Origin of the sequence: Psychrobacillus psychrotolerans, assembly GCF_900115805.1 — a bacterium.
In the GTDB taxonomy this organism is placed as follows: domain Bacteria; phylum Bacillota; class Bacilli; order Bacillales_A; family Planococcaceae; genus Psychrobacillus; species Psychrobacillus psychrotolerans.
The window spans coordinates 402,981-460,651 of record NZ_FOXU01000001.1 but is presented as its reverse complement, the minus strand read 5'-3'; the positions used below and the strand labels follow the sequence as shown (position 1 = coordinate 460,651).

Genomic DNA, 57,671 nt, shown 5'->3' with positions numbered 1-57,671 from the left:
ACTTTTCTTATTGAACTAACACAGCAGGTTAGTTCATTATGAAAACGAAATTTTGTGGTATTATTTACTGCAAAAGAGGGTGAGGAATTAATGAACAATGGGAATATGAACATTAGAAAAGCTGTTTTATCAGACGTAAAAGGAATAGCAAAAGTACACGTTGATTCTTGGAAAACTACGTATAAGAATATAGTTTCAGACCAATATTTTAATAATTTAACATACGAAAGCAGAGAACGGCTATGGGAAAACAATATTCCTAATGGCGGGGTATATGTAGCAGAGACCAATGGCGGGGAAATTGTTGGTTTTTCTTCTGGTGGATTAGAAAGAAGCGGGAATTACCATGGGTTCGAAGGGGAGTTATATGCAATATACATTTTAAAAGAGTATCAGGGCAATGGTTTAGGAAAAGCACTTGTTAAACCAATAATTGAAGAAATTGCAGAATTGGGATTAAACTCTATGCTTGTTCTTGTCTTAAAAGATAATATTTCTCGTCTGTTTTATGAATCACTTGGTGGGAAAAAAATAGATGCTGTTGAAGTTGAGATTTCAGAGAAAAAACTTACCGAACTTGTGTATGGTTGGGAAGATATTAGAAATATATTTTAGTTTTCCTACTTCAACTAAGGGTGCTTTATTTTAAGAAGGAGTAAAGCCTTTTTCTTATTGAACTAACGAAGCGTTAGATAAAGAAGGAATTTGAGATATAGGATATAAAAATCACTAAAAAGGTGGTAGTAAAATGATTTACCAACTGTATTTTAGTGTATCTGGTGAATATGAAAAAATTGATTATTGGGTTCCTTTGATGAACTATTTTTTATCACAATCAGATACCATAGAAATCCATTGTTGGAATGAAGAAGCAGTTGTCGTCGAGGAAACAAAATCAATGCTTAAAGGCTCATTCGAAACAATCACGGAAAATAACCTCACTATTTTCAAGGGAAATAAAGCACTAAATGTTGTAACCCATTTATTATCAAATAATGTAAATATTGAGGGGGAGATAAAATGGTTCTCTATTTTTTTGAGTAAAAACTCCACCACTATTTTTCATTCCGAACATTGGGGTATGGAGTTTTTTGCACCCAATGTTAACGAAAAAGATATAGCCTTCATTAAATCGGTAATGCCTATCGAAACGAATTTTAATCAGTATAAATAGCGAGATTACTACTTCCTTCTTCAACAACTAGGTGCTTTAGTTTAGTTTAACAAGATAAAATATTAATAAGTGGGTGATTAAATGTTATTAACTCCTTTAGGTGCTATTAAATTGTTTGTTAATGATGAAGAAGTGGGATTTACTGTGATAAAATTAGATTTAGAATTGCATTGTCGAGATGTAAATGGTAGGTATTTAATTCAATATGAGTACAAAAGTGAAATGAAGGATCAAGAAATTAAATGTTGCATACCTTCAATAGATGTAAAGGGAGATGTTGAAAGTGGCGAAAGGCTTGAAGCAATATCTTTTTACAGAAATGATATAAAACTCACAATTGGGATAGTAGGAGGATTCACAGACGGCACAAATTATATTGAATATGGTGGGGATTACTTGAGTAATGGAATTCAATATGTAACATATCCCACTACTTCAGATAGAAAATTTTATTTTGGTGTTTGTTGGATTCAACCATTGACAGAAGAAAATGATAATCAAACTTGGTTTGGAGCTGACCCAACTTTAATGGGGAATTTATAATTTGTGCAGAGCTACTCTTAAAGTAACGGGTGGTTTACTTCAAGAAGGAGTAAAGCCTTTTTCTTATTCAACTAAAGCGGCAGTTTAGTTGAACAAGGGGAACTTTATTTTTGAAATAATTCGAACTTCTATTACTTTTATACGTAATAAAGTAAAAGAATAGGTTAGTTCAATTGAAATAAAGGAGGGGATGAAAGAAAATGAGTATTTTTAAAAAGGTGAATTTAAAAGGTTTTTTATGGATTTTCATTATGGCTTTATTTGGAGTGTCTTTTATAACGCATACCCATAGTTATTTCAATACTAAAGAAATAAATTTACTCATTACTGGCTGTTATGAAAATAGTGGAGAAGTCAAATTAGAAATTCATAATAATCTCACAAGTAGTTATTCTTTTGAATGTAAGCCGAAATAGATTTAATTGTAAATATTCATTGTAAAGCAGGAACTTAATTTAATTGAGTTCCTCCATTTTCATCTTCAACTATCGGGTGCTTTACTTCAAGAAGGAGTATAGCTTTTTTTTCTTAAAATAAGTAGTTTAGTTCAATAAGAGAAACAAAAATTACTCTGTTCCTTTAGGGTCATTTTTTATCTTTTATTTCTTCTCTTTAATTGGATTAAAGTTATTAGTACACCTAAATTTATTGCTATTAGAATAGGAAATCCGAAGTAAATAACATAGAGTATCCAATTCAATGCTTCCTTTTCAGAAAGTAATTCCATTTTATCACCTCTAGTAAATCGTATGAAGAAAACTATACCCTCATGCCATTACGACTATAATATAAAAGAGAAGGTGCTTCGAGATATCACAACGACGCGTGTGCTGTGGTGGTAGCTCATCGCTCACCCCGCGAAAACGCGTCCACCTGTAGCGTAAATCAGAAGTATCATTCATTCATTCATTAAAATTTTATAAATAATCCAATTTTCATGCTGTGTTCTATATTATTGCTTATCTATTAAAAAAGGATCACCCAAGTAAGATACTTGAATAATCCTTCACACTAATCTATCGGATTTTTCTCATCATCTAAAGTGAAACCTTCTCCCATTACATCCTTTACTTCTGTTATAGACACAAATGCATGTGGATCGATAGAACTTATAACCGACTTCAATGCACTTATCTGGTTTTTCGCTACGACGCAATAGATTACTTCCCGACTACTTTTTGTGAAATGTCCATGTCCGTTCAATATTGTTACTCCGCGAGATAATTTATTCGTAATGAGATCAGCAATCTCATTTTGCTTGTCTGAAATGATAAATGCACCTCTAGCAGAATATGCGCCTTCTTGCACAAAATCTATAACTCTTGCGCCAACGTATACAGCAACAAGCGTATACATCATGGAACGCTCATTTAGGAAAGTTGCCCAGGATAACAAAATGACAAATGCATCGAAGATAAACATCGTTTTACCCATGCTCCATCCCTTGTATTTGAATACAAGTCGGGCGATAATATCGACCCCTCCGGTTGTACCACCATATTTGAAAATAATACCTAAACCTACACCTACAAAAACCCCAGCAAATAGTGAAACTAGAAACAAGTCACCTTCTAGCCCAAGATGGAATTCATAAATATCAAATAATTTTAAAAATACGGATACTGAAACAGTGCCAATCACTGTATAAGCAAACATTTTCCGCCCAAGCAACTTCCAACCTAAGAAGAACATTGGTATATTTAATAAAAGGTTCATCAATGCTACATCCCAGTTGAATGCAAAATATAAAACGAGAGTAATACCAGAAAATCCACCTTCACCAAGTTCATTTTGCATATTAAAGTGAACAAAGCCAAAACTATAAATGGCTGATCCCAATATAATCATTATAATATTTTTTAATTTAAGTCCAACTCCCATTGTTACACCTCGCTTATTAGTTCATACTTAAGTTATTATCGATTATTTTGATGTTTTTGACAACTAGCTGTTTTTCTTATTAGGATATACACGAAGGAGAGATAGATTATATGGTAGAGAAAAAAACTTTATCTGATTTACAACTAGAAGTGGATACATACATAAACCAGTTTAAAGAAGGCTATTTCCCACCAATGGAACTACTAGCCAGACTTACGGAAGAACTAGGGGAGCTCTCCCGTGAAGTTCAACATAAGTATGGGACAAAGAAAAAGAAATCCACAGAAGTGGAGAAAGAAATTGCGGATGAGATGGGAGATTTCTTTTTCGTACTATTATGTTTGGCAAATGCAGAAGGTATAGATCTTCAGCAATCACTAGAGCAAGTTTTAAACAAATATAATACAAGAGATAAAGATAGATGGACGATTAAGGAGGACTAAAAATGGTTATTAAAGTAGCGGTAGCAGGCCCAAGAGGTAAAATGGGAAGAGAAGCAGTAGCAACTGTAATAAAAAACGAAAAATTTTTATTAGTGGCAGTTTTGGATTATAAGCAAGAGACGGAGTGCTTAGGGGATAACATTCCCATCTTCACATCATTAGACTTATTAATCGAACAAACAGAACCTGATGTATTAGTTGATCTGACTATTCCTTCTGCCGTTTTTGAGCATGCGATGACTGCACTTGACTATGGTGTGAGACCAGTTATTGGTACAACGGGCTTTACTGATTTACAATTAGATACATTAAGAAACAAAGTAGAAGAGGTCCAAGTAGGATGTATTATTGCCCCAAACTTTTCTATAGGTGCGGTGCTTATGATGAAGTTTGCACAAACAGCTGCAAAATATTTGCCGAATGTGGAAATTATTGAGATGCATCATGATCAAAAAGTAGATGCTCCTTCTGGAACAGCAATTAAAACAGCTCAGATGATTCAACAAACACGCACTTCTATGGAACAGGGACATCCGGGTGAAGAAGAGATAATTCCAGGTGCAAGAGGAGCAAAAATGGGTGGCATGCATATACATAGTGTCCGATTACCTGGTTTAGTTGCACATCAACAGGTGCTTCTAGGTGGAGAGGGGCAATTGCTAACACTACGTCATGATTCTTTTGACCGCGCATCCTTTATGTCTGGAATTGTATTGTCTATCAATGAGATCATGGAGCGTGATGTTCTGATATATGGTTTAGAAGATATTATTTTATAGGAGGGAAACAATGAGAATTGCATTAGTTGCACATGACCAGAAAAAAGAAGATTTGATACAGTTTGTAACAGCATATAAGTCAATATTAATAGAGCACGAATTATTTGCTACCGGAACAACCGGAACACGAATTATAGATGAAGTTGGTTTAAATATATTTAGATATAAATCTGGACCACTAGGTGGAGACCAGCAAATAGGATCAGCGATTGCAAATAACGAAATGGATATGGTTATATTTTTCCGAGATCCACTTACCGCTCAACCGCATGAGCCAGATGTAACGGCGCTTATTCGACTTTGCGATGTATATCAAATCCCACTTGCAACAAATATGGGAACAGCTGAAATCCTTTTAAAAGGTATAGAACAAGGTTTTTTAGATTGGCGTTTACTAGAAGAGAGACGTTCACGTTAAGGAAGTGATTAAGTGCGTAAATTGAAAATAGGAATTACTTGCTATCCATCTGTTGGGGGATCAGGAGTAATTGCAACAGAATTAGGAAAGATGCTTGCAGCAAAAGGGCATGAAATACATTTCATCACATCTGGGATCCCATTCCGACTAAATAAAATATCTCCAAAGATCACATTTCATCAAGTGGAAGTGAATAGCTACTCTGTTTTTCAATATGCTCCATACGATATTGCTTTAGCCAATAAAATGGCAGAGGTAATTGTAGATGAGCAATTAGATGTATTGCATGTACATTATGCTATTCCTCATGCGGTGTGTGCAATACTGGCAAAGGATATGGCAAACTCAGATATCGGCATTGTTACTACTTTGCATGGAACTGATATAACCGTTTTAGGATATGATTCTTCGTTAAAAGGCGCAATAAAGTATGGGATAGAAAAATCAGATGTCGTAACGGCAGTGTCTCATTCCCTTGGCCAAGAAACAATGGATTTAATATCTCCCAATAAGGATATTGAGACGATATATAATTTTATTGATGAGCAAGAATATACTAAAAAGGATGCAGGTAATCTAAAGGAATTATTAGGTATAAAACCACATGAAAAAGTAGTAATTCATGTTTCTAACTTTAGAAAAGTAAAGCATGTTCCTGATATAGTACAGAGCTTTAAACTTATCCATGAAGAGGTTCCTTCTAAATTACTGTTAGTAGGAGATGGACCCGAAAAACATCCTATTATGGAATCCATTAAAGGTACATCTATCGAAAATGATGTTCTATTTTTAGGTAAACAGGAAAATCTATCAGAACTATATTCCATAGCAGATCTTATGCTATTGCTTTCTGAAAAAGAGTCTTTTGGTTTAGTGCTATTAGAAGCAATGGCTTGTGGAGTGCCTTGTATAGGAACGAATGTAGGTGGCATTCCTGAAGTAATTACGAATGGCGAAAATGGATTTATCGTGGAACTAGGGGATTGGAAAAAGGTAGCAGAACATGGTGTGGAAGTTTTACAAAACCCCTCATTACATAAACAGATTGTCGATAGGTCTTTAGAGGTTATACGGGATCGATTTAGTTCTAAAAGTATTGTAGAGCAGTATGAAGAAATGTATGAAAGAGTGGCGAGAAAATAGCTTGATGAAAAATCGGTGGCCGGCAGCTTATAAAATAATAGAAGAACTAGAACAGGCAGGCTTTGAGGCGTTTGTAGTAGGAGGGGCTGTCCGAGACTTTGTACGTAATGCTCCTGCAAATGATGTAGATATCACTACAAATGCTACTCCCTTGGAGGTCAAAAAGATATTTACTCATACTATTGATGTTGGAATCGAACATGGGACTGTTTTAGTTGTAGTAGATGAGCCTATTGAAGTAACTACGTATCGCTCGGAATCTACCTACTCTGATTTTAGACGACCAGATGGTGTAACATTTGTACGTAATTTACAAGAGGATCTTCAACGAAGAGACTTTACGATAAATGCAATGGCCTTAACTAAAGAAGATGAGCTTGTCGATTATTTTGGAGGCAAAAAAGCTATCGAGGAAGAAATAATTCAAGCGGTTGGAAATCCTCAGTTAAGATTTTCAGAGGATGCATTACGTATGTTAAGAGCAGTACGTTTCTCAGCGCAGCTGAATTTTACACTTGAGCAAGAGACCTTTCAAGCAATTCGTTCCTTACATCCACTTATTGAGCATGTCTCCATTGAAAGAGTGAAAGTGGAGCTAGAAAAGATATGGCTAAGTGACTTTCCTTTCAAAGGGATGAAACTTTTTGTAGAAAGTGGATTATCTCAGAATTTCCCTGGCGACTGGGAAAGGCATCTACAAAGTTGGGACAACTTCTCGAGTTTTAATGTTAAAGTTAATGGATGGGCCTTCTTTGCTCTAATGCAGTCGAACGAAAATATTAACATTCTGTTAAATCATTATAAATGCTCAAATGACGAGAAAAGACATGTAAAAAATGTGTTGGAAGCAGTTTATAGTTTGGAAAAAGGTGCTTGGACGCTTGATGAATTATTCCTTTTTAGGGAGGAAGTTCTGACAGTAGCTTACCACTTTGGAAACTCCATTTTTTCAAATGAAATAGCTCATCCACTTGCGAAATTTTTACTACAGAAACGCACACTTCCCATTACTTCTAAAAAAGATATTGTTGTGAATGGAAATGACCTGATTGAATGGACAAACAAAAAAAGAGGCCCATGGATAAAAGAAGTATTAGACATATTAACGGGTATGATTGTAAATGGCAAAATAAATAATGACAGACACGAAATAAAGGAATGGTTTTCTCATGAATATCTCCATTAAAGAAAAAATTCTTTCAACGCTTATCAATGCAAAAGGGGAACCGGTCTCTGGTCAGAAGTTAGCAGATGAACTACATATTTCACGAACAATGATCTGGAAGCATTTGAAAAGTATCGAAGAGGATGGCTATGTAATTGAAGCTATCAAAAAGAAGGGGTATATACTCCAGTCTATACCGGATTTAGTTACGCCAGAGCAAATTCTTCCTAAACTTAACACGAAACAATTAGGAAGAAATATTGATTATTATACATCTTGTACATCCACTCAAATTATTGCAGCTGACAAAGCACGTCAGGGTGCCTCTCATGGAACGGTTATTATTTCGGAGGAACAAACTGCTGGAAAAGGAAGGTTAGAACGCAGCTGGGACTCTACTGCAAATAAAGGCATATGGATGAGTGTTATTATTCGTCCAAATATAAGTCCCGAGTTTGCTGCTCAGTTTACACTGGTTTCAGCTGTAGCTATCAATCAAGCTATTCAAGAGGTAACTAATCTTACACCTCAGATTAAGTGGCCAAATGATATATTGATAAACGGAAAAAAAGTCACCGGTATTTTGACGGAATTACAGGCAGATATGGATATAGTCCATTCAATTATTATAGGAATTGGTGTCAATGTAAATCAGGAACTAAGTGCATTTGACGAATCCATCCAAAACATTGCCACTTCATTGAAAATGGAAAATGGAGAAGAGGTGGATCGTTCCTTATTGGTAGCTAAAATACTTTACTATCTAGAAAAATATGGCGATCTATATGTAGAAAAAGGCTTTGAACCTATTAAAATACTATGGGAAAGTCATAACTGCACGATTGGAAAACGTATACGTGCCACTATGTTACGAGAAACACTTGAAGGTGTAGCTTTAGGTATTACGAAAGATGGAGTTTTAGAGCTGAGATTAGATAGTGGTGAAATTCGTGGTATTTATTCGGCAGATATTCATTTGCTAGGAAGAAGTTAGTTTGGACGGATTTCATTTTTTTTGTTATTCTGTATGTGTTGGGCAGTATCCTTTTAGAACTGCACCTTTAGAAAAAGAGTTTTGTTAACTAAATAGTCTGCCTTGATCTATATGACAGGGACGGGAAAACCTATGAATACAATTTTTCTGCCCTTCTGTCCATTTCGGAATAGAAGGGCTTTTATATGGTTTTCTCTTCACCACAAATGGAGGGATTTTGTATGAAAACAACGAGTAACTTTATTAGTATGAAAAAAAACGACGAGAAAATTACGATGATGACAGCTTATGATTTTCCGACCGCTAAATTTGCGGAAGAAGCAGGAATGGATATGATTCTTGTGGGTGATTCACTAGGTATGGTCGTTTTAGGCTATGACTCTACTGTTTTCGTAACGATGGACGATATGATTCATCATGGAAAAGCAGTTAGACGCGGTGCGAAGGATACTTTTGTAGTGGTCGATATGCCTTTTGGGACGTTTCACGGTTCATTGGATTCAGCATTAACTAATGCGGTTCAACTTATGCAGCAAACGGGTGCACAGGCTGTGAAACTCGAAGGTGCGGATGATGTATTGCCAGTCATTGAAAAATTGACGTTTGCCGGTATTCCAGTTATCGCTCATCTAGGTTTGTTGCCTCAATCTGCGGGTGTACTAGGTGGATATAAAGTACAAGGAAAAACTGCAGCAGCAGCAGAAAAGTTAATAGAAGACGCAAAACTATGTGAAAAAGCTGGGGCTTGTGCCGTCGTTTTAGAGTGTATTCCACATCAACTGACTGACACTATTTCTAAGGCTCTTACCATTCCTACTATTGGTATTGGAGCAGGTGCACAAGCTGACGGGCAAGTGTTAGTTTTTCATGATATGGTAAAGTATGGTACACATCATATTCCTAAATTTGTGAAGGAATTTGCAAATGTTGGGGAACCAATTTTAGCTGGTATTAAGCAATATGTAGAGGAAGTTAAAAATGGTACTTTCCCAACGGTAGAACATTCCTTTACGATGAAGGAAGAGCAACTTTCCGCACTATATGGAGGCAATCATGCAAACAATACAAACGATAAATGAGCTAAAACAAATAATCGAACTAAATAAAGACAAAACGATAGGTTTCGTTCCCACAATGGGCTATTTGCACGAAGGACATCTAGCCTTATTAACTAAGGCTAGAATCGATAATGACATAGTCGTGGCAAGTATTTTCGTGAATCCTGCTCAGTTTGGTCCAAATGAAGATTTAGACAGATATCCAAGAGATATTGAAAGTGATACACAACTAGCTACAGATGCTGGAGTAGATGTATTATTTGTTCCAAGTGCAAAGGAAATGTATCCTTTTGAAAGTGGTATCTCTATAGGGGTAGGAAATCTTTCCACTAAGCTATGTGGTGAAAGTAGACCAGGACATTTTGATGGTGTCCTAAAGGTAATTACTAAATTATTTAATCTTGTTCAGCCAACGAAGGCATACTTTGGACAAAAGGATGCACAACAACTAGCTATTATTGAGACATTTGTGAATGCGTATAATTTCCCAGTAGAAATAGTTCGGGTACAGACAGTGAGGGAGCTTGATGGACTTGCTAAGAGCTCGCGGAATGTATTTTTAAGCGAACAAGAACGATTAGAAGCAGTTCATTTGTATAAAGCTTTGCAATTAGCTACAGAAACATGGGAAAAAACAAATGACTTACCAGCGGCAATTGCAAAAGGGAAAGAGCATATTGAGAGCAACACCTCTGGTAAGATTGATTATTTAGAAGCATTATCTTATCCAACGTTACAGTCAGTTACAGATGATACGAAGGAAGTACTGTTTGCGACAGCCGTATTTTTTGAGAAGGCACGTTTGATAGATAATATTTTAAAAGAAAAAAAGGATGTGTAATATATGCTGCGAATGATGTTAAATGGGAAGATCCACCGAGCAGTAGTAACGGAAGCTGATTTAAATTATGTAGGAAGTATTACAATAGATCAGAATATACTAGATGCTGTAGGTATGTTACCTAACGAAAAAGTGCATATAGTAAATAATAATAACGGTGCACGTTTTGAGACATATATTATCTCAGGTGAAAGAGGTAGTGGTGTTATTTGTGTAAATGGAGCAGCTGCACGGCTAGTTCAACGTGGGGATGTAGTAATCATACTATCGTATGCATATGTGATGAATGAAGAAGCACAATCACATAAGCCGACAGTGGCGATTATGAATGAAGATAATTCTATCAAACAAATCATCCATTACGAACCCGAAGCAACAGTTATGTAATTGAATACAAAATACGCCTGCCGTTCAAATCAGTGACACTGACTTGAATGGCAGGCTATTTATATCTAATCGGCTACTTCTTCTTTTTAAAATTGTTCGACAAATTATGTATAGATTATCGATGTAATAGGTTTAATACTTGTTTAGAAAATTCTTGCATGTGTGGCCGAGAATTTTGGATTGAAATGTTAATCGCACAACCTATAGCGCGTTATGCTATGAAATCACTCCATGCGAGACAAGCGAAGAAAGTTGAAAGTGTAAACAGTTATAGAAATTTGGTTTTCTTTTGCCTACACTAGATACATGGGACTTGAAGAAGCAAACTCCATAAAATTACCGAAAAAAGGGATATTGGTTGTGACATCCGTCACATCCAGTATCCCTTTAAATACATTCGGTAATAATATAGTGAAGAATACAGGATCTAAGAGAATTGTGGCGTGTCCTTTGCCCATCTCCTCTTATTCTCTGCAGACTAAACTTTATACTAGTATGTTTATCTTGGATTACATTTCTTCTTGGAAATAGATTTTATAAAACTTCCGATTTGTAGCTTCATCATAGCCAACTTCAATCAGCTCATTGACTTGTTCAATATCTCGTACATTCACTTGAATTTCAATATTGGAATCTAATTTAATTTTACGTTTATACGTTTTTTCTGCTTTTGCAATGGCACTTTCAGAAATGATCGTTTCATATGGTTTTACTGAATTGACAATTATATCTTTTTGAACTGAATCTGTTTTTTCAAAGACTGTGTCAATATAATTATCTACCTGGAACTCTTCTTCATTTCTAAAGTATTCGAGTGTCTTATTCAAATAACCCAATTTCTCGGTATTCGTATAGTTTTCTTCCTTAATAATATACTTTTTACATTCTGTTAAAGCTAACTCTGTTTTGTGATAATGCTCATCTGCTACTTTAATCTTCAAAAAACGCTCTTGCCAGTATACGACATCTTCTTTCTTTTTTGTTTTCATAAAGACAGCTGGTGCTACGTCTGGACCCATGTCCATGATGACCGCCATATTATTGATTTTTTTTACATTAATTCCGTCAATGCCATTCACAACCATTTTATTTTGCTCATTTTTCACATCTAAAAACATTTCTTTTTCATCAATTTTGACGATAGCTATTGCTTTTTTCACTTCGTTATGCCATAGGCAATTATCAAATAACCCTATGAATAAATCTCCGTGTTTAATATTTGGATGCTGAGAAACACTTTTTAAATGAGTGGCAATATGGTTGGATTGCTCTAGGAAACTAGTATCCTGATCAAATATGGAGTTTACATACGTATATACTTCATTCAATCCTATGTCTGATTCGTGGAAAAACTCGAATTGTTGCTCCAAATCAATTTTGTTAAAAGCTAATTGAGTAAAAGCCGCTTCCAACATCGTTTCAGGTTGGGAGAGTGCTTCATCGCCTAGTACAAGCGTATCGCCGACGTGATGTACAACATATTTCGATAATTTACTTTCACTTACTTCTAGCACGGTGTTCACCTTCTAATCTTTAATTGTAGACAATTTACCATATCATACTTCGCATCAGATTTTCATGAATTAATTAAAAAAGTAATGTAGGGATTCAATTTTTAATCAGGAAACAGAGTAATAGAGGTTATTTATTCGTGTGATTGTAAGAAAAAAGAATTATTTGAAAATAAAAATTATAGTAGTTGTTTCCAATAATTTTCTATGGTATATTATCAACAATACTTATTAAAGTTCTTTAATAAGTATATTTAAGTAGGAGGTGGAGTTAGTGAATGCTACTCCAAAGTCTGTGAGGAAAGTAATTCTTTCGAGTATTAGGAAGTCGCTTTTAGAGTTTGAAAGTGCAACAAAAGCTGAACTCTGCGACAAATTAGACATTAGTTTCCCAACTATAAGTAAGTTTCTTGCTCAAATGGAGAAGAGTGGAGAGGTTATTTCAGTCGGTTTAGATGAATCCAGTGGAGGTAGACGAGCAAAAAGGTATAAGTACAATCCTGAGCATACGCTTGGTCTTTCCATTTTTTTAGAGAGGCAAGAAACAAATTATGCGATTTTTAATTGTGTGGGAGAGGTGAAAGAACGGGGGGGAATTCCAAGTGTATTAGTGGAAGGTGGCTTACAGCTATTAACTATGAGCATGGAAAAATTAATAGCAGAATACCCAAAAATTAGCTCTATCGCAATAGGGGTACCTGGTTCTGTTGATAATGGAAGGATTTTTCATATACCTGGATATGTGAACTTTCAAAATTTTGATATTAAAGGATTTTATGAAAATCATTTTTCGATACCTGTGGTTGTTGAGAACGATATGAATGCTGCCGTACTCGGATATCACCATTATATGGGGGGGAAGAACAATCCCTCCCTTGTATATTTGTATATAGGTCAAAATGGTCCTGGTGCAGGTTTTTTGATAAATGGAGATGTGGTGCGTGGGAGTACATTTTTCGCTGGGGAGATTTCGTTCGTCCCTCAGTATGATGAGCAGAATTTATGGCAAGCGTTAGAAAACAACGGAACTGAATCTAAAGAAGCTCCTTTTTCTCAAGATTATCAGATTGATCCGATTAGCCGATTAGTAGCATCATTTACAGCAAGCATTAACCCACATACCATCATTTTTTGCAAAGATGAAGTGGATGAAGCGTTAGTAGAAAAAATTACTAGTGCAAGTTCTAATTATGTTCCACCAGAACATCTTCCTGAGCTAACTATAAGTGATTGGAAACAAGATTATTTATATGGACTACAAAGATTAGGGATAGAGCTTATGTTGAATGAAATAAAATAATTGGAAGTATATGAGGTGAAACATGGCAACATTTCTTTTAATAATAATCTATTTGGCTTTTATCAGTTTAGGTTTACCTGATTCATTATTAGGAGCAGCTTGGCCTGTGATGCAAGGGGACTTGGGAGCTCCACTCGAGACTGCTGGACTATTATTTATGACCATAGCGTGTGGCACAATAATCTCTAGTCTTATTAGTGGAAGGATTCTCAAACGGTACGGGACTGGGAAAGTCACATTTGTCAGCGTATTAATGACCGCTGTTGCCTTGCTTGGATTTCATTTTGCTCCATCGATTGTTTGGTTAATGGTTTGTGCTGTTCCACTTGGATTAGGAGCTGGGGCTGTAGATACGGGGTTAAACGATTATGTAGCTGTAAATTACAAGGCGAGGCATATGAGTTGGTTACATTGTTTTTGGGGAGTCGGAGCTACTTTAGGTCCGATTATTATGGCTCAGTTTATATCAGGGGACAGTTCTAGTTCTTGGAGAAATGGATATTTTCTTATTGCAGCTATTCAGTTTGCATTAGTTATTATTCTTTTCTTCACTTTGCCTTTATGGAAAAAAGTAAAAGTAAAAAGAAATGATCGTTTACTAGAGGAAATTGACGAGCTAAAAGATGTAATTAATGAAAAAGAGACTAATACAAAGCCACTTCAAACTAAAGGAGTAAAATGGGCTCTGACTACATTCTTTTTTTATTGTGGAGTTGAAGCAACTGTGGGTCTTTGGGGAAGTAGTTTCTTGGTAAATATTAAAGGAATAAGTGTAGCAACAGCTGCCGGTTGGATCTCTTTTTATTACGCAGGGATAACTGTTGGAAGATTAATAACAGGTTTTATCACTTATAAAGTTACCAACCGTACGCTCATTAGGTGGGGGCAGTTAATAGCATTGAGTGGTGCCATAATATTAGTTTTACCGTTACCGTCCGCTTTCTCATTTGTCGGATTTATAATTGTCGGATTAGGATTAGCGCCGATATTTCCGTGTATGTTGCATGAAACACCAACACGTTTTGGGAAAAAGCATTCTCAGACGATTATGGGCTATCAAATGGCGTTTGCTTATACGGGCACAACATTCATGCCACCACTTCTTGGTTTCATGGCTTCTCAGATGACTATTGGGATTTTCCCGATTGTTATTGTCATTTTTGCTGTAGCAATGCTATTAAGCTCAGAAAAACTTAATATAATACTAGGGAGGAAGAATGCATACTAAAGGAATGATCAAAATTCAAAATTCCATTATTCATAGCTTGTAGAAAATGAAATACATACTTCATTTTCTTTTTTTTGTTATTCAGCAGTAAATAAAAGGATTTTCAGCTTAAAAGGTTGAATAAGTGTTGTATATAATAATTTTGGAACTTATGAATTTAGTAATGAGTGTAGTAAGTTGATCATTCATTAAAGAAAAGGTGATTTTATGATTATATGGATAAACGGGGCATTTGGTTCAGGGAAAACGCAGACTTCATATGAATTACATCGTAGGATTCCTAATTCTGTTGTCTTTGATCCAGAAAAAACGGGTTTTTTTATTAACAAAAATATTCCAACTGAGCTTAGTAAACCGGATTTCCAAGATCACAGTGTCTGGAGAGAACTAAATTATACTACGTTAAAATACATAGCGAGTGAATACAATGGGGTAATTATTGTACCAATGACTATTGTAAATCCACAATACTTTGAAGAAATAATAACAAAGCTAAGAAAGGATCGTGTCGTAGTAAATCATTTTGTCCTTTGGGCATCCAAGGAAACACTGATAAAGAGACTGAGAAGTAGAGGAGAGAGCAAACACTCTTGGGGTGCTTTGCAAATAGAAAGGTGTATAGAAGGCTTATCCAATGATATATTTAAACATCGTATTGAAACCGAACACATGTCCATTGAAAGAATAGCTGAGACCATTGCATCTATGTTAGACATCCGTTTACTAGATGACAACAGAAGTAAACTGAGCAAAAGGTGGGACAGAATCAAAATTCAAATAAAACAGTTATAGAACTAATTTTATTCAAAAAAAAAGAGACCTACTAGTTAGGGTCAATTTGTAAAAATATTATTCTCTATATATTCTACTACCGTATCTACATTATCGGAAGTTTCTGTCTTGTGATTGTTGATATTGGTAACTTGAAATAGACTTTCTGATAAACTTACTGTAAATAAGGCTTCATTGTTGTGGTCATTGATTGTAATGGAGATTTTAGAATCTTGAAATTGTTGTAATGATAACAACATGTTTTTTAAATGTTGAGATGACATTTCCTCGAACTCCTCTCTAAGGAGTGACAACCTCGGAAGTCACTAATCCAATTGTGTACTGCTTGATTATACCATAGTTTCTGGAAATTCCAATCATTACGACTATTCTGTTCTTTTTCTATCCTATTTTTTATAAAAGTTATTTAGAAACTCCAGGATACGTATTAATATGGTCTATACTTCCAAATTAAATTAGGCTTTTTAGGATTGTTTAAAGATACTAATTCCTTTTTAAACGTATTTACGCAAGTATATGGAGAGAAATTGATCGGAACGTGATTTTAAGAATTTTCCGTTTATCCATTTGTATCTTGTTTGAAAGTTAAAATTTCGTCACTGGAAAGTGAATGTGGTACAATTTTTTTAGAACAAAAGGACTGTGAGTTGAGGAATGATGGAAAATCATAAATATGCAGTTGTCGATATTGAAACAACAGGCCACTCATCGACGAATGGTGACCGTATTATTCAGCTTGCAATTGTATTTATTGAAAATAACAAATTGGTAAACACATATACGACTTTTATAAACCCAGAAAAGCCAATTCCTCTATTTATCCAGGATCTGACTAATATAGCGGAAAGTGATGTTGAAAAAGCACCATTATTTGAGGATATTGGAGCAAAAGTATTGGGTATGCTGCAGGATCACATTTTTGTCGCTCACAATATTCACTTTGACTTACCATTCCTTCAGAAGGAACTAAAGAGAGTAGGTCTTCCAAACCTAGTATGCAAAACAATGGATACGGTAGAATTCACAAAGCTAATGTTTCCGAACCTTTATAGTTATAAGCTTCAGGATATAGCAAATGAGTTAGAAATCAATTTAGAATCTGCTCATAGAGCTGATGACGATGCTCTGGCAACTGCTCATTTGCTTATAAAATGTATCGATCAATTAATGAAGCTACCGCTAAAAACTATCGAATTATTACATAAACGTTCCTTTCAGTTAAAATCTAATTTATCTATATTATTTTTTGATGTACTTGTTGAAAAAAGAAAACAGCTAGTGTCAGAAGGTTTTCTACTTTACCGAGGGATTCCGATAAAGGAAATTTCTGATGAACAACATGAAGAAACCGATTCATTGTCATTTCCTGAAACACGGGACAAGAAAATTGAATTATTTAGTAAAAGTATCCCCAGCTTTGAAGAACGTGAGGGACAATTTGAATTGATGGATCAAATTCAAGCATCCTTAACAAATGAATTAGAAATAGTTTGTGAGGCCGAAACGGGAATTGGTAAAACACTAGGCTATCTATTACCTGCTGTCCTCTATTCATTCGAAAAGAAAAGACCTGTAATTATAAGTACATATACAACTCATTTGATCGATCAATTGGTGAGTGAAGAAATACCAAAGATCAACGCAATTTTAGAAACTAATGTGAAGGTAGCAACATTAAAAGGAATGCATCATTATATTGATCTGTATAGCTTTTGGCAGCAGGTTCAACTGGAAGATGAGTCATATGATGAAACCTTTACGATTATGCAAATTTTAGTATGGCTTACTTTAACCGAGGATGGCGATTTAACTGAGCTTAATGCCTCGGGTGGCGGCCAATTATTTGTCGATAAAATCAGAAGAGGAAGCTTGTCTAACAAAAAAGAAGTAGGAGCAAATGATTTTTATGAAAGAGCTCTTCGTAAAAGTGAAGACTGCCATATTTTAGTTACTAATCATGCAATGGTAATGACCGATCAAGAAAGAGAACAACCAATATTAACAGCTGGTTGTGCAATGATTGTCGATGAGGCCCATCAAATGATTCACGCTAGTATGTCTCGCGGTGAGCGTATTTTCTCTTATACCAATTGGAAATATGTTTTAGGACAATTTGGGACACTTGATACCGAGCAATTGTTGCAGAAATTGGAGCTTTTGCATGTTCCATTATCTATTCAAATTCAATTAGAAAAGCAATATGTAGAAACCATTGAGAAATTTGATAAGGCTGTTTCCTTTGTAATTGATGCCTTTCTTCAGAAAAGTAAAAGGAACGGGAAGAGCACTAAAAAGACTGTAGCATTAGATGACCTGGAGTTAGACCAAACTATTTTCCGCTCCGTTGCAAATTCGATTCAGGTTTTCATCTTTTCTACCAAATCTATGATTGACTCATACAGTAAACATGTGGAAGACGAGAAAATACAATCATTTATCAATGAATGGCAATATTGGATTAGAGAGTTAGTCATTAAAGTCAGTGAATGGGATGAAATTTTCTTACAGAACAGAGTGACAGAGGCAAGATGGTTAGAAGTTGATACTCGGAGTATTCCTGGTAGCCTTACTGTTATAAAAAGACCACTAAATTATAGAGAAGATATTAGAAAAGCCTTAATGACGCATCGAGAAGTGGGAGCGGTTATTTGGACGTCTGGAACAATTACGGTACCTTCTAATAGGCATTTCATCACGACCCAACTCGGGTTGGGTACAGAAATACCTATCTATCAGTATAAAGCCGCTAGCGATTATTATAGTGGAGCGGAACTGCTAATTGTGGAAAATATGCCCGACATTAAACAGGTATCGCAAAGTGATTATATTGAAGCGGTTGCGGAAGCAGTGGTCCAAACTGTTCTTGTATCAGAAGGTAGATGCTTTGTTTTGTTTACCTCCCAAGATATGCTTCGTAAAACTGTGGAATTAATACAAGATACTCATTTGTTGGATGATTATATGCTTTTTGCACAAGGCATGACATCTGGAAGTAGGATGAGATTATTAAAGTCATTCCAGCGGTTCTCCAAATCAGTTCTTTTTGGGACGAATAGCTTTTGGGAGGGAGTGGATGTTCCTGGTGATGCCTTATCGGTTATCATTATGGTTCGGTTACCATTCTCTTCTCCAGACGATCCATTATTCAAAAAAAGAGCAGAATTGTTAACGAAAAATGGGCAAAATCCATTTTCTGCTTATTCTTTACCAGAAGCGGTGTTGCGTTTTAGACAAGGTTTCGGTCGTCTGATTCGATCATCTTCAGATAAAGGCGTTTTCATCGTCTTGGACAGACGTATAGAGACTAAGTCATATGGAAGAGACTTTTTACAGGCTATTCCTAATATTCCTGTTAAGAAAGTATCGCTAGAAAATATGGTCTTAGAGCTAGAAAATTGGTATACTGATGAAGGATGATTTTAGAAAGCGGGTTGGAATATGGAAAACAAAATAGAAACGCTATCAACTGTTATAGTTGACTACCAATCAGACTTATATAAAATAGTCGATGTATTGAATCGTACGCTTAAAGAGAAAGACTTAATGTTCGGGCTTGCTCTTGATAAGCAAGATGAAAATAAAGCGGTTTTCACCATTTATAGGACGTAACAGATGGGACTTAAAAAGTGGTTATTATTTATGGTTATTTTTGCATTAAGTTTAACGATTGTTATTAGCTTATTAATTTACTTTCAAGCCAAAGGTCCATTTTCTGAAGCAACGGATAAAGCAGAATCGTATGTTTTGGAGAACAATTTGCTAGCTCAGGTGGATAAAACTTACGTATATAACAATACTTCCACTTTTTACACCGTAATTGGTTCGACAGCTAAAGGGGAAGAAAAAGCATACTTTTTACCTCATGGGAAATCGGACGAAAAAATTATGGAAGTGAATCTGGAAGAAGGAATATCAGAGCAACGAGCAGTAGACTTGGTGATGAAAGATGTTAAAGAAGGTAAGCTTTTACATGCTAAACTCGGTGTAGAAGAAATAGGGCCGGTGTGGGAAATAACCTATGTAAATGCAGAAGACAACCTCAATTATGTATATTTGTTATTTGATAATGGAGAATGGTGGAAGCGAATTTCGAACTTATAGTCAAAAATTTTGGAGGGTATAATGAAAAAAATCATGATTAAAGATATGGCCAACCATGTTGGAGAAACAGTAAAAATGGGCGCTTGGCTTGCTAATAAGCGCTCAAGTGGTAAAATTGCCTTTTTACAATTACGAGATGGTTCTGGTTTTGTACAAGGTGTAGTAGTAAAAGAAGATGTTGGGGAAGAAATCTTCCAAACTGCAAAAGGTTTATCGCAAGAAACTTCTATGTATGTAATAGGTGAAGTGATTAAAGATGAACGATCTTCTTTTGGATATGAACTTCAAGTAAAAGAAATAGAAGTAATTCATGCAGCAGTCGATTTCCCTATAACTCCTAAGGAGCATGGTACGGAATTTCTAATGGACAACCGTCATTTATGGTTACGTTCTAGAAAGCAACATGCCATTATGAAAATTCGTAACGAAATAATTCGTGCTACATATGAATTCTTTAATGAAAATGGTTTTGTGAAAATGGATCCACCTATTTTAACAGGTTCATCGCCAGAAGGTACTTCTGAATTATTCCATACTAAATATTTTGATGAAGATGCATATCTTTCACAATCAGGACAATTATATATGGAAGCAGCGGCTATGGCATTAGGAAAAGTATTTTCTTTCGGACCAACATTCCGTGCAGAGAAATCTAAAACTCGTCGCCACTTAATCGAATTCTGGATGATTGAACCAGAAATGGCTTTTGTTGAATTTGAAGAAAGCTTAGAAGTGCAAGAACAGTATGTTTCATTTATTGCGCAGGCAGTATTGAAAAACTGTACACTTGAATTAGAGCGTCTTGGTCGTGATACGTCTAAATTAGAAAATATTCAAGCACCATTCCCACGTATTTCGTATGATGATGCTATTAAGTTTTTACAAGAAAAAGGCTTTGATGATATTAAGTGGGGAGATGATTTTGGATCACCTCATGAAACAGCAATCGCAGAAAGCTTTGACAAACCAGTATTTATTACTCACTATCCAATAGGCATTAAACCATTTTACATGCAGCCACATCCAGAACGTGATGATGTAGTTTTATGTGCTGATTTAATCGCTCCTGAAGGGTACGGAGAAGTAATTGGTGGTTCTGAGCGTATTCATGATTATGAATTGATGAAACAGCGTATTAAAGAGCATAACCTAGATGAATCCGCTTATGCTTGGTACTTAGATTTGAGTAAACAAGGGGCTGTACCACATTCTGGATTTGGATTAGGATTAGAGCGCACAGTAGCATGGTTTAGTGGGTCAGAGCATATCCGTGAATCTATTCCGTTCCCACGTTTGTTAAATCGTTTATACCCATAAAAAGTAAATAGAAATTATATAGAGAGAAAGGAGTACGAGCATGCAAAAGCGAGATCGACTCCGTATCTGGACTGAGCAGGGAAATGTAACTATTTCCCAGCTTTTTTTTAGTCACTATAAAGCGATCAATATTAGAGATGAGGAAGCTATTCTTTTATTGCATTTAATCGCTTATGGAGAAGCAGGAAATCATTTTCCTACCCCACAGAACTTAGTGGAACGTACTTATTTTAGTGAAGATAAAGTAATAACTATTTTGCAACGCCTTATGCAGAAGGGGTTAATACAAATAGAAAAGCATCTAGATCAAAATGGGATACATTATGAATACTATTCCTTTCATCTATTATGGGAGCTATTAGTAGATTATATGGAACAGCTACAAAACGACGATAAAGACCTTCACAGTAAAGAGGAGGAAGGGGATATATATAAATTATTCGAACAAGAATTTGGTCGATTATTATCTCCTATGGAATGTGAAACAATTGGTATGTGGTTTGACCAAGACAAACATTCTGTATCGTTGATTCGATTGGCATTAAAAGAAGCAGTACTTTCTCAAAAACTTAGTCTGCGTTATATAGATCGAATTTTATTTGATTGGAAGAAGAAAAATATTAAAACAGTGGAAGCTGCTGAAAATCAGTCCGCACAATTTAGACAGCATATGCCAGTTCAAAATCCAACGGAACAGCCATCGTCTAGTGTGAAGGTTCCATTTTACAACTGGTTAGAAGAAAGAGAGTAGGTGTAAACTTTGCTTACAAAGGTACAATGGCTCTACTGCTTAGATGAAATGGAGCAAATGTTCCCAGATGCACATTGTGAGTTAGTTCATGAGAATCCATTTGAATTATTAGTTGCCACTCTATTATCCGCACAATGTACAGATGTGTTAGTCAATAAAGTAACAAAAAACTTGTTTCAAAAGTATAAAAATCCAGAGGATTATTTAGCTGTATCCATTGAGGAATTACAGACAGATATTCGTTCGATTGGTTTATTTCGAAATAAGGCTAAAAATATACAAGCACTGAGTAGGCAGCTAATAGAATTGTATAACGGAGAAGTGCCGCCTGACCGTGATTTACTCACTACGTTTCCAGGAGTAGGTCGGAAAACGGCTAATGTTGTAGTTTCGGTTGCATTCGACATTCCAGCGATTGCGGTAGACACACATGTGGAAAGAGTTTCAAAGCGATTAGGTCTTTGCAGATGGAAAGATTCTGTGCTACAGGTGGAAGAAACGTTAATGAAAAAAACACCCATTGATTTATGGTCAAAAACGCATCACCAGCTAATTTTCTTTGGTCGCTATCATTGTAAAGCGCAAAACCCAAATTGCCCAGAATGCCCTTTACTCTCGGTTTGTAGAGAAGGGAAGAAGAGGATGAATAAGATTGTCCCACAATAATCAACGTTATTTCGATGAATGGGAAATAATTAGGGAAGAACTACTTCAGTTAATCCGAAATAAAGATCCGAAAAAAAGTGAGCTTATGCGAAAGGGTATTCATCAGCTAATGTATATACTTGATGAGACAGAAGAAGCAACACCTCTTAACTATATGGAACGCACTACATTTATCAAGTCCAATATAGATAAACATGTTGCTTTTGTTCAACTCGATGAGCTTTTTAAAGAAACAAAGAAAAAATTAGCGCGTATACGTGCACAATCCAAAAGCGAGTGAATCCAAGAGATTCATTCGCTTTTTTAGATTTTAGTAGAATTAGCTTAAGGGAGTATGACATCATCCTTCATGAAATAATGGAGAGCATCAAAAATGTGTCTATTTTAATAACATATACCAAAGGGAAGGGAAAAGGCATAGTAAACATCTTTACTTTTATAATATAATAATTTAATATAGTTAAAGCAAAGTACTTTAATTGAAGTACTTTAATCGAAGTTTAGTTGAAGAAGGGAAATAAAGAATGAAATTCAAACAATTTTTAAACTTACAAGGCTTTAAAGCATCTATTTTTATGGGCATATTTTATGCTATAGCTATGCTATTAATTTTTCTATTAGGCTATTCAGCATTACCCGGTAATATGGATGAACTAAAAGTTGCGATTATTAATGATGATGCTGGTGAATCCGGTTCACAAATAGCGGAACAGTTGACCGAATCTTTACCATTTAAGATAGATACAGAGTTAACAAATGAAAAAGCTTTAGATAAATTAGGAGATAACAAGTATGCATTAGTTATCCATATTCCTGAGACATTTACAGAAAATGCTCAAAAAGGTGAATCAGCTCAAATTGATTTCACTGTAAACGAAGCATCAGCTACAATGGTTTCATCAGCAATGAGCTCAGTTGTAACAGAAATTAACAACCAGTTAAGTACAAGCTTCTCCACACAAACGGCTCAAGGTGTATTATTAAATATGAATGTACCTGAAGAGCAAGCGACTGCAATAGCAGAGCAAATCGAAACGGCTTATGTAGGAAACTATGTCATCATGAATGATGTGCCAGATGGCATGCACAACGGCATGTTACCTATGTTCTTAACGATGGCTTGTTATGTAGGAGCAATGATTGCGGCAATGCAACTAGTCGGTGCCTTTAAACTTAGCCGTGGTAAAGCGTCTAAAGTAAAATTATTCACTTATGTACAAGGTTCAGCTTTAATCATCGCAGTTGTTTCAACGATCTTTGCATTAATAGTGGCGTTTTCAATTTCAGATTTGGATACAAGTATTATATTAAAACTTGCAGGTCAACAAATCTTGTTATATATGGCGGCATTTAATGTATGTGCAATCTTCACATTCTTAATTGGTGAAGCAGGTATGATTATTAATATTCCTGTATTATTATCACAAACGATTGCGAACGGTGCGACAATGCCTCGTGAAATGATGTATGGTTACTTTAACTTCGTTAGTCATATTTCACCTATGTACTATTCCGTCCAATCGTATTATGCGGTTATGTTCGGTTCTACAGAACAATCTCCTTTCTTATGGGGCTTAGTAGCTGTAGCAGCCGGTGCAGTGATTATCAATATGATCATCGTGAGATTCGTTCACAAAGACGTACCAATGGATGCAATAGCAAGCGCAACTACAAGCGTCCCAGTAAATGCTCAGCCAATAGTAAATAATTAATAATAAAGCTTCAATCATGTTACATGGTTGAAGCTTTATTACTTCTAATGTAAATTAAGTATGGAGGTGTATTATGTCAATCCAGATTTATATTTTAAGTAAGTTAATGGAAGAGGATAATTATCCTTATAAATTAAAAAAAGAATTATCAGATCCTATTCCTTTTGATAAAATAGGTGATTTAACAGAAAGCAAACTATACTACCATTTCGAATCTCTTTCAAAGCAGGGGCTAATCCAGCAGGTAGAAGTCATCAAGGAAGAAAATCGACCAGATAAACAGGTTTATGCCATAACTGAAAAGGGTCGTGAGATCCTGCCTAAAAAAATATATGAACTATTTGAAAAAGCAAATAAGCTAGCAGAAGTAATCGTTGGGTTAATGTTTTTACGTTATGTAGAGAAATCCCACATCATTCTTATTTTGGAGAAAAAGCTAGAAAGTTTGCACTCGAAGCAGTTACAATTAAAAGATATATATAGTCATATTCGCGTAGAGGATACTGTGCAGGAAATGGTGGACTTTGCGGATGGTTATATCTCAGATACGATCATAAATGAAATTACTTGGCTCGAGAACTTAATTGCTAAATTGAAAAAAAGGGATATATATGAATCTTGAGATAGTATGTGGAGAGCATTGCACTTAAATAGCCTAAATCTAACATAAATAAAGAAGCAGATCTTGACATTAGTCAAGATCTGCTTCTTTTATTATTAAGGGGTTGTTCCAGTATCATCATTTTCTCCAGTACCTCCAGTACCTCCAGTACCTCCAGTACCTCCAGTACCTCCAGTACCTTCAGTTGGAGGGACAGTCGATCCATCATCAGGCTTTTCTGTTCCTGCACCAGGACCAGGACTTGCACCACCTGCACCAGGATCTGTCCCTGAATCTGACCCATTACCGTTGTTACCATTGCCATTGCCGTTATTGTTTCCATTTCCATTACCGTTGTTGCCATTATTGCCATTATTATTTTCATTACCATTATTCGAGCCGTCTGGATTTTTTGGCTCTTCTTCAATTGGCTCAATTTCATCTAATTCTTCTTCAACTTCAGCATCTAACGTTAATTGTACGGAAACACTTTCACTTCGGATACCGTCTGAGACTGCGGTAACGCTGAACATATATGTGCTTCCTGGAATAAGACTTTGTATGATTAAACCTTTTTGTTTAGTCGTTTCAATTAATTCATTGGCTCCGTTATCTACCTTAACGGCAACTTCAAATTGAACTTCCGTTTCTAAATCTTCTTGTTCAAAATCCCAAGATAATGTAGCAGTAGAAGCTAGTTCATCATAATCCACAGAAAGATTGGATGGTGAATTCAATTCGAGTTGTTCATATTCCTCAGAAACTGCGGTTGGCTCTGTGCCTTTTACAAATAGTTCCGTCAGTTTTAGTTCGTCAGGTGTATATTCACTTGCTAGTTTAAGAGGGCTTGAGCCTTTTTCAATTGTGGCTTCTACGACAGAACTTGGTTTCTTAAATTTCTCATTCGCTGTGTCTGTAGAAATGTTAGCCATAACTTCATGGAAAATATTTTGAGGAAGATTACGTTCCTCATTCGTTGTCATTGGTGTTTTCATCTCTGGATATCCAGACCAAATAGCAATTGAGTAGTCTGTTGTGTATCCAGCGAACCAAACGTCAGGAAAGGCGCTACTTGGTAGGTCCCATTTATCCATATCATCTTTACTATAGTTAGATGTTCCTGTTTTACCAGCAATATCTAAACCGCTTACTGCAGCTCGCTTACCAGTACCTTTTGTCAATACATCACGTAATACATCGGTAACCATATAAGCAGTAGAATCTTTCATAACTTCTTTAGATTTTGGTTTATAATTTTTTTCTGTTTTTCCATCACGATATACGATTTTATTAATCGAATATGGCTCTGTATGGACTCCGCTATTTCCAAAAGCTGCATAAGCTCCGGCTAATTGAATAGGGGACATTGCCTTAGAAGTACCGCCGATTGCGCTACTTTCTGTTATATTCCCAAGATCAATTCCAAATCGGTCTATAAATTCTGCGGCATTCTTTGTACCAACTTCTTGCAGTGTTTTAACTGCAGGAACATTTCGAGAATTATATAACGCTTCTCTAAATGTCATCTTACCTTTGTATTTACCATCGAAGTTTCGTACTACTTGCTCAGTTCCCGTATAGGTAATTTTTTCATCGGTAATTGTTTGTCCTGTTGACCAGCCTAGGTATTCTATAGCTGGACCATAATCAATCAGTGGTTTAATCGTTGAGCCTAGTGAACGTGTTGTCATGTCCTGAGCAAAGTTAAAGCCTCTATCAGCTCCATAATTTCTACCACCACCAACAGCTGCAATAGCACCTGTTTTCGTATCGATTACTGATACGGCTGACTGGATATCTTCAGTAGGGAACATATCAGAGTTTAATGTTTTCTCTACTTGTTGTTGAGCATTTGGTTGTAATGTCGTGTAGATGGTAATCCCTTCAGAGATAGCACCCCCATCTCCATTTGCTTCTAATTCATTTAAAACGATATCTATAAAAGCATCATATTTAGAATCCTGTTTAGCAACTCGTTGATCTTCGGGTAGTAGTGCCTCTTCAATAGGGACAGCTTGAGCTGCTTTCATTTCTTCCTCTGTGATTTTGCCGTGTAGATTCATCAAATGTAATACAACATTTCTTCGATCTTTTGTAAGTTCTGGATTTTTAAACGGGTTAAACGCATTTGGACGTTGTGACATACCTGCAAGAACTGCGAATTGATCCAAAGTAAGGTCTTTTAGGTCTTTACCATAGAAATGTTGAGCTGCTGTCCCATAACCGTAAATTCTTCCAGACATTAGTACTTTATTAAAGTACATTTCAAAAATTTCTTCTTTTTGATATTTTCTCTCAAGCTTTATGGAAAGATAAGCTTCTTGTGCTTTTCTTTTTAAAGTTTTTTCATTTGTAAGAAACGAGTTTTTTATGACCTGTTGTGTAATCGTACTTGCTCCTTGATCACCAAAACCATTTGTGAGGTTAGCGAGTACGGCTTTCCCTAAACGTAATACATCGACACCGAAATGATCGTAAAAACGAGCATCTTCTGTAGCGATAATCGCATCTTCCATTTGTTGTGGAATATCGTCATAAGCGACATATTCCCTGCTCTCCGCCCCCACTGTTGCGAAAAGATCACCGTTAGCGTCTAACAATTTTGGACTAATTGGATCTTTTAATGAAGTTTCATCGAGCTCAGGGGCACTGCTAGCATAGAAGGCGAATAATGACCCTCCACCTATAAGTCCGACGACACCAATAATGACAATGGTTAATAAAATTCTTTTTACCCACATTTTAGCTGGTGTTTTAGATTGTTTCTTTTTTTGTAATTGTTTTCTTCGTTGTTCACGAGTCATTTTTTGCTCACTCATAAACGTCTCCTCACTTTCACTTTATACGTTCAAGTCATTAACTATTTTTATATAATCAATTCTTGGTGCATATCTTGGAGTAATTTCTATTGCATGTGATTCCATTTCAGTTATGGCAATAGACTTCCTTCCTCCTGTTAGCATTCTATCCCAAAACAATGATAATTGTTCAAATGGCAAACAAAAATAACGATCTAATGCAGAAAAACGGACGAGCAAAAAGGTAATCCCTTGTTGTTTAGAAACCTTTCTCATATGTTCTACCTGATGAAGATGAATATTTTTTAAGGGAAACGCTGTTCTATTTTCCGTTTCTTTTGCTTCAAAGTCAATATATCTCCCTTTATATACTCCATTAAAATCGGTTGTAGAAGGAGTACGATAGTAAGCTTCTTTAATAACAGCACTACTCCTTGAGGGATAATCTACTTTGACGACTTGAATAGGTATCGGCTTTTTATGAATAACAGCTATATCCTGCGCAATATAATATTCATTTGCATCACTAATTTCGTCCTCTAACGTCTTACCCCTATTGCTGAATGAGTAATCCTTTTTCTTTTCTTTTGTTGCTTGGATCACGGGGACATACGCTTTTCCATTTGGATAATGAATAGCCAAAATAATCACCTCTTTATGCTATTAGTTTATCACAAGTAGATTAGACGAACAGCTATTAAAGAAGGTTTCATATTCCGAAATGTCGAGTAGGCACTTGTTTTGTCTATCGAGAAGATGCTTTGTCATACAGGAAGGAGAGTAAATAAATCCAGCGAATAAATACTAAAAAAGGGGGACTATAAAATGAACAAAATTGAAAGATTAATAGATCAGTTAGAGCTTCTAGAATTTTTATTGGAAACGAGATTAAATGACGAGCAGGATAAATTTGAAGAGGATTTTAGTAAAAACTCATTTCGATTATTAGGCAAGCTAGAAAAAATTGAAAACAAATTGTAAGGAATGTACGTTCGCTTAGAACTAGTAATATTAGTGTGAATTTGCTAAACTGTAAATAGAATGCGAGGGATCACTTTGTCATTATTAAAGCTTAGCAACCAACTAATGAAAGAATGCGATGATTGCATTTTACGTTTTCATCAATATAGAGAACTTGATAAAGAGCCAGATTTTTTTATAGATGTAAAACCACATGCATATAAAATAGATGAGATCTGTCTGGAATGGGAACAATTGGTCCGGAAATGGATTCAAGTGAAACGTCCAAAATATGTCCACCCAAGCCAAATTGACTCATTACTTGAATCCATGAAACAGTTTATCGTGCAATCTTACTATAAAGGGACAAGCAAAAAAAGATTTCTTTCGTCTGTCCATTCATCCAAATACACGCTAGAAACAATTATTCAAGCTATTAAGGAAGTAGGGGATGAATATGCTTGAAAAACAAAGCATTCATCAATTATTAGATGCGTGGAAAGTGGATGAAAATCGCTTTCCACAAATTGAACATATTCACACAACCGAAGAAAAAGAAGCAATTTATGCTCCATTTCCAGAGACAATGCATTCGTCCATTCAAAAGGCATTAAAAAGCCGTGGTGTAAATCAGTTATATATACATCAGCGACTAGCCTTCGATTCAGCGTCATCTGGTAAGTCTTACACAACGATCACTCCTACAGCCTCTGGAAAGTCACTTTGTTATCATCTCCCAGTACTACAATCGATTATGGAAGATCCAACCTCACGGGCAATCTATCTATTTCCAACAAAAGCATTAGCACAAGATCAAAAAAGCGATCTAAATAATTTGATTGAAGCAACAGGGGAAGAAATACTAAGTTACACATATGATGGTGATACAGCCCCGGGTATTAGACAAAAAATTCGGAAGTCTGGACATATAGTCTTAACTAATCCTGATATGTTGCATTCGGGTATCTTACCACATCATACAAAATGGGTTACTCTATTTGAAAACTTAAAATATATTGTGATAGATGAAATCCATACATATAAGGGTGTTTTTGGGAGTCATGTTGCACATGTTATAAGACGTCTGAAAAGAATTTGTGCATACTACGGAAGCAATCCACAATTTATTTGTACTTCTGCGACCATCAAAAATCCAAAGGAACTAGCTGAAAATTTAACGAATACACCTCATGAATTGATCAATCAAAACGGTGCGCCAGCGGGGAGAAAACATTTCATATTTTATAATCCTCCAATAGTCCATCCAGTTTTTAATGTGAGAAGGAGTGCCGTTTTAGAAGTTAGAGATTTGGCACAGGAGTTATATGTAAATGGTATTCAAACAATTGTTTTTGCGAAGAGCCGTGTGCGAGTAGAAATGCTTGTGACGTATTTACAATCCTTAGTTAGTAAAAAGATTAATGATCAAACAATAAGAGGTTATCGAGGCGGTTATTTGCCTTCGGAAAGAAGGACTATTGAAAAGGGACTAAGAGAGGGAGTAATTAGAACGGTTGTTAGTACCAATGCATTAGAGTTAGGAGTCGACATTGGACAGCTGCAGGCGTGTATTATGACGGGATATCCAGGGAACATTGCTAGTGCTTGGCAACAAGCTGGACGAGCAGGTAGACGACAGGATGAAGCACTTATTATATATGTGGCCGGGTCTACCGCTCTTGATCAATATGTAGTAAAACACCCTGAATACTTTCTTGGACAGTCTCCAGAAGAAGTAAGGATTCATCCGGATAATATGATAATTTTAATGGATCATTTAAAATGTGCCTCCTTTGAATTACCTTTTTCACCTGCCGATATGTATGCAGAATTTTCTATACAGGAGTTACTAGCATTTCTTGAAAGTGAAGGTGTCCTTTTAAAAACATCAGAAAAATGGCATTGGATGTCTGATAGTTTTCCGGCAAGTAATATAAGCCTACGTTCCGCATCTCAAGAGAATGTTATTATTATCGATCAATCAATTCCAACTAAAACTAGGGTTATTGGTGAAATGGATCAATATAGTGCGATGACATTACTTCACGAAGAAGCTATTTACTTACATCAGGGAACTCAATTCCAAGTAGAAATTTTAGACTGGGAAGAGAAAAAAGCATTTGTGCGAGAAGTCGATGTCGATTATTTTACAGATGCTAATATAGCAATTGAGTTAAAAGTATTAAGCGAAGATAGAGCAAAAGAAGCTGACATTGGGATACTTCGATTCGGTGACATTATAGTGTTAGCACAACCAACTATATTCAAAAAGATTAAGTTTGATACACATGATAATATCGGTTCTGGTCAAATCCATTTACCACCAATAGAATTACATACTTCTTCTACCTGGTTTAGTTTTGATAAACCAGACGGCTGGAAAGACACTTTGTTGTCAGACGCAATGACAGGGGTTTCTTATGCGTTACATGCTTTTATCCCGCTATTTATTCATTGTGATGCGAAGGATATCCATGTTGTGCCTCAGGTTAAATCGATTCACGGAGAAAAACCGACTTTTTATATGTATGATAGTTATCCAGGTGGAATCGGTCTCTCTGAAAGAATGTTTGATCTTTGGAATGAGTTAGTACCAAAAGTAACAGTTCAGGTAGAGAGTTGCTCTTGTATGCATGGCTGCCCTGCATGTATTGGTGCTCAAGACGCGGAGTTGAATCTAAAGGAAGAAGTGATTAAGTTACTTCATTTATTGCAGGTGGACCGCCATGTCGTATGAAAAAAAACTCATGCAAATGAAGAATTTAGTGAAAAAGAAGCCAATTGAAGAGGTAGTAAAAAAGGAAGAGTCAGAAATGGCGCTTCCCTTTTACGTTGAACCATGGAAAAATGCAGGGTTAAAATTTATACAAGAAGAAAAAGGATTTTACTTTGTAAAGGAAACTTTTTATCCTTTGGGGCATATACATGGGAATATTGGGCTTAATAAACTACAACAGGCAATAAAGTTTATGCAGGAAGTCTATCCGACGCATCCTTTAACTATTACTAAAGAAAGTCCCTTTTGTTTTTATGATACAGAAACGACCGGGTTAAAAGGTGCGGGAGTACTTATTTTCTTAAACGGAGTGTTAAAGGAAGTGGAGGATGGGTTCTTGCTTACTCAATTTGTGCTAGCTGATCCAGGTCAAGAGGTAAGTTTCTTAAAGGCGACTGATTTTTGGGTAAACGAACAGACTATTATTACGTATAACGGGAAGAGTTTTGACCTTCCCCAGCTGCTATCAAGATGGACGATGAATAGAAACGATTTACCACGATTAAAGCACCATCATCAAATTGACTTAATGCATTCTTCTAAAAGAATTTGGAAGGGTGAATTAGAGCGTTTTAAGTTAAAGCAAATAGAGGAAATGAAGCTTGGATTTAAAAGAGAAAATGATATACCTGGTCACCTAGCACCAATAATCTATTTTGATGCAGTGAAAAGTGGTAATCCTATCAATTTGATGAAGGTATTAAAGCATAATGAATGGGATATTTTATCGCTTGTAACGCTTTATATTCTCTCCGTAGAATTACTTCAAGAAAAAGATGTAGTGGAAACAGCCACAACTTATACTAATATCGCTAAATGGTTTAGAGATTTAAAAACGATGAATACAAGTATGGATTGGTTTACTTTTGTCGTAAATAATTTTTCAACAGAAGAGACTAGTATCGCTTACTATTTCGTGGGTCTCCATTTAAAACGAGCTCGTTCTTACGAGGACAGTTTGAAAGCGTTTGAACAAGCATTGAAAGAGATTTCCGGGAAATATCGTATAGAGGTTTATATTGAGCTGGCAAAGCTATTCGAACATCAAGTAAAAGATTTCCCAAAAGCTTTAGAAATGACGCAGCAGTGCATAGAATATGAAGCAAAACTTAATAAAGACGTACAGTCTCGCTTGAAAAAGGAACTTACTAAGAGAGAAATGAGAATAATTCGGAAGTTAAATATTTCCCGGGAAAGCGCAGAACATAACAAAAAACGCATATAAACGGCTGAAAAAACTCCATTATTCGACACCGATATGCTATAATATGAGTAGCGAATTGTTGATGGAAGGAAGATACCATATGGAATTTAAACTAAAGGCATCTGATATATTAGAAAAAGAATTTAAAACGGGTTTAAGAGGTTATAACCAAGAAGAAGTAGATGTTTTTTTAGACGATGTTATTCAAGATTACGAGGCTTATGAAAAAAGAATTGCACAACTCCAATTAGAAAATAATAAACTAAAAGAACAACTAGAGGAAATGCCAAAGAGAACACAAGCTGTTGCACCGCAAACTGGGGCAACTAACTTTGATATTTTAAAGCGTCTTTCACATCTAGAAAAACATGTTTTTGGTAGTAAATTGTACGAATAATTATTACTAAGTCTCCTATAGAAATCACAGCTCTACTTGTAGACTAATCGGGCATGACTTACAAAAAAAGATGCTAAAGACAATTTGGCATAATCTTATATTGAAAAACTTTGGAGATTCGTATATAATGGAAATACCACTTATATATTCGGGCAATCGCTGCAATGCTAGACATTGTAGAGGAAAGTCCATGCTCACACAATTCTGCGATGAATGTAGTGTTCGTGCTTAGTGAAAAAATAAACTAAGGTAGCTATTAATAGCTAACGGCGGGATGAAGGCCTAAGTCTTAGGATATGGCTGACAATCTCTGAAAGTGCCACAGTGACGGAGCTGTATAGGAAACTATACAGGTGGAACGAGGTAAACCCCACGAGTGAGAAACCCAAATTATGGTAGGGGCATTTTCTTGAAGGAATTGAACGGATAGAAAAACAGATTTCATCTGTAGATAGATGATTGCCGTCCACATACGTACGAGGTAATGCGCCGTTTGAGTACCGTGGAAACAAAACATGGCTTATTGAGTGTATGAGTGGCTATATTTAATAACTAAGAAGCTCTCCATTAACGGAGAGCTTTTCTATTATATGAATAATTTTACAGAATTACGTAATAGGGGAGGTAAAAGATTATGAAAAAACAACCACCCGAACGTTTACAGAGCTTTTCAATTGAATTATTGGAACAAATTCTTCAGTCAACAACTGAAGGTATTATGATTACAAATGAAAAAATGCAAATTACTATGGTAAATAATGCTTTTGAGACACTTACAGGTTATCGGTCATCTGAAATACTCGGGAAATATCCAAACATATTACAATCCGGGAAACAGGATGCCGATTTTTATAAAGTAATGTGGTCTAAAATTCGCTCCAATGGATCATGGAGGGGCGAGATTTGGAATAGACGAAAAAATGGAGAAATATATCCAGAAATTCTTTCTATTTATAGCGTATTTGATAAAGTAGGGCAGCTCACCAATTATTACGGGGTTTTTTCCGATATCTCTATAGAAAAAGAGACGGAAAAAGAACTTGAAGAACTAACTCAATCCGATTTATTAACCAATATTCTGAATCGAAATGCTTTTAATGAATTATTATTTGAGAAAGTAAATAATTCTATACATAGTCATGCTATATTATTTATTGATTTAGATCGGTTTAAGCAGATAAACGACACCTTGGGGAATGAAGTAGGTGACCAAATATTAATAGAGGTTACTAACAGAATAAACTCGATAGCTGGTTCTTCCGATATTTTTGCTCGTTATGGTGCAGACGAATTTGTCTTTTCTAGATCCAACATAGAATATCAAAAAGAAGCTGCAAACTTGGCTAAGGATATTACAAAGCTCTTTAACAAACCATTTCTCATAAATGATACAGAAGTATATGTCACTGCAAGTATAGGAATTAGTATTTTTCCGCAAGATGGTAAAGATATTGAGAAATTGATAAATAAAGCAGACAAGGCCATGTATTTTGCAAAACAAAATGGCCGAAACCAATATGCTTTTTATTTTGATGATTTAAAGAAAGACTCTAAACGAATAATTATACTAGAAGCAGAGCTCAGAAAAGCTATTCAAAATAAAGACTTTTTCATTTACTATCAACCAAAAATCGGTTTAGCTAAACAAGATATAATTGGGGTAGAAGCTTTAGTAAGATGGAACAATGTTAAGTTAGGTTTTGTCTCACCCGCTGAATTTATACCAATTGCGGAGGATACTGGTCTAATTATTCCTTTAAGTGAGGTAATATTAGAAAAAGTTTGTTTGGATATACTGGAGTCAAGATCTCAAGGGAAGATACATATATTACCGGTGTCCATTAATATCGCATCTGTCCATTTTCAACAGGATGATTTTATAGAACGTATAAATTCTATACTTATGCAATATAATTGTAGTCCGCACCTATTGGAATTAGAGCTTACAGAGCGTACAGTGATGAAGGATTCAGACGATATAGTAAATAAACTTGTTAAACTAAAAGCAATGGGTTTTAAAATTTCAATTGATGATTTTGGAACTGGATACTCATCTCTAAGTTATTTGAATAGATTCCCACTAAATTATTTGAAAATAGATAAAAGTTTTATTCAACAAATTACTAACTTACAAGATAAGCAAGCTATTGTAGAGACAATCATATTAATGGCTCATCGGCTGCATATAAAAGTTGTAGCAGAGGGAGTAGAAACGATAGGTCAAGTAAAGCTTTTACAGCAAATGGGCTGCGATATCATTCAAGGATATTATTATAGTAAACCATTAGCGGCAAAGGAGCTTATGGATTTTATCGAGTTATGGGAAATTTATAGACAGGAAAGGAATATATAATGACAACATTTAAATTAGTAGCAACGTCAGCTATGGGATTAGAATCAATCGTTGCAGATGAAGTAAAAGCATTAGGATATGAAACAACAACGGAAAATGGCAAGGTTTATTTTGAAGGGGACGAGCGTGCAATTGCGCGTGCAAATATTTGGTTACGTGTTGCAGACAGAGTTAAAATAGTAGCTGCTCAGTTTCCGGTAAAAACCTTTGATCAACTGTTTGAAGGCACAAAAGCTGTACAATGGGAAAAGTATTTACCTGTCGATGCAGCATTTCCGGTTCAAGGAAAATCAGTCAAATCAACATTATTCAGCGTACCAGACTGTCAAGCAATAGTAAAAAAAGCAGTAGTGGAACGCTTAAAATTAGCACATAAAAGAACTGGTTTTTTAGATGAATCTGGAGCAACATTCAAACTGGAAATAAGTATATTAAAAGATATAGCTACCATTACAATAGATACAAGTGGTGCAGGTCTTCATAAACGTGGTTACCGCCATGGACAAGGGGAAGCACCACTAAAGGAAACACTTGCCGCAGCTTTAGTGAAAATTTCTAAATGGAATCCGAACCGACCATTTGTAGATCCTTTTTGTGGATCCGGTACTATTCCGATTGAAGCAGCAATGATTGGACAAAATATTGCACCAGGGTTTAATCGCGATTTTCATAGTGAAGCATGGCCATGGATGCCAAAAACAGTTTGGGAAGAAGTACGTAATGAGGCAGAATCATTGGCCAATTATGATCAAGAACTTCAAATTTTCGGTTCAGACCTTGATCCTAAAATGATTCAAATTGCGGAACAAAACGCATTTGAATCTGGATTTGGTGACATAATCACATTCAAACAAATGCATGCAAAGGATTTTACTACATCTTTGACAGATGGAGTAATAGTTAGTAACCCACCTTACGGAGAACGTATTGGTGAAGTGGAAGAAATCGAGCAGGTTATTGGTGAACTAGGGTATTTAATGAGCCAATATCCTTCCTGGTCTGTCTATATGTTATCGTCTATGGAAAACTTTGAGAATGTATACGGTAGACGTGCAACTAAGAAGCGTAAATTATTTAATGGATTTATTCGAACGGACTACTATCAGTTCTGGGGTAAACGTTCATAACAGTAAGGGGGACTAGTTCCCCTTGCTGTTATATTATTATTTAAGGGAGTTTTTAGATGAAGCAAGCTTTACCATTCCAACTTTCAAAAGACCGTTCTTTCTTCGAATCATTAGGAGACTGGATGGGTGATGTATTATATGATGAATTACCCGAAAAAGGTTTTGAGTGTCGCGACGAACAGATTTTCATGGCATATCAAATTGAAAAGACGTTAAAAGAAAGAAATGTGCTATTTGCTGAAGCAGGAGTAGGTACTGGTAAAACCATTGCTTATTTGCTTCCGGCTATTGCGTATGCTCGTTATTCTGGAAAACCGGCTTTAATCGCATGCGCAGATGAAACACTAATTGAACAACTTGTAAAAGAAGCTGGAGATATTTTTAAACTTCAAAACTATTTAGATATAAAAATTGATGTGCGATTAGCAAAATCACGTGATCAATATTTATGTTTGAAGCGATTAGAAGAAGCACAAAAAGATGATGATAATGAATATTTCTTAGAAGAAATTGAAGATCAAGTTCCGGACTTTGTATATGCACATTCATCTATGCAAAAAATTTATCCATATGGAGAGCGCAGTCAGTTTGCTGGAGTAAGCGATGAGGATTGGCAGAAAGTTAATTATCATCCAACTCAGCAATGTATGGTTTGTGATTTGCGAAATCGTTGTGGACAAACAATTCATCGCCAGCATTATCGTGAGTCTACAGACTTAATCATTTGCTCACATGAATTTTTAATGGAGCATATTTGGACAAAAGAATCTCGTATACGTGAAGGTCAAATGCCATTATTACCCGAGGTATCAATGGCCGTATTAGATGAAGGGCATTTACTTGAATTCGCTGCTCAAAAAGCTTTAACGTACGAAATTCAAAGTGAAACACTTATTCGATTACTGGAAAAAGTAATGGTTGACGGTGTGCGAGAAAAAACATTGAACTTAATGGAAGTTCTCCAAGAATTACACGATAAGATATTTGGTTTGTTACGTATTGGTAGTAACATGGAAGAAACCGATCGCATGAAGGTTGATAAATCTTTCGAGTTAATGGAATTGTGTAAACAGGCAATTCGAGTAACTGATAGCTTGTTAGAAGAATTTGTGTTCGAGTCTGAGTTATATACGATTCCTGAATACGAACTGCGTATGGTAGAAGAATTTTTAGAGCAATATACATTCTCTCTTCGGTTATTCACCGAAAAAGGGGACGGAATTGAATGGTTAGAGATCATTGATGGTTATGAAACGTTAATCATTATGCCGAGACTAGTTACGGACATTTTAAATGAGAAGCTATTTACTTCTAAAATTCCTATTGTCTTTTCTTCTGCTACATTATCTATAGAAAAGGACTTTACGTATATTGCAGATTCTTTAGGAATCGAAAAATTCCAATCGTTCTCTGTGGCATCTCCATTTGATTATGACGAAGTGATGAAGATATACACGGAGGAAATGGAACAGCAAGAGAAGCCTTATCATGTGGAGAAACTATTAAATAACCCAATGCAAACCCTTATTTTGTTTAAATCCAAAGCAGCAATGGCTTCTTTCCGAGCTACTATAGGTGATAGAAGCGATATCGTCTTTGAAGGAGATCGGGAGCTTTCAACCATTGTAAAAGAATTCCAAAATGGAGAATACTCCACTTTATGTTCCTATCATCTTTGGGAAGGGTTAGATTTACCTTTAGAAGCCTTAACCAGAGTTATTATTTACGATCTACCATTTCCACCTGTAGATCCACTATTTGATGCAAAACGTTCTTTCTCTAACAATCCATTTGAGGAAGTAGAATTGCCATTTATGCTTTTAAGATTACAACAAGGTATTGGGCGTTTGATCCGTACATCTAGTGATTACGGGGAAATTCATTTATTGTTAAATGAAGAAGAAGCATTACAAGAAAGTAGATTTACAGGGGTATTACCTACACCAATTTCGAAATGAATCAAGGGGGAATAGAAATGTCTGTAGAACAAAATTTTTTAGATTATGTGAAGAAAATTGGTGCTTATCAAGAAGCATTAGGGGTGCTTTATTGGGATATGCGTACTGGTGCTCCGAAAAAAGGTATTGATCAGAGATCTGAAGTTGTAGGAGTACTTGCAACGGATGTATTTAATTTATCGACTTCAGACGATCTTAAAGAATTACTAGACCAGATGGAACTTGAGCTGGATTCTGTAAACGAAGTAAGTAAACGTGTGTTTGAAGAAGTAAAAAAGGAATACAATCTCAGCAAGAAAATTCCAGCAGATGAATACAAGAAATTTGTAATTCTTCAATCTAAATCAGAATCTGTTTGGGAAGAAGCAAAAAACAACAATGATTGGTCTATGTTCCAACCATATTTAACTGAAATGGTTGCTACGCTAAAGAACTTTGTAGAGTATTGGGGAGTTACAGATAACAATCCTTATAATGTATTGTTGGACCAGTATGAGCCTGGCATGACGACTGAAATTTTAGATCAAGTTTTTAATGAACTAAGAGAAAAAATTGTGTCGTTATTAAAACGCATTTCAGAATCTCCAAACCAGCCAAAAACAGATTTCTTGTTCCAATCTTTTGATAAACAAAAACAACAGTCCTTTAGTTTAGATATACTAAAACAGCTTGGATATGATTTTGATGCGGGAAGATTAGATGAAACAGTGCATCCATTTGCTACTGGTTTAAATAGAGGTGACGTGCGCATCACGACTAAGTATGATGAGTTCGATTTCCGTTCGGCAATATTTGGTACTATTCATGAATGTGGTCACGCGATATACGAGCAGAATGTTGCAGAAGAGTTAACAGGTACACCTTTAGCGGGTGGGGCTTCCATGGGTATTCATGAATCTCAATCACTGTTTTATGAGAATTTTGTAGGACGTAATCCAAAGTTCTGGGAACAAAATTATGAAAAGCTACAAAGCTATTCACCTGAACAATTTGGGGAAGTTCCTGTGGAAGACTTTCTTCGAGCTATCAATGAAGTAAAACCTTCTTTAATCCGGATCGAGGCGGATGAGCTGACATATGCTCTTCATATTATGATTCGCTATGAGATTGAAAAAGGATTGTTTAACGGTGATTTAAAAGTAGAAGATCTCCCTGAAATTTGGAATTCTAAGTACGAAGAATATTTGGGTGTTAGTCCATCTACTAACGCAGAAGGAATTTTGCAGGATGTCCATTGGGCTGGGGCTAGTTTCGGTTACTTCCCGTCCTATGCTCTTGGTTATATCTATGCATCTCAATTCAAAGCGGCGATGCTAAAGGATATTCCACAGTTTGATAGTTTGTTAGAACAAGGCAATTTAGCACCTATCAAGGAATGGCTTACACAAAACGTGCATCAGTATGGTGCTCTTAAAAAACCTTTAGATATTCTGAAGGCAGCAACAGGTGAAGGTCTTAACGGTAAATACCTTGCTGATTATTTAGAAGAAAAGTATACAAAAATCTATAAACTTTAAATAATAGGTGACCCAAGCGACGAATGTTGCTTGGGTCTTTTTAAAAAAAAGTATATAATATGCAGTATAAACACTGGGTTTACAGAACTTTTTAGAATGAATAATACTACTGATTTCCATTCAGGTGGGGTTCAAATGCTATGAGCGCCATGTGGCAACGCCTTCGTGCCCTGTTGGCCTTCCGAGGGGTGAGCTTGCTAAAGACCCTGGACTGAGTGTAGTGAGGAGAGCAGCTGAAGCCGTGCACATGGAAAGCGTCGCCCGGAGCGGATATCAACGGCATATCTACGTTTCAATTTTTAGAAGACTGGGCGTTTTTTACCCGGTTTTTCTTATAAAGGGAATTGTTTTTGGTATTTATTATTTTTATTGATTTTAATTGAACGGGTGCTTCTCTGTTCCTAGTGGACTATAGAAAAATGGTTAGCCTGGACATAAGTCTCGACTAACCATTTTTTAATATTTTATTGTTACCAGAATTTATAACCTTTTGAACCTGGAGGAGCATTTTGAATCATCTCAAAGACTGGAACAGTGTAAGCAAATAGGATTAATGCAATACAAATTGTTAACCAAATCTTCCAATTCTCCAACCACATTGGAGTCTTTTCCGCGTTCTCTGAAACTTCACCAACAGGGAATTCTGTTTCACCCTTAGGAGCAAACCATAATAAATTTGCAACAATATAAAGTACTAATATGATCCCGATGAAAAGAATTGTTCCTCCAACTGCTTGTGCTATTTGATAAGGTATCCATTCAGTTGCTTGTTGTGCACCACCATAAGTGGAGAAATCCGAACGACGAGGCGCACCCATTAATCCTACAACATGCATTGCACCTGACATGATCGACATTCCAAATGCCCAAACAATAGCCTGAATAATTGCTAACTTGTTCATTTGTTTCGTCAATACTCTACCCGTAAGATGAGGTATTAACCAATAAGCGGCTCCAAAGAAAGTCAGTACAACTGTCGTTGCCAGTGTTAAATGGAAATGTCCGGTTACCCAAATAGTGTTGTGTATTAATGCATTCATCTGATGAGAAGCATTAATAATACCGCCAGCACCAGCAGGGATAAATGCAGCCATACCGATAAATGGAACTGTAAACCTAGCATCATTCCATGGTAGTTTTTTGAACCAACCGAATAATCCACGACCACCCAGTTGTCTTCCTCGTAACTCAAAAGTAGCGAACATAGAGAAAGCCGTTAATAATGAAGGGATAACAACCATCATTGTTAATACTACCTGTAAGAATTTCCAGAACGAATCAATCCCGGGTTCTGTCAATTGATGATGGAAACCAACAGGAATGGAGAAGAGTAAAAATAACATGAAGGAAAGTCTTGCTAATGCATCAGAGAATATTTTTCCGCCAATAATTTTAGGAATAATTACATACCAAACCATGTAGGCAGGTAATAACCAGAAGTACACTAAAGGATGACCAAAATACCAGAATAATGTACGAGAAAGCAATACATCAACCTTATCCACCCAACCTAGTGACCATGGAATTAGTTGGAATACTACTTCTACAGCTACCCCAAGAGAACAGATAATCCACATAGCCAAATTGACAATTACCATAAATGATAAGAGCGGGCTAGGTTGCCCTGGATTTGCTTTACGCCATTCCACATATTTCATAATCTGTGCAATAGCTACTATCCAAGATCCAACTACTACTAATGCCATACCTACATAGAAAATCCAATGTGCTTGAAGTGGTGCGTAAAAAGTATACAGTACAGAAGCTTCATTGAGTAATACCATTATGGAAGCAGCAACTGTACCTGCAGTCATTACCCAGAAACCAATCCAGCCGACTAAACGTTGTTTATCTGTTAACGTACCGGACGTTCTACTAATTGCAGCAATTTGGAAACCTAATATAAAATAAGTTGTTAAGATAAGACCTAATAAAACCCCATGAATAGTTAATACTTGATAATAGCCAATCCCCCAAGGGAGTGTAAATTGACCTGAGCGGACAAGGACTTGTAATAATCCACAAAGCCCCCCGATGAATAAAGCGATAAATGCTACATATATATGAGCTAGTGCCAGTTTCCCATCGCGTCGATCAACTCTTACAAAGTCTTGTGCTTTTTCTTTAATAGTTGTCATTTTACTCTACCACCTTTAACATGGACGTCATTGTGGTATGTCCTACGCCACAATATTCATTACATAAGATTAAAAATTCACCAGGTTTGTCTACTGTTGTTACATATTCCGAAACATAACCTGGCTCTAGAATCATATTAATATTAGTTCCAGCAACTTGAAATCCATGAACTACATCTTTAGTAGTTGCTATGAACTTTATGGTCGAACCTATAGGTACTTCTATTTCGGGTGGATTATAATAGAACGCAGACGCTACAAGAACGACTTCATAATCCCACTCTTCACCTTCTACTTTATGAACTCCTGGTTTATTAAAAGGAGCTATCTCATCAACTCGCTCAGGGTCGATATAAATTTTCCCGGAAGGGGGATGGGAGCCATAATGAAATGCACTAAAACCGACGATAGTTAAAAATAATACCAATGAGCTAATTCCAAATGTTAGCCACCACTTTTCATACTTATGAATATGCATAAGTCTTAAACCTCCAATTTAAATTCAAAATCTGTCTATGAATAAGTAAAATGCCAAGAACCAAGTAACTAATATAAATGCGCCAACGAAACCTACGGAATAAAGTGTCCCTTTTAAATCAGAGTCTTTTTCTTTCTTTTTCGACATTTACTTACACCTCCTTCTACTAAACTCTATAGTCTCATCATAAATATAATAGTCGTGAGATGATGTGATAAAAATCACACATACGGTTATTAACTGTGAAATATATGTGAAATCTGGTATTTTTGGAACACAATTACCTTCCTGTAATGATTTTAGGCAAAAAAAAGAACCTTCTTATTAAAAGGAGGCTCCGTTTTCTATTCATCTATCGTTAAGATTATGGTCATTTCACCTATATTTTCAATTTCTACAGGCAGTCTAAAAGCATGTTGGAAACCATATAACCTACTAGTACCAACAATAACAGTAGGTGGAGTAATATCAATTTCAACTCCACTTGCAGCAACGGAGGTACATAAATTACCTGCTATCATATTCCCGAGTTCACCTGTAAATGATTCGAGCATTTCACCTTCTAATGGCATTCCGAACATAGTAGCTCCAATTGCAGAAAAGGATTCAGCCGCAGAGTCAATAATAATACGCCCTTTAATATCACCAATGATTCCGATAAGTACGCCCATTTCCTTTTGCACAAATGGTTGAACCATCAGGGAAGGTGACTTTATATCCATTGGAATAGGTATAACTGATTTCAAGGATTGGATTGTTCCATTTAAAATTGTTTGAATATGTTTAGAAGTACTCATTTTAACCCTCCGACTAGTATAGATGTATCAATTTTAACATGTTATATAGGAAAAAAGAATAGGTATTGTAGAAATTTAAAATATACTATGGTATTATGTCAATGAGAATGAATATCAAATTCAGTTGAGAGGGCGATTTTTTATGTTAGCTATTTTCATTGGATCAGCTATTTTAGTTTATGGTGGGGTAACGGCATATATTTTAAAATCTATAGCTCCTAAAGCGAAAACAATATGAAACAAAGACGAAATGACTTTATTTGTGAAAACAAGTAGAGTCATTTTTAAAAGATTAGGAAAGTATTTAAAAATTTACGATGAACACTGTACGATTTTATCCTTTTAACTTTGACCACTCTTATCATTTAAGCGAGAGGCTACGCGAAAAATCTTATGATTGAGGTACTACTCCCTATTTTGATTGGAGCGCAAGGCGGCGACTCAAGCTGGATAGCTTGAGCTGAAGACCCCGCAGGAGCATAGCGAACGAGGAGGCTGAAGCCAAGCCAGCGGAAAGCGTCCGCCTGAAGTGGAAATCAGCAGTGGTCTTCATTCTTTTAAGTAGTCCGAGTTCTGAATTTAAGAAAGGGAAGGAAGCAGTGCCCATGGAAAGCGACCAGTCGGAGCGGAAATTACCGGCATATCTACGTTTCAGTTCCTTAAGGACCGTACATTTTTTTGATCGGTTTTTCTTTTAACTAAAAGAGTGAAAGAATATTGTTTTAGGCTTTAAAACTTTGCTATGATAGATGTACATTGTCGAATTATGAAGGAGATTAACTTTTTATATGCAGAACTCAAATGAATTACAAATGATAAAAGAACAAAATGCTTTACTTGCAACGATTTTCCAACAGAATAATGATGATGAACGCTATCGTAAGTCTAAATTATTTGCAGGAAAATTAGAAAAAGGCACATTTACTATCGCTTTTGCAGGTCACTTTTCTGCAGGGAAATCTAGTATGATTAATGCCTTAGTTGATGAGCAAATACTGCCAACTAGCCCGATTCCAACCTCCGCAAATATTGTGACGGTTCAAAATACAGCAGAAAATTATGCTCTTGTTCACTTTGTGGATCAACCACCTGTTAGATTTTCAGGGGAGTATGATATTCAATTAGTAAAAAAATATTCAAAAGACGGAAGTAAAGTATCTCAAATTGAAATAGGACATGCTGGGTCTAATCTTCCCGAAGGAATTACTATAATGGATACTCCTGGAGTTGACTCGACTGATGATGCACATCGCGTTTCCACCGAATCTGCCCTTCATTTGGCAGATATTGTTTTCTATGTGATGGATTACAATCATGTTCAGTCTGAGTTAAACTTTCAATTTACAAAGCAATTACTTCATTATAATGAGAATGTATATTTAATCGTAAATCAGGTAGATAAGCACAGAGAAGAAGAACTACCATTTGCAGCTTATAAGCAATCTGTTACAGATGCATTTAAATCGTGGTCGGTTGATCCGAAAGGAATATTTTATACAAGCCTAAAAAATAAAGATTTCATACATAATGATTTTCCGCAAGTTCAACAAATCGTTACTAGTTCTATTGAAAATAAAGAGGATTACTATCTTACACTGGCCCAGGCAACGCTAGAAAAGTTAAAAGATGAGCATTTACATTTTTTAGAGGATGAAAAAGCTACTTGTTTTGAAGCCTTTGAAAGTCAGCTAAGTGAAGAAGATTGGAATAATAAAGAGGATATCAAAGAACAATTGGAACTAGCTCAAACGCAAGTAAAACTTCAAGATGTTACGCTTTGGAGAAAAACATTTGAAGAACTTCGAAAAAACATACTTGAAAATGCTTCTATAATGACGTTTGAAATGCGTGAAGCTTTAAAGTCTTATGCAGAAAGTAAGCAACCTACTTTTAAAGTTGGATTTTTGGGTACTAAAAAGAAAACTGAAGAAGAGAGACAAAGAAGACTTAACGAAATTATTAGCATGTTAGAAAAAATAATTTCTACCAATATAACTTCTCATATGAAATTGTTAATGAAACGTATGTTGAAAGATGTTTCCTTATTAACAGAAGAAAAAATCCATCAGATTGATGAAATTCAGTTTGCTATTTCTCCTAGTCTGATTGAAAATTCTCTTCACGAAGGTGCAAGTACGACTGGTAATGCGATTCTAAATTTCGCCAATCGAGTTACAGAAGCGGTAAATCGTTACTACATCAACCAAACAGATGTATGGAAAGAAGAAAATATACATTATATAGAAGAAAGTCCGTTGGAAGATGAGGACCAAATACTATCAAAAACAGCGGAACTCAATGAAAAGAGACTAGCTATTCAATCATTGGAAGAAATAGATACACGAATAGAAACATTTGAAAAAAACGTCACTACTCCTTCGTTGCCAATAAGAAAAGACAGAGATAAATTATTAAAAAGCTGGGAACAAGAACGACTTCAATTTGAAGGTTCTATTACAGATTATGAAGAACAAGCGCATACTACGGAGCAACCTATTGTAAATGTAGCAAAGGAAGAAGAAGTAAAGGACGAAGAAATTCTTCTCTCCGCGGAGGCAGTAGTGAGTCGTGCGAAAAGAATTGGTGAAGTATTAGCAGAATTACCTGCTTTTGAAGAAGCTGCTGCAACGATTAAAAGAAAAGCTTTACGAGTGGAAAATCAACAATTTACTATCGCGTTATTTGGTGCATTTAGTGCCGGGAAATCTAGTTTTTCGAATGCTTTAATGGGGGCAAATGTGCTGCCGGTTTCACCAAACCCTACAACTGCAGCTATTAACAAAATTCATCCTGTGTCTGAAAATCATTTACATAATACTGCTGATGTAGTGTTGAAATCAGAGGGGCAAATTTTAGAAGATGTGAGTTTTGCTTATGAGCAGCTTGGAATAACTGTCCATACATTAGAGGAAGCTTTTGAAAAAGCTAGTACGGTTATGCAAGAGAAGGTAGCTGAAGAGGTACACAAATCATTCGTTACTGCATTTTATAAAGGGTATCCAACATTTAAAGGGCAATTTGGAAATGTTCTGCATGTTTCTGGAGATGAATTTGGCCAATTTGTAGCGGATGAATCGAAAAGCTGTTTTGTAGATTTTATTGATTTTTATTATGATTGTGAATTAACGAGACTAGGTGTGACATTAGTAGATACACCTGGAGCAGATTCGATTAATGCGAGACATACCGGAGTAGCTTTTGACTATATTCGTAACGCTGATGCTGTATTGTTTGTTACTTATTTCAACCATGCATTTTCAAAAGCAGACCGTGAGTTTTTAATACAGCTGGGAAGAGTAAAAGATGCCTTCGAGTTGGATAAAATGTTCTTTGTTGTTAATGCTATCGATTTGGCAGATTCAGAAGAGGAGGCCAATTTAGTAAAACAATACGTCCAGGATGAACTACAACGTTTTGGTATTCGTTTCCCAAGAGTGTACGGGGTATCTAGTTTACAAGGGTTAAAAGAGAAACTCGATGGATTATCATTGCATGAAGGAATGCAACAGTTTGAAGAATCTTTTCATCATTTTCTTGAAAAGGATCTGAAGCAAATCTCTATATCTGCTCTTGAAGAGGAAGCAACTCGTCAACAATCGAAACTACTTGGCTTAATAGAACAGACGGAAGTAAATCTGGCCCGAAAAGACCAACGTCTAGTCGAGCTTCGAAATCAAGAACAAAATATTCGTAAACGCTATACAAATTCTAAATACACACAGATTGCAAAAGATGCTAACCAGGAGCTAGATACACTACTCTATTACGTATTACAACGTGTATATTATCGTTTCAATGAGTTCTTTAAAGAGGCATATAATCCATCATTATTTGCAAATAAATCCGCAACAATTGCATTGGACATTGCTTTAAAGGATATTCTTAAAATGATACGTTTTGATATCGAACAAGAAATGCGGGTCTCCAATTTCCGTATATTGCAATATATTCAGCAACAAATCCTGCAATTAGAAAAAGAAGAAATACGCGTACTAAAAGATTTGAATACAAGCTTTACATTTAGTCCACATGAAGTTACCGAGAGAGAATTACTAGATTTTGTAGGACCATTTGAAAGCATTACTAAATATGAACATGTAAAATCCTATTTTAAAAATTCCAAGAGCTTTTTTGAGAATAATGAAAAAGAAAAATTACGTGATACTTTATCTGATGAAACCAAAGTGGAGGCAGATAAATACCTATCGAATGAAAAAGAACGTTTAGGAAAATGGATAGAACAATACTCGGATATTGAATCGGAGGCTCTACGTTTAAAGTTACTACAAGAATCGATTACGCAAATTGATGCGGAACGAAAATTATTAGAGCAGGAACAAACACTTCACTTGTGGAAGTCAGTATATGCGCGACTATAAAGGAGGGCTTAAATGGTAAAAGTATTTATTGAATTAGGAGAGATTTTAGAGAATAGTCCCCGTTTTATCGATACTCGCTTTGATCTTGGTGAAAAAGGTGCGGGTCGTGAAATGTATAACAAGGGACATATAGAAGGTGCATTATATTGGGATTTGGAAGATGATTTATCAGATATGGGCAGTCAAGATGGTCGTCATCCAATGATTTCGAAGGAAAAAATGACAAGACTGGTTCAGCAAGCTGGGTTAAAATTAGATGATTATATTGTAATTTATGATCAAGGAGCTACACCTTTTGCGTTACGTGCCTATTTCTTATTGGAGTGGGCAGGATTTAAACATATACATGTATCCCGTTCCGGCTACGAAGAGTTGAAGGGCAAGTTACCAGTTTCTAACATGGAGTCTGTCCTACCACATACTTCAACAATCCCTGAATGGAACAACGATAAGTTACTGACAATGGCTGAAGTAAGGAAAGTTGTAGCACAGGAAAAAGAGGGTCAATTAATAGATGCAAGATCAAATGTACGCTATAAAGGTGAAAGTGAACCAATCGATTCAATTGCGGGGCATATCCCATCAGCTATAAACTTTGACTGGGAGCAACTGAAGAAAAACGGGAAATTCCTAGAGCAGAAAGAATTAAAGGAAAAGTTAAGTCAATTAGCTTCAATTGACAAACCTGTGATAGCTTATTGTGGTAGTGGCGTTACAGCTGCGCCTTTGTATGGTTGTTTGAAAGAGGCAGGCTATGAAAATGTTCAGCTATATGTTGGTAGCTACAGTGATTGGATTAGAGAAAATGAAGTAGAAATAGATATGACACAAGCATAATTATATCTTTTTAACCTTTTTTCCAGTATAATAAGTTGTCTTGGGTAAATAACTATAGTATAATAGGCAAATTGTATACGCATGAAATGAGGGCTTATAATGAAAAAATCTATATATGGTCTAACAAGAGATCAGTTAATCGAATGGCTAATGGGTCAAGGCCAAAAAAAATTCCGCGCAGAGCAAGTTTGGGACTGGTTGTACATTAAACGTGTACAAAACTTTGCAGAAATGACCAATGTAAACAAGGAATGTCTTCAGATTTTGGAAGAAAATTTTGTTATACAGACGTTAAAGGAAAGTGTTAAGCAAGAATCTGCAGATGGCACCATTAAATTCTTATTTGAAATGCAAGATGGTAATTTAATCGAAACTGTACTAATGCGCTTTAAATATGGTCTTTCAGTGTGTGTGACGACGCAGGTAGGGTGTAATATTGGATGTAGTTTCTGTGCAAGTGGATTACTTAAAAAGAGCCGTGACCTTGACGCAGGAGAAATTGTGGAACAAATCATGAAAGTGCAATTCCATTTGGACCAAATTCAAAAGGAAGAACGTGTCAGCCATATCGTTGTTATGGGTATCGGGGAGCCGTTTGATAACTATAAAAACTTGATGAACTTCCTACGTACTGTAAATGATCAAAAAGGACTTGCTATTGGTGCTCGTCATATTACAGTATCAACAAGTGGTCTTGCTAAGAAAATTATGGATTTTGCGGAAGAGGATCTTCAAGTAAATCTTGCAGTTTCATTGCATGCTCCTAATGATGAGCTTCGCTCGAGAATTATGGTTATCAATAAGGCATTCCCTATTGAAAAAGTAATGGCAGCTGTAGATTATTATTTAGAGAAGAAAAATCGTCGTATTACTTTTGAATATATACTACTCAAAGATGTAAATGACCATGTAGAAGAGGCACTTCAACTTGCTAAACTTCTAGAAAACAAACGTCATCTTTCGTATGTGAACTTAATCCCATACAATCCAGTAGATGAGCATGGTCAATATCAACGAAGTGATGAAAAATCGATTAGTGCTTTCTTCCAAACATTGAAAAACAAAGGGATTAATTGTGGTGTTCGTATGGAGCAAGGTAGTGATATCGACGCTGCATGTGGTCAATTAAGAAGTAAACAAATTAAAAAAGATAAAGTAAAAGTAAACAATTAAATTGTGCATGAATGAAAAAACGCATTAGCCATTATGGCTATGCGTTTTTTTATCGTCTTTTTCAGGTAAATCATCAATTGTATGCTTAAATGCGTACCCTTTATTAATAGTGAAAATAGTGAGACCTAATACTATTAAGAAAATAAAAATACTAATAATAATTACAGTAGTCATTTATATACCTCCTAATTCGGATTATTAGTTATATCATAGCAGATATTTTAATATACATCGTAAGGGTTTTAACCTTAAAGGCAATAAGTAAAAAATAGCAGCATACAAATTAAATTAATTAATAATTCATAATGTTATTGACTATTATTCTTATCCGGTGTAACATTGCTTTATCGTAATACTTTAGCGAGTTGAATCGCTGATGTATTGAATGTAAACTGGGGGTATTAAATATGGGAAAAACAAAGAAAAAGTTTGGTATGGTATTATCCGCTGCTGTTTTACTATTAGCTGCATGTGGTACAGATGATTCTGCTGCAACAAAATCCACTTCTGTAAAGTCTGACGATAAAGAAGTATTTAAAATAGGTGTTACTCAAATTGTAGAACATCCATCATTAAATGCAGCTTACGAAGGATTTCAAAAAGCTATTGAGGATGCAGGACTCGAAGTCGAATATCAATATGAGAATGCTCAAAATGATAATAGTTTAAACTCAACTATTGCAAATAATTTAGTAAACTCAGGAGCCGATTTAATATTTGCCAATTCAACGCCTAGTGCTCAAGCAGTTGCGGCTCTTACAGAGGACATTCCAATTGTATTTACTTCTGTAACTAACGCTGTTGATGCTGAACTTGTAGATTCAATGGAAAGCCCAGGTGGAAATGTAACTGGAACAGTTGATACACAACCTGATGCGATTCCAAATACTATTGCATTTTTGAAAAATGAGTTAGGTGCAAAGAATGTTGGTATGGTATTTAATGCAGGAGAGCAAAATTCACGTTCATCTGTAGATGCAGTAAAAGAAGAAATGGCCAAAGTTGGTCTAAATGTAGTAGAAGCTTCCGTTTCAACATCAGCTGAAGTGAAGCAAGCAACTGAATCTTTAATAGGGAAAGTTGACTCCTTATATATCATCACTGACAATACGGTTGTTTCAGCTCTTGAATCCGTAGTAGATGTTGCTAATGAGCATAAGTTACCGATGATGGTAGGCGAGTTCGATTCTGTTAAACGTGGCGGATTAGGAGCATATGGCTTTGAATTTTATGACATCGGTTATGAAGCTGGAGAAATGGCTGTTAAAATCTTGAAGGGTGAAAGTAAACCAGCTGATTTGGCCGTTCAATATCCACAAAATTTGAAATTTGTTTTAAACAAAGATACTGTTGATGCCCTTGGAATAGAAGTAAAAGATGAATGGGAATCAGAATTTGCGGAATAGATAGGAGTTTGATGTTTTATGTTTACAGCAATCTTTGGGTCAGTTGAGCAAGGGTTTATATATGCACTTATGGCTCTCGGTGTTTATTTGACCTTCCGAGTGTTGGATTTTCCTGATTTGACGGTTGATGGAAGCTTTGTAACAGGAGCAGGAACAGCAGCGGCGATGATAGTGTTAGGCTATCATCCTGCTATTGCAACACTCGTTGCTATATTTGCAGGATTCCTAGCAGGATGTATGACAGGGATTTTACACACGAAAGGGAAGATTAATCCACTACTGTCGGGAATATTAATGATGATTGCTTTGTATTCCATCAATTTGAGGATAATGGGTTTTACAATTGAGAATTCTGTAGGAAGACCTAATATCCCTTTGATGAATGAAGGAACTATATTTAGCCAATTTTTCAGTTGGTGGGGAAGCTTAGGTATAGATGATACTATTAATGGATTCTTAACTTCTTTAGGTATACAATATGTTCCTAAAACTTGGGGGACACTAGTAATTGTAGCTATTTTAATAGTTATAATAAAATTTATTTTTGATTGGTTCTTAAAAACGGAAGTTGGTTTAGCAATTCGTGCAACCGGTGATAACAAGAAAATGATTCGCAGTTTTTCAGCAAATACAGATACGCTTGTCATATTAGGATTAGGTATCTCCAATGCCCTTGTTGCATTTTCTGGAGCTTTAATCGCTCAGTATACAAAAGCTGCTGATATAGGGTTGGGTATTGGAATGATAGTAATCGGACTTGCCTCCGTCATAATAGGAGAAGCAATTTTCGGTACGAAAACAATCGTTAGAACAACTATTGCTGTAATCACTGGTGCTATCATTTATCGTATCGTTTTAGCATTAGCGCTTCGCGTAGAATTCTTGGATGCAGGAGATATGAAGCTAATTACTGCATTTATCGTAATTGTAGCGCTCATTTTACCTCAGTTCTTCGAAAAACGACGTGAAAAGAGCAGGAAAGCAAAACGACATGCATTGCGTGAATCGGAAGTCTTAGCTCTTAATAGAAGTAAGGAGAGTGAGAACCTTGCTTAAATTAAATAATATTAACAAAATTTTCAATGAGAGTACTGCAGATGAGAAAATTGCATTAGATCGTATAAATTTAACGCTAAATGTTGGTGACTTTGTTACCGTTATTGGAAGTAATGGTGCGGGTAAATCTACCATGTTAAATATGGTTTCTGGGGCATTGACTCCCGACTTTGGCCAAATTTATATTAATGGAGAAGAAGTGACAAAATTACCCGAATTTAAACGATCCAAGTTGATAGGAAGAGTGTTTCAAGATCCAATGTCTGGTACTGCACCAACCATGACAATTGAGGAAAACTTAGCAATTGCCTATTCTAGAAATAAAAAAAGAAGCTTGAAAATTGGAGTTGATAAACAGAGGAAAGAACTTTTCCTTCACTCACTTGAAAGCTTGCATTTAAATCTTGAAAACCGGTTAAACGCTAAAGTTGGACTGCTTTCAGGTGGAGAAAGGCAGGCATTATCATTGTTAATGGCTACATTTACAAAGCCTTCTATATTATTGCTAGATGAGCATACAGCTGCCTTAGATCCTTCTCGAGCAGAACTAATAACTAATTTGACCGAAAAGCTTGTCAAAAAAGATAATCTAACCACTTTAATGGTTACTCATAATATGCAGCAAGCATTAGACTTAGGAAATCGTTTGATCATGATGGATAAAGGACAAATAATATTAGAGGTTGGGGAAGAAGAGAAGAAACACTTAACCATTGAAAAGCTAATGCAAGAGTTCCAACGTATTCGTGGCCAAAAGTTAACAAGTGATCGAGCATTATTATCGTCCTAAACAACAAAAAGAGCAGCCATGGGTTGCTCTTTTTGTCTGTTTAATGAGTCACGAATAGATAAACGTTTCCTTTCCGTAAGTATTGTTTAGTTGGAGCCATTCTAGAGGGTTTTTAACTATATAAAAAAGTGGTTAGTAGTAACCTAAGTTACTACTAACCACTCTGTGAGTAAAGCTATGTTATTAAGTGGATATATTAAGCCATTGCAGCTTCGATATTGCCCCACGGAATTTCCATTGCTTCTGCAAGACCTTGTCCGTATGCAGGATCTGCTTTATAGCAGTGAATGATGTGACGAATCTTAATGAATTCTTCTACGCCATCCATATTGCGTGTTGTGTTATCAAAAAGAACTTGTTGGTCTTCTGGACTCATCAATCTGAATAGTTTACCTGGTTGCTCATAGTAGTTATCATCATCTTCACGGAATTCCCAAATTCCAGCATCTCCATGAAGTGGTAAACGTGGCTCAGTATATTGAGGTTGAGTTTTCCATTTTCCATAACTATTTGGCTCATAAGGTAATGTTCCACCTAAGTTACCGTCCACACGCATTGCTCCGTCTCTATGGAAAGAGTGTACCGGGCATTTTGGTGTGTTAACTGGAATTTGATGATGATTTACACCTAAACGATAGCGTTGTGCATCACCATAAGAGAATAGACGACCTTGTAACATTCTGTCTGGAGAGAAGCTAATACCAGGTACAACGTTAGCTGGTGTGAAAGCCGCTTGCTCTACTTCAGCAAAATAGTTTTCAGGGTTACGGTTAAGTTCCCATTCTCCAACTTCAATTAGAGGGAAGTCTTTTTTATACCAAACTTTTGTCAGGTCGAATGGATTGTAAGGCATGTTGTTAGCTTGCTCTTCTGTCATTACCTGAATGTACATTTTCCATTTCGGGAAATTGCCTTCTTCGATATTATCGTATAGGTCACGTTGGTGACTTTCACGGTCCACACCAACAACTTCAACTGCTTCTTGATCAGTTAAGTTTTCAATGCCTTGTTGTGAGCGCATATGGAATTTAACCCAAACGCGTTCATTGTTAGCATTGATCATACTGAATGTATGGCTACCAAATCCGTGCATTGTACGGTAAGATTTTGGAAGTCCTCTGTCACTCATTACGATAGTCACTTGGTGAAGTGCTTCCGGTAATGATGTCCAGAAATCCCAGTTGCTATTTGCACTGCGCATACCAGTACGTGGATCACGTTTAATAGCGTGATTTAAATCTGGGAAGTTAAGTGGGTCACGGAAGAAGAATACAGGAGTGTTGTTACCAACTAAATCCCAGTTACCTTGCTCTGTGTAGAAACGCATAGAGAATCCACGGATATCACGTTCAGCATCTGCTGCTCCACGTTCACCAGCTACTGTGGAGAAACGAACGAACATTTCAGTTTCTTTACCGATTTCTGAGAAAAGAGCTGCTGAAGTATATTGTGTAATGTCATGAGTAACAGTAAATTTACCGTAAGCACCAGATCCTTTTGCATGCATACGACGCTCAGGAATTACTTCTCTATCAAAATGTGCTAGTTTTTCTAATAACCATACATCTTGTAATAATAATGGGCCACGTGGTCCAGCTGATTGCGAGTTTTGATTGTCTACTACAGGCGCGCCCGCTGCAGTTGTCATTTTGTTATTGTTGTTGTTTTGATTTTCTGACATTCAATTTCCCCCTAGATTAGAATATTTATAATACAAGAATCATTATATCAAACAGATTAAAATATTGCTAGAATAGAGGTGTGAAGATTTTTAAAAACTTTATATTAGTATATTAAAAAATGTAACATCAAACGCTATAAACGTTGATGTTACACAGGTTTTTATCATATAAGTAATTCAAATAGAGTGCTATCTTTATTTACTTCTTTGTAGGAAAACCCATTCTCATTCATACGATAAAGAATACCAGAATAGTCTTCTTTGTTTTTCAATTCGATGCCCACAAGTGCAGGTCCACTTTCTTTGTTATTTTTTTTAGTATATTCAAAAGTGGTAATATCATCATTTGGTCCAAGAACCGTATCCAGGAATTGACGTAATGCTCCTGCTCTTTGAGGGAATTTGACGATGAAATAATATAGTAACTCTTCATAGATTAATGATTTTTCTTTAATCTCTTGCATACGCCCAATATCATTATTACCCCCACTTATGACGCAAACTACAGTTTTCCCTTTGATTTCTTCCCTATAAAAGTCCAATGCTGCTACGGATAGAGCACCAGCAGGTTCAGCGATAATTGCATGCTTGTTGTATAAATCTAATATCGTCGTACAAACTTTTCCTTCCGGTACAAGAACAATATCATCCACGTACTTTTTGCTTAGTTCATAAGAGAGATTTCCAACACATTTTACTGCAGCTCCATCTACAAATTTATCTATTAAATCTAGCTTAATTGGACCTCCGTTTTGGAAAGCAGCCTGCATACTTGCAGCTCCCTCAGGTTCAACCCCAATTACTTTGGTGAAAGGAGAGACATTCTTTATATAAGTAGATAGTCCAGATATTAAGCCTCCACCACCAATGCTACCAAACAAATAATCTATAGGAACATCAATATCATTCATTATTTCTACAGCAACAGTTGCTTGCCCCGCAATGATATCCGGATCATCGAATGGGTGGATGAAAATTCTATCCTCCGTATCTGCATAAGCCGTTGCACTTTCTGCGGAATCATCAAATGTATCACCGGCTAGAATGATTTCCACAAATTCACGTCCAAACATTCTCACTTGATCAATTTTTTGTGAGGGCGTGGTTAAAGGCATGAAAATCTTTGCGATGATACCGAGTTGTGCACATGCGTAAGCGACACCTTGTGCGTGGTTACCAGCACTTGCACAAACTACTCCTTTTTCCCTTGCTTCTGCCTCAATTGTTTTAATCTTATAGTAAGCCCCACGTAATTTAAAAGAGCGGACATGTTGTAAATCCTCTCGTTTGAAATAAATAGTAGCTCCATACTTTTCTGATAAATACTCGTTTTTTTGTAAGGGAGTATGATAGACGACATCTTTTAAAAACTGATGTGCAATTAGGACATTCTCCACTTGTATTGATTTCGTATCTGTTAATTGCATAAGGCGGTATACCTCCAATTTCATTTAAAAGATTAATATAGTTTATCACACTACATCGCTAAAATGCTAGTTAATATTGTTAATTCTAAATTGTTTTATAAATGGTTTAATGTTCGTTATTAACATTAAAAGTTTAAATTAAACAAAATATATTGACTTTATTGGTAGAATCGAACATAATATGTTCATAGTAAACGTTTTTATGAAAAGGAGAATTGTATGACTCCGATATTAAGAAAGAAACGCATCATTGAAGAGCTTGCCATAAATGGAAAAGTAGAAATTTTGGATTTAGTAAATTTACTAGATGTATCTGCGATGACCATTCGTCGTGATCTAGATGAACTAGAAAAACAGAAGAAATTGATAAGAACTCACGGTGGAGCCGCAATACCCGAGGCTATTATTGCCGAACAGAGCTATATTCAAAAAATTTCTGAAGCTCATCCACAAAAAGTAGAAATTGCTGAAATCGCTATAGGACTTGTAAAAGATGGTATGAAAATTTTTCTCGATTCTGGTACTACTAATTTTGAAATTGCCAAACGTTTAAAACAGAAAATAAATTTAACGATTGTAACAAATGACATTAAAATAGCTGCAGAATTGATGGATAGCAAAGTGGAAGTCATTATGTTAGGTGGAAAAATTCAAAATGGTGTAGGGGCAGTTTTCGGAACATATGCAGAAAATATGTTAAAAGAAATCCATGTAGATATTTTGTTTTTAGGTGCCCATGCAGTTCATTCAACACTAGGCATTACATCTGCTACTTTTGAAAAAGCTTCTATAAAGAGAGAAATGATTAATAGTAGCGAATCAGTTTATCTAGTAGTGGATGCTCAAAAGTTCGGAAAGAAAGCGTTTGCTAAAATAGCGGATATCGATTGCGTGACAGCTATCATAACAGATCAAACACTTCCAGAAGAAGTAGAAGAAATCTACAGTGAAATGACTACCTTTATTAAGGGCGTGAAAAAATGAAAGTTGGAATTATTGCAGATGATTTAACCGGTGCTAATGCAACTGGAGTTCTCCTTTCTAAAAATGGGTTCAATAGTGCTACTGCAGTTTTTGGGGGAGAGGTGCCAAAAACGGGTGGTTTTACTTCCATTAGTGTTGACACAGATAGTAGATATTGTGCACCAAGTATTGCACAAAATAGAGTGTTGAATGCGTACGAACAGCTTTCGACATGGGGGGCAAGTATTTTTTGTAAGCGCATTGATAGTACGGTACGTGGAAACCTTGGAGTAGAAACAGACACATTATTAGATGCAATAGGAAAAAATAGTGTGGCAGTAGTTGTTACATCTTATCCAGATTCAGGACGTATCGTATCTGGGGGGTATCTATTGATAGATGGTGTACCAGTTGAATCTACGGACGTTGCGAAGGATCCAATGAATCCAATTACAATCTCTCATGTGCCTACTATAATGATAGAGCAAAGTCAGTATCCAGTTTCCCACATAGGATTAGGGAGAGTTTTAAAGGGAAAAAATAGTATTCAATTGGAAATGATGAAACAAATAGAAGCTGGAAATCGGATTATTGTTGTAGATGCTGTGACAAATGAAGACATTGATCATATAGCAGAGTCGATGGCTGCAA

General features: G+C 35.9%; 54 protein-coding genes and 1 other RNA gene (1 of these 55 only partly in view). 43 read left to right on the top strand and 12 right to left on the bottom strand.

Going from position 1 to position 57,671, the window contains the following annotated elements:
• The first annotated feature begins 90 nt into the window (after positions 1–90).
• From BM260_RS02470 to BM260_RS02455, 4 genes are all read left to right on the top strand, one after another.
• Positions 91–615, top strand: a complete 525-nt coding sequence (locus tag BM260_RS02470) for a GNAT family N-acetyltransferase (RefSeq protein ID WP_093534667.1) — start codon at positions 91–93, stop codon at positions 613–615.
• A gap of 133 nt (positions 616–748) precedes the next feature.
• Positions 749–1,174 carry a hypothetical protein gene (locus tag BM260_RS02465; protein WP_093534665.1) on the top strand — a complete coding sequence of 142 codons (426 nt, stop codon included), beginning with the start codon at positions 749–751 and terminating at the stop codon, positions 1,172–1,174.
• Positions 1,175–1,255: 81 nt separating this feature from the next.
• Positions 1,256–1,717, top strand: coding sequence for a hypothetical protein (locus tag BM260_RS02460; RefSeq protein ID WP_093534663.1), 462 nt, complete (start codon positions 1,256–1,258; stop codon positions 1,715–1,717).
• A 200-nt stretch (positions 1,718–1,917) separates the two neighbouring features.
• Complete coding sequence (locus tag BM260_RS02455; protein ID WP_093534661.1) at positions 1,918–2,133, top strand: hypothetical protein; 216 nt, start codon at positions 1,918–1,920, stop codon at positions 2,131–2,133.
• A 595-nt stretch (positions 2,134–2,728) separates the two neighbouring features.
• Here the strand turns inward: BM260_RS02455 and BM260_RS02450 are convergent.
• Entirely contained in the window at positions 2,729–3,598 is an 870-nt protein-coding gene (locus BM260_RS02450; protein WP_093534659.1) for a YitT family protein, read from the bottom strand.
• A 110-nt stretch (positions 3,599–3,708) separates the two neighbouring features.
• On the opposite strand from BM260_RS02450, the gene BM260_RS02445 reads away from it, so the two are divergent.
• From BM260_RS02445 to panD, 9 genes are all read left to right on the top strand, one after another.
• Complete coding sequence (locus BM260_RS02445) at positions 3,709–4,041, top strand: nucleotide pyrophosphohydrolase (protein WP_093534657.1); 333 nt, start codon at positions 3,709–3,711, stop codon at positions 4,039–4,041.
• Positions 4,042–4,043: 2 nt separating this feature from the next.
• Positions 4,044–4,820, top strand: coding sequence for a 4-hydroxy-tetrahydrodipicolinate reductase (gene dapB, locus BM260_RS02440; protein WP_093534655.1), 777 nt, complete (start codon positions 4,044–4,046; stop codon positions 4,818–4,820).
• 10 nt (positions 4,821–4,830) lie between these two features.
• Positions 4,831–5,238 carry a methylglyoxal synthase gene (gene mgsA, locus BM260_RS02435; protein WP_093534653.1) on the top strand — a complete coding sequence of 136 codons (408 nt, stop codon included), beginning with the start codon at positions 4,831–4,833 and terminating at the stop codon, positions 5,236–5,238.
• A 12-nt stretch (positions 5,239–5,250) separates the two neighbouring features.
• A complete protein-coding gene (bshA, locus tag BM260_RS02430; RefSeq protein WP_093534651.1) occupies positions 5,251–6,381 on the top strand; it encodes an N-acetyl-alpha-D-glucosaminyl L-malate synthase BshA in 1,131 nt (376 codons plus the stop codon).
• A 4-nt stretch (positions 6,382–6,385) separates the two neighbouring features.
• Entirely contained in the window at positions 6,386–7,567 is a 1,182-nt protein-coding gene (locus BM260_RS02425; RefSeq protein ID WP_175496163.1) for a CCA tRNA nucleotidyltransferase, read from the top strand.
• Positions 7,551–8,540 carry a biotin--[acetyl-CoA-carboxylase] ligase gene (locus BM260_RS02420; RefSeq protein WP_093534647.1) on the top strand — a complete coding sequence of 330 codons (990 nt, stop codon included), beginning with the start codon at positions 7,551–7,553 and terminating at the stop codon, positions 8,538–8,540. Before BM260_RS02425 ends, BM260_RS02420 begins: the two co-directional genes overlap by 17 nt.
• 221 nt (positions 8,541–8,761) lie before the next feature.
• Entirely contained in the window at positions 8,762–9,619 is an 858-nt protein-coding gene (gene panB / locus BM260_RS02415; RefSeq protein ID WP_093534645.1) for a 3-methyl-2-oxobutanoate hydroxymethyltransferase, read from the top strand.
• On the top strand, positions 9,594–10,439 hold the full coding sequence (panC, locus tag BM260_RS02410; protein ID WP_093534643.1) for a pantoate--beta-alanine ligase: 846 nt from the start codon (positions 9,594–9,596) through the stop codon (positions 10,437–10,439). Before panB ends, panC begins: the two co-directional genes overlap by 26 nt.
• Positions 10,440–10,442: 3 nt before the next feature.
• Complete coding sequence (gene panD, locus BM260_RS02405) at positions 10,443–10,826, top strand: aspartate 1-decarboxylase (RefSeq protein ID WP_093534641.1); 384 nt, start codon at positions 10,443–10,445, stop codon at positions 10,824–10,826.
• A 509-nt stretch (positions 10,827–11,335) separates the two neighbouring features.
• On the opposite strand, the gene BM260_RS02400 is transcribed toward panD, so the two are convergent.
• A complete protein-coding gene (locus tag BM260_RS02400; RefSeq protein WP_093534639.1) occupies positions 11,336–12,340 on the bottom strand; it encodes a nucleoid-associated protein in 1,005 nt (334 codons plus the stop codon).
• Between the two features lie 262 nt (positions 12,341–12,602).
• Between BM260_RS02400 and BM260_RS02395 the strand changes: the two genes are divergently transcribed.
• From BM260_RS02395 to BM260_RS02385, 3 genes are all read left to right on the top strand, one after another.
• Positions 12,603–13,637, top strand: a complete 1,035-nt coding sequence (locus BM260_RS02395; RefSeq protein WP_407691695.1) for an ROK family transcriptional regulator — start codon at positions 12,603–12,605, stop codon at positions 13,635–13,637.
• Positions 13,638–13,659: 22 nt separating this feature from the next.
• A complete protein-coding gene (locus tag BM260_RS02390; RefSeq protein WP_093534635.1) occupies positions 13,660–14,865 on the top strand; it encodes an MFS transporter in 1,206 nt (401 codons plus the stop codon).
• A gap of 207 nt (positions 14,866–15,072) precedes the next feature.
• Positions 15,073–15,657 carry an AAA family ATPase gene (locus tag BM260_RS02385; RefSeq protein ID WP_093534633.1) on the top strand — a complete coding sequence of 195 codons (585 nt, stop codon included), beginning with the start codon at positions 15,073–15,075 and terminating at the stop codon, positions 15,655–15,657.
• 41 nt (positions 15,658–15,698) lie between these two features.
• Here BM260_RS02385 and BM260_RS02380 read toward each other — a convergent pair whose 3' ends face one another.
• Positions 15,699–15,920, bottom strand: a complete 222-nt coding sequence (locus BM260_RS02380; protein WP_093534631.1) for a hypothetical protein — start codon at positions 15,918–15,920, stop codon at positions 15,699–15,701.
• 394 nt (positions 15,921–16,314) lie between these two features.
• Here BM260_RS02380 and dinG point away from each other — a divergent pair, with 394 nt between their 5' ends.
• From dinG to BM260_RS02335, 9 genes are all read left to right on the top strand, one after another.
• Positions 16,315–19,074, top strand: a complete 2,760-nt coding sequence (gene dinG / locus BM260_RS02375; RefSeq protein WP_322788053.1) for an ATP-dependent DNA helicase DinG — start codon at positions 16,315–16,317, stop codon at positions 19,072–19,074.
• Positions 19,075–19,095: 21 nt separating this feature from the next.
• On the top strand, positions 19,096–19,266 hold the full coding sequence (locus BM260_RS02370) for a YpmA family protein (RefSeq protein ID WP_093534627.1): 171 nt from the start codon (positions 19,096–19,098) through the stop codon (positions 19,264–19,266).
• Positions 19,267–19,269: 3 nt separating this feature from the next.
• A complete protein-coding gene (locus BM260_RS02365; protein ID WP_093534625.1) occupies positions 19,270–19,758 on the top strand; it encodes a cell wall elongation regulator TseB-like domain-containing protein in 489 nt (162 codons plus the stop codon).
• 21 nt (positions 19,759–19,779) lie between these two features.
• The gene (asnS, locus tag BM260_RS02360; RefSeq protein ID WP_093534623.1) at positions 19,780–21,075 is read left to right on the top strand and encodes an asparagine--tRNA ligase; all 1,296 of its coding nucleotides are present in this window, start codon (positions 19,780–19,782) and stop codon (positions 21,073–21,075) included.
• A 40-nt stretch (positions 21,076–21,115) separates the two neighbouring features.
• A complete protein-coding gene (locus BM260_RS02355; protein ID WP_093534621.1) occupies positions 21,116–21,826 on the top strand; it encodes a DnaD domain-containing protein in 711 nt (236 codons plus the stop codon).
• 9 nt (positions 21,827–21,835) lie between these two features.
• Positions 21,836–22,492, top strand: coding sequence for an endonuclease III (nth, locus tag BM260_RS02350; protein ID WP_093534619.1), 657 nt, complete (start codon positions 21,836–21,838; stop codon positions 22,490–22,492).
• Complete coding sequence (locus BM260_RS02345) at positions 22,479–22,772, top strand: YpoC family protein (RefSeq protein WP_093534617.1); 294 nt, start codon at positions 22,479–22,481, stop codon at positions 22,770–22,772. The genes nth and BM260_RS02345 overlap by 14 nt, the downstream gene beginning before the upstream one ends.
• A 244-nt stretch (positions 22,773–23,016) precedes the next feature.
• Positions 23,017–24,204: a YhgE/Pip domain-containing protein gene (locus BM260_RS02340; protein WP_093534615.1), complete on the top strand. Its 1,188-nt coding sequence runs from the start codon at positions 23,017–23,019 to the stop codon at positions 24,202–24,204.
• Between the two features lie 73 nt (positions 24,205–24,277).
• Positions 24,278–24,826: a PadR family transcriptional regulator gene (locus tag BM260_RS02335; protein WP_093534613.1), complete on the top strand. Its 549-nt coding sequence runs from the start codon at positions 24,278–24,280 to the stop codon at positions 24,824–24,826.
• A gap of 95 nt (positions 24,827–24,921) precedes the next feature.
• Here BM260_RS02335 and BM260_RS02330 read toward each other — a convergent pair whose 3' ends face one another.
• Together BM260_RS02330 and recU are read right to left on the bottom strand one after the other, a co-directional pair.
• On the bottom strand, positions 24,922–27,624 hold the full coding sequence (locus BM260_RS02330) for a penicillin-binding protein 1A (RefSeq protein WP_093534610.1): 2,703 nt from the start codon (positions 27,622–27,624) through the stop codon (positions 24,922–24,924).
• A 21-nt stretch (positions 27,625–27,645) separates the two neighbouring features.
• On the bottom strand, positions 27,646–28,245 hold the full coding sequence (recU, locus tag BM260_RS02325; protein WP_093534608.1) for a Holliday junction resolvase RecU: 600 nt from the start codon (positions 28,243–28,245) through the stop codon (positions 27,646–27,648).
• Positions 28,246–28,428: 183 nt separating this feature from the next.
• On the opposite strand from recU, the gene BM260_RS18335 reads away from it, so the two are divergent.
• The 10 genes from BM260_RS18335 to BM260_RS02280 all read left to right on the top strand — a co-directional run bounded on the left by BM260_RS18335 (position 28,429) and on the right by BM260_RS02280 (position 39,895).
• Positions 28,429–28,584 carry a hypothetical protein gene (locus BM260_RS18335; protein WP_175496162.1) on the top strand — a complete coding sequence of 52 codons (156 nt, stop codon included), beginning with the start codon at positions 28,429–28,431 and terminating at the stop codon, positions 28,582–28,584.
• A 75-nt stretch (positions 28,585–28,659) separates the two neighbouring features.
• A complete protein-coding gene (locus tag BM260_RS02320) occupies positions 28,660–29,028 on the top strand; it encodes a YppE family protein (RefSeq protein WP_093534606.1) in 369 nt (122 codons plus the stop codon).
• The gene (locus BM260_RS02315; protein ID WP_093535686.1) at positions 29,021–31,300 is read left to right on the top strand and encodes a DEAD/DEAH box helicase; all 2,280 of its coding nucleotides are present in this window, start codon (positions 29,021–29,023) and stop codon (positions 31,298–31,300) included. The genes BM260_RS02320 and BM260_RS02315 overlap by 8 nt, the downstream gene beginning before the upstream one ends.
• The gene (locus tag BM260_RS02310; RefSeq protein ID WP_093534604.1) at positions 31,290–32,564 is read left to right on the top strand and encodes a ribonuclease H-like domain-containing protein; all 1,275 of its coding nucleotides are present in this window, start codon (positions 31,290–31,292) and stop codon (positions 32,562–32,564) included. The genes BM260_RS02315 and BM260_RS02310 overlap by 11 nt, the downstream gene beginning before the upstream one ends.
• A gap of 79 nt (positions 32,565–32,643) precedes the next feature.
• Positions 32,644–32,940, top strand: a complete 297-nt coding sequence (gene gpsB / locus BM260_RS02305) for a cell division regulator GpsB (RefSeq protein WP_093534602.1) — start codon at positions 32,644–32,646, stop codon at positions 32,938–32,940.
• Positions 32,941–33,084: 144 nt separating this feature from the next.
• An RNA gene (gene rnpB, locus BM260_RS02300) (RNase P RNA component class B) lies at positions 33,085–33,468 on the top strand.
• Positions 33,469–33,574: 106 nt separating this feature from the next.
• Entirely contained in the window at positions 33,575–35,293 is a 1,719-nt protein-coding gene (locus BM260_RS02295) for a putative bifunctional diguanylate cyclase/phosphodiesterase (RefSeq protein ID WP_093534600.1), read from the top strand.
• On the top strand, positions 35,293–36,420 hold the full coding sequence (locus BM260_RS02290) for a THUMP domain-containing class I SAM-dependent RNA methyltransferase (protein WP_093534598.1): 1,128 nt from the start codon (positions 35,293–35,295) through the stop codon (positions 36,418–36,420). Before BM260_RS02295 ends, BM260_RS02290 begins: the two co-directional genes overlap by 1 nt.
• A 56-nt stretch (positions 36,421–36,476) precedes the next feature.
• Complete coding sequence (locus BM260_RS02285; RefSeq protein WP_093534596.1) at positions 36,477–38,378, top strand: ATP-dependent DNA helicase; 1,902 nt, start codon at positions 36,477–36,479, stop codon at positions 38,376–38,378.
• Between the two features lie 17 nt (positions 38,379–38,395).
• Positions 38,396–39,895, top strand: coding sequence for a carboxypeptidase M32 (locus BM260_RS02280; RefSeq protein ID WP_093534594.1), 1,500 nt, complete (start codon positions 38,396–38,398; stop codon positions 39,893–39,895).
• 470 nt (positions 39,896–40,365) lie between these two features.
• On the opposite strand, the gene BM260_RS02270 is transcribed toward BM260_RS02280, so the two are convergent.
• The 4 genes from BM260_RS02270 to BM260_RS02255 form a co-directional block, all read right to left on the bottom strand.
• Positions 40,366–42,033 (bottom strand): b(o/a)3-type cytochrome-c oxidase subunit 1, encoded by a 1,668-nt coding sequence (locus BM260_RS02270; protein WP_093534589.1) that lies wholly within the window; start codon positions 42,031–42,033, stop codon positions 40,366–40,368.
• Position 42,034: 1 nt separating this feature from the next.
• A complete protein-coding gene (locus BM260_RS02265) occupies positions 42,035–42,511 on the bottom strand; it encodes a cupredoxin domain-containing protein (protein WP_093534587.1) in 477 nt (158 codons plus the stop codon).
• Positions 42,512–42,535: 24 nt separating this feature from the next.
• A complete protein-coding gene (locus tag BM260_RS02260; RefSeq protein WP_093534585.1) occupies positions 42,536–42,658 on the bottom strand; it encodes a cytochrome c oxidase subunit 2A in 123 nt (40 codons plus the stop codon).
• Positions 42,659–42,855: 197 nt separating this feature from the next.
• The gene (locus tag BM260_RS02255) at positions 42,856–43,308 is read right to left on the bottom strand and encodes a chemotaxis protein CheX (RefSeq protein WP_093534583.1); all 453 of its coding nucleotides are present in this window, start codon (positions 43,306–43,308) and stop codon (positions 42,856–42,858) included.
• A gap of 788 nt (positions 43,309–44,096) precedes the next feature.
• On the opposite strand from BM260_RS02255, the gene BM260_RS02250 reads away from it, so the two are divergent.
• The 3 genes from BM260_RS02250 to rlmN all read left to right on the top strand — a co-directional run bounded on the left by BM260_RS02250 (position 44,097) and on the right by rlmN (position 49,697).
• Positions 44,097–47,687, top strand: coding sequence for a dynamin family protein (locus BM260_RS02250; protein ID WP_093534581.1), 3,591 nt, complete (start codon positions 44,097–44,099; stop codon positions 47,685–47,687).
• Positions 47,688–47,699: 12 nt separating this feature from the next.
• The gene (locus tag BM260_RS02245; protein WP_093534579.1) at positions 47,700–48,524 is read left to right on the top strand and encodes a sulfurtransferase; all 825 of its coding nucleotides are present in this window, start codon (positions 47,700–47,702) and stop codon (positions 48,522–48,524) included.
• Positions 48,525–48,623: 99 nt separating this feature from the next.
• The gene (gene rlmN / locus BM260_RS02240; protein ID WP_093534577.1) at positions 48,624–49,697 is read left to right on the top strand and encodes a 23S rRNA (adenine(2503)-C(2))-methyltransferase RlmN; all 1,074 of its coding nucleotides are present in this window, start codon (positions 48,624–48,626) and stop codon (positions 49,695–49,697) included.
• A 24-nt stretch (positions 49,698–49,721) separates the two neighbouring features.
• Here the strand turns inward: rlmN and ytzI are convergent, their stop codons facing one another.
• Positions 49,722–49,871: a YtzI protein gene (gene ytzI / locus BM260_RS02235; protein WP_094030739.1), complete on the bottom strand. Its 150-nt coding sequence runs from the start codon at positions 49,869–49,871 to the stop codon at positions 49,722–49,724.
• A gap of 233 nt (positions 49,872–50,104) precedes the next feature.
• On the opposite strand from ytzI, the gene BM260_RS02230 reads away from it, so the two are divergent.
• Genes BM260_RS02230 through BM260_RS02220 form a run of 3 tightly spaced genes read left to right on the top strand, consistent with a single transcriptional unit; the run spans position 50,105 to position 52,949 of the window.
• Positions 50,105–51,103, top strand: coding sequence for an ABC transporter substrate-binding protein (locus BM260_RS02230; protein ID WP_093534575.1), 999 nt, complete (start codon positions 50,105–50,107; stop codon positions 51,101–51,103).
• Between the two features lie 18 nt (positions 51,104–51,121).
• Positions 51,122–52,159, top strand: a complete 1,038-nt coding sequence (locus tag BM260_RS02225; protein WP_093534573.1) for an ABC transporter permease — start codon at positions 51,122–51,124, stop codon at positions 52,157–52,159.
• Entirely contained in the window at positions 52,152–52,949 is a 798-nt protein-coding gene (locus BM260_RS02220) for an ABC transporter ATP-binding protein (RefSeq protein WP_093534571.1), read from the top strand. The genes BM260_RS02225 and BM260_RS02220 overlap by 8 nt, the downstream gene beginning before the upstream one ends.
• A 196-nt stretch (positions 52,950–53,145) precedes the next feature.
• On the opposite strand, the gene BM260_RS02215 is transcribed toward BM260_RS02220, so the two are convergent.
• A complete protein-coding gene (locus BM260_RS02215) occupies positions 53,146–54,630 on the bottom strand; it encodes a catalase (RefSeq protein WP_093534569.1) in 1,485 nt (494 codons plus the stop codon).
• Positions 54,631–54,794: 164 nt separating this feature from the next.
• Positions 54,795–56,057, bottom strand: coding sequence for a threonine ammonia-lyase IlvA (gene ilvA, locus BM260_RS02210; protein ID WP_093534567.1), 1,263 nt, complete (start codon positions 56,055–56,057; stop codon positions 54,795–54,797).
• Between the two features lie 219 nt (positions 56,058–56,276).
• Between ilvA and BM260_RS02205 the strand changes: the two genes are divergently transcribed.
• A complete protein-coding gene (locus BM260_RS02205) occupies positions 56,277–57,041 on the top strand; it encodes a DeoR/GlpR family DNA-binding transcription regulator (protein ID WP_093534565.1) in 765 nt (254 codons plus the stop codon).
• Positions 57,038–57,671, top strand: partial view of a four-carbon acid sugar kinase family protein gene (locus tag BM260_RS02200; protein ID WP_093534563.1) — the beginning only. 668 nt of this gene lie beyond the right edge of the window; 634 of the gene's 1,302 nt are visible here — the first part of the coding sequence; its start codon is at positions 57,038–57,040; its stop codon lies beyond the right edge, outside the window. The genes BM260_RS02205 and BM260_RS02200 overlap by 4 nt, the downstream gene beginning before the upstream one ends.

Coding starts and splice junctions, on each gene's coding strand:
- BM260_RS02470 (WP_093534667.1), top strand. CDS start 91: ATGAACAATGGGAATATGAACATTAGAAAAGCTGTTTTATCAGACGTA.
- BM260_RS02465 (WP_093534665.1), top strand. CDS start 749: ATGATTTACCAACTGTATTTTAGTGTATCTGGTGAATATGAAAAAATT.
- BM260_RS02460 (WP_093534663.1), top strand. CDS start 1,256: ATGTTATTAACTCCTTTAGGTGCTATTAAATTGTTTGTTAATGATGAA.
- BM260_RS02455 (WP_093534661.1), top strand. CDS start 1,918: ATGAGTATTTTTAAAAAGGTGAATTTAAAAGGTTTTTTATGGATTTTC.
- BM260_RS02450 (WP_093534659.1), bottom strand. CDS start 3,598: ATGGGAGTTGGACTTAAATTAAAAAATATTATAATGATTATATTGGGA.
- BM260_RS02445 (WP_093534657.1), top strand. CDS start 3,709: ATGGTAGAGAAAAAAACTTTATCTGATTTACAACTAGAAGTGGATACA.
- dapB (WP_093534655.1), top strand. CDS start 4,044: ATGGTTATTAAAGTAGCGGTAGCAGGCCCAAGAGGTAAAATGGGAAGA.
- mgsA (WP_093534653.1), top strand. CDS start 4,831: ATGAGAATTGCATTAGTTGCACATGACCAGAAAAAAGAAGATTTGATA.
- BM260_RS02425 (WP_175496163.1), top strand. CDS start 6,386: ATGAAAAATCGGTGGCCGGCAGCTTATAAAATAATAGAAGAACTAGAA.
- BM260_RS02420 (WP_093534647.1), top strand. CDS start 7,551: ATGAATATCTCCATTAAAGAAAAAATTCTTTCAACGCTTATCAATGCA.
- panB (WP_093534645.1), top strand. CDS start 8,762: ATGAAAACAACGAGTAACTTTATTAGTATGAAAAAAAACGACGAGAAA.
- panC (WP_093534643.1), top strand. CDS start 9,594: ATGCAAACAATACAAACGATAAATGAGCTAAAACAAATAATCGAACTA.
- panD (WP_093534641.1), top strand. CDS start 10,443: ATGCTGCGAATGATGTTAAATGGGAAGATCCACCGAGCAGTAGTAACG.
- BM260_RS02390 (WP_093534635.1), top strand. CDS start 13,660: ATGGCAACATTTCTTTTAATAATAATCTATTTGGCTTTTATCAGTTTA.
- BM260_RS02385 (WP_093534633.1), top strand. CDS start 15,073: ATGATTATATGGATAAACGGGGCATTTGGTTCAGGGAAAACGCAGACT.
- BM260_RS02380 (WP_093534631.1), bottom strand. CDS start 15,920: ATGTCATCTCAACATTTAAAAAACATGTTGTTATCATTACAACAATTT.
- dinG (WP_322788053.1), top strand. CDS start 16,315: ATGGAAAATCATAAATATGCAGTTGTCGATATTGAAACAACAGGCCAC.
- BM260_RS02370 (WP_093534627.1), top strand. CDS start 19,096: ATGGAAAACAAAATAGAAACGCTATCAACTGTTATAGTTGACTACCAA.
- BM260_RS02365 (WP_093534625.1), top strand. CDS start 19,270: ATGGGACTTAAAAAGTGGTTATTATTTATGGTTATTTTTGCATTAAGT.
- asnS (WP_093534623.1), top strand. CDS start 19,780: ATGAAAAAAATCATGATTAAAGATATGGCCAACCATGTTGGAGAAACA.
- BM260_RS02355 (WP_093534621.1), top strand. CDS start 21,116: ATGCAAAAGCGAGATCGACTCCGTATCTGGACTGAGCAGGGAAATGTA.
- BM260_RS02340 (WP_093534615.1), top strand. CDS start 23,017: ATGAAATTCAAACAATTTTTAAACTTACAAGGCTTTAAAGCATCTATT.
- BM260_RS02335 (WP_093534613.1), top strand. CDS start 24,278: ATGTCAATCCAGATTTATATTTTAAGTAAGTTAATGGAAGAGGATAAT.
- BM260_RS02330 (WP_093534610.1), bottom strand. CDS start 27,624: ATGAGTGAGCAAAAAATGACTCGTGAACAACGAAGAAAACAATTACAA.
- BM260_RS18335 (WP_175496162.1), top strand. CDS start 28,429: ATGAACAAAATTGAAAGATTAATAGATCAGTTAGAGCTTCTAGAATTT.
- BM260_RS02315 (WP_093535686.1), top strand. CDS start 29,021: ATGCTTGAAAAACAAAGCATTCATCAATTATTAGATGCGTGGAAAGTG.
- BM260_RS02310 (WP_093534604.1), top strand. CDS start 31,290: ATGTCGTATGAAAAAAAACTCATGCAAATGAAGAATTTAGTGAAAAAG.
- gpsB (WP_093534602.1), top strand. CDS start 32,644: ATGGAATTTAAACTAAAGGCATCTGATATATTAGAAAAAGAATTTAAA.
- BM260_RS02295 (WP_093534600.1), top strand. CDS start 33,575: ATGAAAAAACAACCACCCGAACGTTTACAGAGCTTTTCAATTGAATTA.
- BM260_RS02290 (WP_093534598.1), top strand. CDS start 35,293: ATGACAACATTTAAATTAGTAGCAACGTCAGCTATGGGATTAGAATCA.
- BM260_RS02285 (WP_093534596.1), top strand. CDS start 36,477: ATGAAGCAAGCTTTACCATTCCAACTTTCAAAAGACCGTTCTTTCTTC.
- BM260_RS02280 (WP_093534594.1), top strand. CDS start 38,396: ATGTCTGTAGAACAAAATTTTTTAGATTATGTGAAGAAAATTGGTGCT.
- BM260_RS02270 (WP_093534589.1), bottom strand. CDS start 42,033: ATGACAACTATTAAAGAAAAAGCACAAGACTTTGTAAGAGTTGATCGA.
- BM260_RS02265 (WP_093534587.1), bottom strand. CDS start 42,511: ATGCATATTCATAAGTATGAAAAGTGGTGGCTAACATTTGGAATTAGC.
- BM260_RS02260 (WP_093534585.1), bottom strand. CDS start 42,658: ATGTCGAAAAAGAAAGAAAAAGACTCTGATTTAAAAGGGACACTTTAT.
- BM260_RS02255 (WP_093534583.1), bottom strand. CDS start 43,308: ATGAGTACTTCTAAACATATTCAAACAATTTTAAATGGAACAATCCAA.
- BM260_RS02250 (WP_093534581.1), top strand. CDS start 44,097: ATGCAGAACTCAAATGAATTACAAATGATAAAAGAACAAAATGCTTTA.
- BM260_RS02245 (WP_093534579.1), top strand. CDS start 47,700: ATGGTAAAAGTATTTATTGAATTAGGAGAGATTTTAGAGAATAGTCCC.
- rlmN (WP_093534577.1), top strand. CDS start 48,624: ATGAAAAAATCTATATATGGTCTAACAAGAGATCAGTTAATCGAATGG.
- ytzI (WP_094030739.1), bottom strand. CDS start 49,871: ATGACTACTGTAATTATTATTAGTATTTTTATTTTCTTAATAGTATTA.
- BM260_RS02230 (WP_093534575.1), top strand. CDS start 50,105: ATGGGAAAAACAAAGAAAAAGTTTGGTATGGTATTATCCGCTGCTGTT.
- BM260_RS02225 (WP_093534573.1), top strand. CDS start 51,122: ATGTTTACAGCAATCTTTGGGTCAGTTGAGCAAGGGTTTATATATGCA.
- BM260_RS02215 (WP_093534569.1), bottom strand. CDS start 54,630: ATGTCAGAAAATCAAAACAACAACAATAACAAAATGACAACTGCAGCG.
- ilvA (WP_093534567.1), bottom strand. CDS start 56,057: ATGCAATTAACAGATACGAAATCAATACAAGTGGAGAATGTCCTAATT.
- BM260_RS02205 (WP_093534565.1), top strand. CDS start 56,277: ATGACTCCGATATTAAGAAAGAAACGCATCATTGAAGAGCTTGCCATA.